Source organism: Noviherbaspirillum sp. UKPF54 (assembly GCF_007874125.1).
GTDB lineage: Bacteria > Pseudomonadota > Gammaproteobacteria > Burkholderiales > Burkholderiaceae_D > Noviherbaspirillum.
Genome location: NZ_CP040128.1, coordinates 1,592,049 through 1,649,719, shown reverse-complemented (window position 1 = coordinate 1,649,719; position 57,671 = coordinate 1,592,049). Strand labels below are relative to the sequence as shown.

The following is a 57,671-nucleotide window of genomic DNA, read 5'->3' as shown; positions in this document are numbered from 1 at the left end:
AGGCGATACCGTTGATCACCAATACCCAGGCGAAAAACAAATGCCAGCGCCGCCCCATCGCCAGCCATTGCGGCCCGGGCAACGTCGCCCAGGCCGGGAATCCGCGCGCCGTCAGTTCGCCATCGGCATTGCGCGATGCGCCGAGAATGCCGGTCGTGGCAAACTCATGCCGCCCGAGCCGCGTGACTCCCTGCAGTTGTCCATCCGCGCGCCGCTTTGCCTCCAGTTGAAGCAGCGGTGGCTTTCCGTCATACGAGGACTTTCCCCAGTTGAGTGCCGGATGGGCGTTGAAGATTTGCAGACCGCTCATGAGCAGCAGGAAAAACGCCAGCGCGTTTATCCAATGCATGATCCTTACTGGCAATCCATGCCGGTAATAAAACACCTGTTCCGCATTCACGTCAGGCATCGTCCAAATCCTCCACATATCGGCATGCACGCTTTCGCAATGCAGGCAACCACGGGGGAGCCACCAAAGAAAAGCTTATGCCGTGGCCGTGCGCTTGACAGGGGCACGGATGGAAAATACCACTGACCGAAATCAATCCATCCACAACTATCACGGACAAGCGCCGCATTGCGCACATACTGAACAACGATGGCGATCAAGAGATTGCCAGAGGGTGTGCCGGGCGGTCGATCCGGCGCCTGAATTCTTGTTCGATTCAGCGGAGAACGGTATGCATAGACGCGATTTCATGCTCAAGGCAGCGTCCCTGGCGGCAACTGGACTGGCGGTCACGGCCTGCACCACGACCGCGACCACGACCACCACAACCAACACGAACGCCGAAGCCGCGAAGCGGCGCCAGGGAATCGACTCGGCGGCGAGTTCCACTCTGGAACGCCTGTACACCAGCGTGAAGGGATCGCGCGATATCGTCGCCAAGTCCAATGGCATGCTGATCTTCCCGTCGGTCATCGCAGCCGGCCTCGGCGTCGGCGGCGAGTACGGCGAAGGCGTCCTGCGCACGAAGGGAGAAGCCCTCGGCTACTACAGCTTGGCGTCGGTGTCGATCGGACTGCAGATCGGTGCGCAGTCGAAGGCCATCATTTTCCTGTTCATGACGCCCGACGCGCTGAGCAAGTTCCGCTCCGCGAAGGGCTGGTCGGTCGGCGTCGATGCCTCCGTGGCTGTCATCAAGGTTGGCGCCAATGGCGACATCGATACCACCTCGGCGGTTGGCCCGGTAGTGGCGTTCGTGATGACCAACGCCGGCCTGATGGCGAACCTGACGCTGGAAGGCACCAAGATCACGCGCCTGAATATTTGATCCGCAGGTGCGCCGCCGGCAATTGATCCTCTAGTGGCGCGCTGTTTAGCTTGTTATTCGCAACGGCAACGCCGCGAATCCGCTTGCCGGATACACGGCGTTGACCGGCGCCTTGCCCGGCACCAGCTCAAGCCGGCGGCCGCCCCGCAGCAGTTCTTCGAGAATCACGCGCAGCTCCATGCGCGCCAGCGGCGCGCCGGGGCAGACATGGATGCCGGCGCCATATAGCAGGTTTTTCGACGGGTCGCGGTCGAGCCTGAATTCATCGGGGTCGCCAAAGACCGCCTCGTCCCGGTTGGCAGAGGCCCACATCAGCGTCACGCGTTCGCCCGCAGCCAGCCGGCGACCGCCGACATCCACCTCGCTCGTGGTGATGCGCCGATTGGCGATCAACGGGGCATGGATACGCAGGATTTCATCGATGGCCGCAGGCAGCAGCGAAGGTTGGCCCCTCAGTTGCTCCTGGAGCGCGGGCCGCGCCGCCAGGTAGTGGGCCAGGATACCGACGCTGGCGGACATCGTGCTTAGTTCGCCGACAGTCCAGTTGCGCAGGATGCTGATGATCTCTTCGTCGTTCAGCAAACGATCCGCCACCCGCTCGCGCAGCAGGCAAGCCGTGATGTCGGTGGGCGTGCCGTCGCGGTCGGCGCGCCGCTGCGCCAGCAATGCACGGATATAGCCGTCGAATTCGAAGGCCACCTCTTCCATCGCCTTCCGGTCGCGCGCAAGGGTCGCCGCATGGTTCTTGCGGGTCCAGCGCCGCAGCGGCTCATTCAATTGCGCCGGCCAGCCGAGAAACGCCGACTGCGCCTGCAGCGCGAACTCTTCGGCAAACGACGCCATCAATTCGATTTCACCCTCCGCCGGCAAGTCGTCCACCAGACTGACGGCGATGTTGCGGCACACGGGCTCGAATGCATGCATCCGCTGCGCGCTGAAATAAGGCTCGATCACGCGCCGGTACAGGGTGTGCTGCGGCGGGTCCATTCCGTTGGGCACCGACGGATGACTGGAAGCGGCATTGCTGAAGGTGCGGTGATCGTGCAGCGCGCGCACGACGTCTTCATGACGGAACAAGGACCAGTGCAGGTATTCGCTGTGCGCGACCGGGCAACCCCGGCGCATTTCGTCGTAGCTGGCGATCTGGTCGTCAAGCACGGCTTCCGACCTGGGATCCCAATCGTCCTGGGGCATTTCTTTGTTCATATCCGTTAATGTCGCGATGCGCGATAAGTCGGTTCACGGGCTCCGGTGCAGGCGATGCTCGCGTGGCCCACTGCGGAGAATCATTCCTGTCGGGAACAGCAAGAGGCTGCTCCGACGGATGCCGTCTGTTTCTCTATAGAACTTTATGCCTGTCGGATTTCAATTGCAATTCATTCCGCCTATGTCCCTACCGGCGGCCGAGGTATCGATGCGAGAGTGGATTCCGGCGCGTTGTCAAAGCGAGCAAGGAAAGTGGCCGGCGGCGCCCGTTATCCGTTGCGATGCTGTTACATCGCAAGGTTGTCGATCTCGATTTTCGCGTGTTCGATGCTGTCGACCCACGCCGCTTCGGAATAGAAGAAGCCGGGAAAAATGTTTTTGCGGACGCAGACCGGCGTGCCATCCTTCGTGATTTCGTAACCGCCGAACCACAACTCGCCAGCGCTCAGGGAGGGCATCGGAAAGATCGTGTAGCCCTTGTATTTCACGTGTTCGTCAGCCGTGTGTTCCATGCCGCAGTCCGGTGATGGAGGGATCATGCCCCGATCACCCATTTATAGGATGACGGGGCATGCATTACAAGGAAAGATGCGTCACCGGCGCAGCTGTCAGCCGAGCTCGATCGGAACGAAGATCTTGGCGTTTTCCCTTTGCACCAGCACGGCCGCGTGCTTGCCGGCCTTGGCGACAAGCGAGCGCAATTGCTCGATCGTGCTGACCGGCGTGCCGTTGAACGACAACACGATGTCGCCGGCCTGGATGCCCGAATTCGCCGCCGGTCCGCTCACGCCCTGCACCAGCAGGCCGCCCTGCACGCCCGCCTCGCGCTGCTCCCCGCGCTCCAGCGGCCGTACGGCCAGGCCGAGTCGCCCCTGTTCCTGCTGTGCGTCGCCGCGTTGCGCCAGCGTCTGGTCCTTGAACGCCTCGATCTTCGCCGACAGGGTTTTCGGCGTTCCCTTGCGGATCACGTCCAGCTTCACCGTGGTGCCGGGCGTGGCGCTCGCCACCTGCGCCGGCAAATCCGACGAGCGATTGATTTCATGCCCGTTGAAGCCGACGATCACGTCGCCCGGCTCCAGTCCGGCACGGTCGGCGGGGCTGCCCTTTTCCACCGAACTGACCAGCGCACCCTGCAGCTTTTGCAGTCCGAAGGAGTCGGCCAGCCCCTGCGTCACTTCCTGGATGGTCACGCCCAGGCGGCCGCGGGACACCTTGCCGTGGCGCACGAGCTGATCCTGCACCTGAGCCGCGACATCGATCGGGATCGCGAACGACAATCCCTGGTAGCCGCCGGTCTGGCTGTAGATCTGCGAATTAATGCCGATCACTTCGCCCTTCATGTTGAACAGCGGCCCCCCAGAGTTGCCCGGATTGACGGCGACATCGGTCTGGATGAACGGTACATAGGTACCGTCAGGCAGCGAACGCGACTTGGCGCTGATGATGCCCGCTGTTGCCGAGTTTTCGAAGCCATAGGGCGAGCCGATGGCCAGCACCGGTTCGCCGACCTTCGCTGCGGCCGGGTCGCCGATCTTAACCGTCGGCAAATTGTGTGCATCGATGCGGATCACCGCGACGTCGCTCTGACGGTCGGCGCCCAGCACCTTGGCCTTGTACTCGCGGCGGTCGGTCAGCTTGACCGTTACTTCCTGCGCGCCATCGACCACATGCGCATTGGTCAGGATCAGACCGTCGGGACTCACGATAAAGCCCGATCCCTGGCCGCGCACCAGCAAGCCGCCCCGCGGGCCGCGCGGTATGTGGGGCGCGAAGCGCCGGAAGAATTGCGAAAATGGATCGTCCGGATCGAGTTCCGGCATGTCGTTGACAGCCGGCGTGCGCTCGGCCTTGCCAACGACGCTGATGTTGACCACCGCCGGACCGTAATGCTGGACGATGCCGGAAAAATCGGTGGCGGTCGCGATGCCAGGCACCGAGGTCACGACCGACTGTGCGGGCTGGGAGCCCGCCGTGGGAACAGCGGCGTCGGCCCTTCCCCAGCCGGTCTCGCCAAAGCGCGCGTAACCGGCAACGGAAAGGGCAACAAGGGATGCGGCGATCACGCCGCGCTTGAAAGTTCTCTGTTTCACGATGCACTCCTTTCATGGAAGGCTTTCCAACATGGAGTCCATCGTAAGGAGGCAAACTTAAATTGAACTTAAAAATCTTGCGCCGGGTTCAGGCGCCCTTTTCGACCGGCGGAAAAATCAGTTCCGCGCACAAGCCATGGCCGGTATTGCGCAGTTCGACCCTGATACCGTGCCCATCGGCAATGCGGCGCACGATCGCCAGCCCCAGCCCGCTACCGGACGCCCGCGTACCCGGCACCCGATAGAAGCGGTCGAAGACGCGGCCCAGCTCCTGCTCCGGAATGCCGGGACCGGAATCCTGCACGCGGATCACCGGCGAGCCCTGGTCGTACAGGACCGAGACATCGACCTTGCCGCCTTCGGGCGTATAGCGGATCGCATTTTCCACTAGGTTGACGAGCAGGATGCGCAAGGCTTGCGGGTCGCCGCTGGCCGCGACGGCGTTATCGGCCAATGCTCCCAGGTCGATTTCCCTGGCCGCCGCCAGCGGCGCCAACTCTGACACGACCGTGCGCGACAGTTCGGCCAAATCGAGCTTCACGTGCGCCGCGCCGGACGCGTCCGGTTCCTGGCGCGCCAGCGTCAGCAGTTGCTGCACCAGGTGCATGGCGCGCTCGAAACCCTGGCGCAGCTCGGCAAAGGCGGCGCGCCGCTCCGCTTCGTCGCCGGCGCGTTCGGCCAGCTGGATCTGCAGCTTGAGCGCCGCCAGCGGGGTGCGCAGCTCGTGCGCGGCGTCGGCCACGAATGCGCGCTGCGCGTCGAGCGCATGATCGAGCCGTCCCAGCAGATCGTTGAGGGCGTGCGTGAGCGGCCTGATTTCCTGCGGCAGGCTGTCGTCGGCGATAGGCGACAGCGTAGCGGCGTCGCGCGACTGCACTTCCTGCGCCACGCGCTTGACCGGCAACAGGCCGCGCCCCACGGTCATCCAGATCAGTGCGCCGAGAAACGGAAACAGCAGCATCAGTGGTGCGACCGTGCGCAGAGCCATGTCGGCCGCGACCTCGCGCCGCGCCGACAGCGGCTGAGCCACCTGCACGACGGTATGGCCGCGTTGCATGCTGTACACCCGCCAAGGGCCGTTGCGCGTGCGGATCGTGGTGAATCCCAGTTCGGCGCGCTGCGGCAGCGCCAGCTGTTCATGCGAGTGATAGATGCGCAGTCCGCTGCCATCCCAGATCTGGATCACGATGTCGCGCTCCAGGTCGGGCTGGGCCGGATGCGATGGCGACAGCGGTGCGAACGGCTGGTTGGGAAGCGATGCCGCCAGCTGCTTCATCTGGTAGTCGAAGATTTCGTTGGCTTCCTGGCGCGCCTGCACGTACAGAATGCCGCCCGCGCCGATGATGCCGGCCGACAGTCCGGCCGACAGCCAGATCAACAGGTTATGACGGATCGATTTCATGATAATGGCGGGATCATGTAGCCGACGCCGCGCACGTTCTTGATGAAGCCGGTGCCGAGTTTTTTGCGCAGCGAATGGATATAGACTTCGATCGTGTTGCTGCCCACCTCATCATCCCATCCGTAGATCTTTTCTTCCAGCTGGGCGATCGACAACACCACCCCGGGCCGCTCCAGCAGTGCCTCCAGCAGCGCGAATTCGCGCGCCGACAAGGCCAGCGGCTGGCCGCCGAAACTCGCCTCGTGGGTGGCCGGCACCAGCGTCAGTTCGCCATGCACGATCACTTCCTCGGCGCGGCCGGCCTGGCGCCGCAGCAGGGCCCTGATCCGCGCGCTCAGTTCTTCCAGGTCGAACGGCTTGATCAGGTAGTCGTCAGCGCCCGCGTTCAGCCCCGCGACGCGGTCCGGCACGGCATCGCGCGCAGTCAGCACCAGAACCGGAATGCGATTGCCCTTGCGGCGGATCGATTTCAGTACGTCCAGTCCTTCCTTACCCGGCAATCCGAGGTCGAGCAGCAGCAGGTCATGCACCTTTTCATCGAGCGCATGCTCGCCGGCGCGCCCATCCTGCACCCAGTCGACCGTGAAGCCATCCAGGCGCAAGCCCTTGCGTACGCTTTCCCCAATCATCGGGTCGTCTTCAACCAGCAGCAGTCTCATAGTGCGTTATAGAAACAGTTCATGCAAAAGTCCCTCATCCTACCGTAGCAGATATCGTGTTGACGCATCGCCCGCCACGGGGTGGAGTGTAAATACGATACAAATTGTTAAAAATAAGTAAAGAAAAGTTGCTTGGTGTACCATAGATGGTACAAATTATGGCCGTGCCGCCCGCGACTTGGCCAACCTTGCAACGAGCCCATATTGTTATCCCAGTGATGATCCAGAAAGACAATGTCGATAGTGCGCAACATTTGTTGCGCTACGTAGCCGACCATGTCAACGTGGTCGTCTGGGAGGCCGACGCCGACGCACGCGTCATCTATCTGAATCCGGCCAGCATGGCGACTGTCACTAAGCTGCCGGAAATCAATATTCTTGACTGGTTACAATTTGTTCACCCGGATGATATCGAAACCGCGGTTGCGGTGATCCGTGAGTCCCGGGCAGAGCAGCGTGAATACCGCGTCGAATACCGGATTATCCGCAGCGACGGAACGACGCGCTGGATGATGAGCGCGGCATCGCCGCGTTTTTTCGCCGACGGGCGCCACAAAGGCTATGTCGGGACGCTGGTCGATGTCAGCGAGCACCACGACGCCCAGGCGCGCCTGAGCAAGAGCGAAGCAGTGCATCGCTTGCTTACCGAAAACGCGCACGACATGATCTCGCATAGCGACGCCGACAACGTGTATGTGTACGCGTCGCCGTCGCACAAGGATACGCTGGGCTACGATCCGCAGGAACTGATCGGCACCCGCCTGTACGACTACATCCACCCGGACGACCTGGCGGCCGATCTGGAGGCGGCCAGGTCGGGCAAGCGGCGCCGGCTGTCCAACGTCCGCTTCCGGCACAAGAACGGCAACTGGGTGTGGATCGGCGCCAGCACGCGCGCCGTGCACGACCGGCAGAGCGGCCAAAAGCTCGGCGTGGTTTCGATTGCGCGCGACATCACCGCGCAGCTGGAAGCCGAGCGCGAACTGGCGCGGCGCGAAGAGCGATTTCGCAGCCTGACGTCGCTGTCGTCGGACTGGTATTGGGAAACCGATGCCGAGATCCGCTTCACGTTCTTTTCCGAAGGAATCTACAGCCGGCTCAGGATCAATGCGCAGCACCTGCTGGGCTCTTCCTTTGATGCCCACGTCCAGGACTCCGGCGCGCCCGGCTTCATCGCCGCCAAGGACGCGATCAGGGAGCGGCGCCCTTTCCAGGACCTGATCTATCCCGCCGAATGGTCCGCCCATCCCGGCATCGTGCGCTTCTTGCGCATCTCGGGCGAGCCGTTCAGCGAAAACGGGGTGTTCTGCGGCTACCGCGGCGTGAGCCGCGATGTCACGCATGAAGTGCGGACCGCGCGCTCGCTGGAACGGCTGGCCACCTGCGACGCGCTGACCGACTTGCCCAACCGCGCCATGCTGGAACTGCGCCTCAAGCAGCGCCTGACCAATCCGCGCGAAGGCGTGTGCGAGGCCGTGTTTTTCATAGATCTCGACAATTTCAAGGAAGTCAACGACTCGCTCGGCCATGGCGCCGGCGACGTGCTTCTCAAGGAAATCGCCGCCCGCCTGCGTCAATGCGTGCGCCCGGACGACATGGTGGCGCGCCTGGGCGGCGACGAATTCGTGGTGCTGGCTGAGTGCCGCAACGGCGACACATCCGCCATCAGCATCGCCGAAAAGCTGAGCACGGCGCTCGACACGCCCGTCATCATCGCCGGCCATGAAGTCAAGGCGGCCGCCTCGGTCGGCATCAGCATGTACCCGCAGGATGGCGATACCAGCGAGGCGCTGCTGCGCAACGCCGATACCGCGCTGTACCGCGCCAAGGCTTCGGGCGGCGATGCCTACTGCTTCTTCACCCCCGAGATGGGCGAGGCGTCGCGCGCGCGCCTGCTGATGCAGGGCGCGCTGCGCCATGCGCTGGAACGCGACGAGTTCGAGGTGTTTTACCAGCCGCGCGTCAACCTGCGCACCATGGAAATGACCGGCATGGAAGCGCTGCTGCGCTGGACCCATCCGCATCTCGGCGCCGTGCCGCCCGCCCAGTTCATTCCGCTGGCGGAGGAATCGGGGCTGATCGACGAAATCGGCGGCTGGGTGATCCAGCACGCGGCGGCGCAGGCGCAGCAATGGTCCGCGCGTTACCGCAAGCCGCTGAAGGTATCGGTCAACCTGTCGGCCCGACAACTACGCAGCCGCAAGCTGTTGACGCTGGTGAAGCAGGCGCTGCGGGCCAGCGGCCTGCCCGCGCACCAGATGGAACTGGAACTGACCGAAAGCGGCCTGATGGAAGACCCGGTGTTGGCCGCCGGACTGCTCAAGGACCTCAAGGCGCTCGGCCTGAAACTGTCGGTGGACGATTTCGGCACCGGCTATTCCTCGCTGGCCTACCTGTGCCGTTTCCCGCTCGACGCCCTCAAGCTGGATCGCTCTTTCCTGGTGCAGCAACATCCGGAAGCGATCAATACATGGAAGCTGGCCGAAGCCATTATCAATCTGGCACACACGCTCAATCTATCCGTCGTCGCCGAGGGCGTCGAAAGCGACGAGCACTTGAAATTCCTCTCCAATACCTCATGTGACGAAGTGCAAGGCTCCTGCATCAGCAAGCCGCTGTCCCCGCTGGAGTTCGAGCAATTACTGCGCGAAACCTCGCTGTACTTGCATACCAGTCAACGCTGAGCCTCCGGCGTTACACATTCAGCATCTTCTTTGCCGCACATGGCACTTCGAGCTTGACCGTTCGGCATTTACATGATCGGAAAGTCGAAATTTTTTTTTGTCCGGGGCAACTCTGCCCGTTTGGCTTGGTCCTATGTGTGCTGATCAGAAACGATACGTGCAACATGATGTTGCATGAGCAAATTGATTGTTAAGGACTTCTTAATGCCTGATTTTTCAAAATTTTTCGAAATTTCAAAAAACAACTACGTGCGTGCCGCGCTGATTGCGCTGATTGCGGCTGCCGCAGTGGCATTTGCGTACAAGCCGATCGCCCTGCGCGACACCAGCCCGGTAGTGCAGTCGCAGGACATTTCCGAAATCACGCATCTGGCCGCCAACAAGGCTCGCCTGGAATACCTGCTGCTGGCCAAGCCGCTGTCGGATTTTCCGCGCTATGTGATCAAGTACAAGGATGCGCCGCAGATCCATGTGGTCAAGGTGCCAAGCACGACGCACGCCAACCTTGAGCGCGAGGTGCTGCTGAAGAACGCGATTCCCTACGCGATTGCCAAGGAAGAATATCTCGACAGCCACAAGTCGGTGCTGGCAGATGACGCCGAGCAAGGCGGTATGTGGAGCGAAGCGGGCACCCTGCTCGCCCGCAATGCCTTCGGCATCGTGCTGCTGCTGTTTATTGTTTTCGCCATGAAGAAAGGCATCCCGGGCATGACCGGTGCGCCGGCGTCGATGATCAAGCCCGAGCACCTCAAGGGCAGCATGGACGACCTGGTCGGCATGGAAGACATCAAGCAGGAAGTCGCGCACCTGGAAGAAATGATCCGCAACCGCGACGTTTACCGTTCGCACAACATTGACAAGCCGTTCAACGTGATGCTGACCGGCCCGGCCGGTACCGGCAAGACCAAGCTGGCCGGCTACCTGGCGAAGAAGCTCGACGTACCGCTGATCACCGCCTCCGGCTCGGCGCTGGAATCCGGCTTCGTCGGCGGCGGCTCGAAGGCGTTGAACGCGATTTACAAGAAGGCATGCAAGCAAGGCAAGTGCATCATCTTCCTGGACGAGGCGCAGAGCCTGTTCATGCCGCGCGGCCGCGGCGAAAAGAAGTGGGAAGACGACACCGCCAACACCCTGCTGTCGCTGCTGGACGGCGTCAAGAGCGATGAAGGCGAAGGCGTGATCTGGGTCGTGGCGTCGAACTTCGACGACATGAATTCGCAGATGGACGAGGCGATGCTGCGCCGCTTCTCGGTGAAGATCAACTTCCGCCTGCCGAACAAGTCGGAGCGACGCGAACTGCTGAAGGTTTTCCTGTCGAAGAAGGATCCGGCCTGCATCGACTGGACCCACCTGAACCTCGACTACGCGGCGGAAATCACCGCCAACCTGAGTCCGGCGCTGCTGGAAACCGTGGTCGACCGCGCCAGCATGATCGCGATCCAGGAAAAGATCCTGATCACGACCGATGTCCTGTTCCGTGCCTTCGAGCGCTCGACCATCGGCATGACGGACCGCGCGACCACGGCGGAAATGAACAAGCAGCGCGAGCGCGTGGCATTGCACGAACTGGGCCACTTCTTCATGCAGATCGATCCGTACCTGCGCGAAGGCATGTCGTGGGACGAGGTGAAGGAAAAGTCGCACCTGCTCAAGATCAGCACCGAGTCGGTATCCAAGATCGGCGCGCTCGGCTACGTGCTGTCGTCCGGAGACGATGTGGCATTGCAGACGCTGGAAGAAATGGAGCAGGACATCATGCAGCTTTATGGCGGCGTGGCGGCGGAAGAACTGTTCTATGGCGCGCGCGGCATTTCCGTGGGCAGCCAGAACGATATCCAGAAAGTCACCGCCAAGCTCGACCTGATGGTCAACCGCCTGTCGATGTACTCGCGCTCCAAGCTCGACTACACCCAGTTGCACCGCGAGTCGCACGAGGAATCGTTGAAGCAGGTGGAAGCCAAGGCGGACGAACTGTACACCCGTACGCTGGAAGCGATCAAGGGTTACAAGTCCACCATCGCCGACCTGAAGGATACGCTGCTGGAGCGTTACGTGCTGTCCAAGGACGAAGTGTTCGAGCTGCTGCAAGAAATGAGCGAGCCGCGCCTGAAGGCCGCGTAATCAGTCCGGCGCCATGTGAAAAGCCCCGTTTTGCGACGGGGCTTTTTTTCGCGCCTGCTTAGCGCGGCCGCTGCATTCTGCAGCTGGTCGGCAAGGCCGAGAACGATGCCGGCAGGTAGCGCTCCGTGCGGAAGCCGTAGCCGCTGCCTTCGTTATCGAACTGCACGCCGCCGTCGCCCGACTTGCGCATCACCGACACGTACAGCGGCTGCTGCAGCTGGTGATCGGCGGCGCGCATGCTGGCCTCGTGAAACGCGTTGCGGAAGCTCGCGCCTTCGAGCGCCCTTGCCACCGCCGCGGCGTCCACGCTTCCTGCCTTTTCGATCGCGTTTGCCAGCATGTCGATCATCACATGCATGCGCAGATGGAGGTAATCTTGCTCGGGCTGCGGATAGCGCCGCCGGAACGCGCGGTAATAGGCGTCGCTGGCCGAATCGGCGGCGTCCTGACCGGCGTTCGGGTGCCATTCCGCCACCGCCCGCACGCGGCCTACGCCGGCGTCACCGATGGCGGCCGGCGCCCCCAGGCTGTTGCCGTAGAAAGTGTAGAACTTGACGTTCAGGCCGGCGTCTTTCGCGGCCTTGACCAGCAGGGTGAGATCATTGCCCCAGTTGCCGGTGACGACGGTGTCGGCGCCGCTGGCCCGGATCTTGGCGACGTAAGGCGAGAAATCCTTGATTTTCCCGATCGGGTGCAGATCGTCGCCGACGACGGCGATATCCGGGCGCTTCGCTGCCAGCTGGTCGCGAGCCACCCGGGCCAGATGCTGGCCGAAGCTGTAGTCCTGGCCGATCAGGTAGACGCGCCTGGCGCTGCGGTCGGTCTTGATCACTTCGGTCAGCGCATGCATGCGCATGTCGGAGTTGGCGTCGAAGCGGAAATGCCAGAAGCTGCATTTCTCGTTGGTCAGCGCCGGGTCGACCGCCGCATAGTTCAGCAGCAGCATGCGCTGCTCCGGCGTGCGGCTGTTGTGCTTGTCGATCGCTTCGCTCAGCGCCAGGGCGACCGCGGAGCTGTTGCCCTGTGCGATGATGCGGATGCGCCGGTCGGCGAAATGGCGCAGCCCGGTGAGCGCTTCTTCCACGCCTTGCTTGTTGTCGTAAGTGACCAGCTCCAGCGGATGGCGTCCGTCCGGCAGCTTCACGCCGCCACGCGCGTTGACCTGCTCGATGGCATAGCTCAGATTGCGCACCACTGCCTGCCCCGCGTTGGCGAAGGGACCGGACAGACCGTCGATCATGCCGATCCGGATCGGCTCGGCACTGCCCGCGTCGGCACCGGTGCCCAGCGCAAGGAGCGCCATGGCAAATAGAGGCTTGATGTTCATTCGGTATTGTCCTGTTCGAAAGGCCGAATGATACACAGATCAGGACTGCGGCGCGGCGGCTTCAGTGCGCATCCAGCAGGGCGCGCAGCGCGTTGATGTCGACCGGCTTGACCAGGTGATGATCGAAGCCGCAATCCTTGGAGCGCCGCCGGTCTTCCTCGCCGCCCCAGCCGCTCAGCGCGATCAGCAGCAGCCCATCGAAGCGTGGCTGCTGCCGGATACGCCGCGCCACGTCGTAGCCATTCATGCCGGGCATGCCGATATCAAGAAGCACCGCTTCCGGGCAGTCCGTTTCGAGCGCCTGCAGGGCCGCTGGACCGTCATGCGCCACCCGGGGCTCGGCGCCAAAGTGTTCCAGCAGCATGGCCAGGCTTTCGGCCGCATCGTGATTGTCATCGACGATCAGGACGCGCTTGCGGCGCAATGGCGCGGCCTTCGGCTCCGCTTGTCCCGGGGCGGGCCGGAAGAGACAGCCTTCGACCAGCGGCAAGCGCACCACGAAGCGGCTGCCCTTGCCCGGGCCGGCGCTGCTGGCGTCGACGCTGCCGCCATGCATTTCGACCAGGCGCCGCACCAGGTAGAGGCCGATCCCGATGCCGCCCTGCCAGCGCCTGGCCGCGTCGCCCGCCTGGGCAAAGATGTCGAACACGTGCGGCAGCATGTCGGAAGGAATGCCGAGCCCGCTGTCGCGCACCTCGATCGTCGCCACGCCGCCTTCGCGCCATGCGCTGAGCCAGATGCGACCTTCGTCTTCCGTGTATTTCGCGGCATTGTTGAGCAGATTGGCGAACACCTGCTCCAGGCGTACCGGATCGCCCTCCAGCAGCATTTCCTCTGGCGCGATCGACACGCTCAGGCGGTGGCGCGCCTGGTCGATGTGCGGCATGCTCGTGTCGACCGCCCCGTCGAGCACGTCGGCGAGCCGCAGCAAGCTGCGGCGCAGCTCGATCTTGCCGGTCGTGATGCGCGACACCTCCATCAGGTCGTCCACCAGCCGCACCATGTGATCCGCCTGACGCTCCATCATCTGCTGCAGCCGCGCGAGGCCGCCCCGCTCCGCCGCCACCTGCATCATTCCGATCGCGTTGCGGATCGGCGCCAGCGGATTGCGCAGCTCGTGCGCCAGCGTCGCGATGAACTCGTCCTTGCGCCGGTCCGCTTCCTTGAGCGCCTCTTCGGCGCGGATGCGCTCGATCTGGTCGATCGCCTGGATCGCATACAGGTCCAGCATGCGCAAGTCGCGCTCGGACGGCCGGTGGACATGGCGGAAGTGGGTCGACAGCACGCCCAGCAAATTGCCGTTGCGGCTCACCAGCGGCGTCGACTGGATGCTGCGGTAACCGGCGGCCGAAGCCATGGCCCGCAAGGAGGAGCCATCCGGATGAAGGTGCAAGTCATCGACCACGATCCGTTGCCGGTTGCGCGCTGCGACTGCGGATACATATTTCTCGTCCACGCTTATCGTGCGAAAGCGGTCGAGATAGGCCGGATCAAAGCCGCGCTGCACGACGATTTCCAGGGTGTGGGTCGACGGCTGGTAAAGCTGGACGCTGCCCATCGCCGCTCCCAGCATCAGCAGCGCCGCGTCGAGCACTTCGCACAGCGCCGATTGCATGTCGCTGGTGACGAGCAGGCGAGAGCTGAGATCGTGCAGCCGGCTCATGCTCGCCAGTTCGATGGCGAGCTGCGCCTCGCTGCGGCGCAGGGCATCCTCGATGCGCGCGCGTTCCGCGGCCTCGTGCCCGTCCTGCGCTCCCGGGGCCGGCGGCGGTGCCGGGGCCGGCTCGGCATGCGCTGCCGGTGCGGGCACGGCAACCAGTTCGCCAAGCGCATCGGCAACGCATCCGTAGAATCCCAGGTAGGCGTCGTCGAGCTCGCGGCGCGGACTGACGCCGCCGATCAACAAGCCCGCCACGCCGCATGCCTGCGACGATCCGATCGGCATCACCACTGCGGAATGCGGCGGCTCCGGCCAGGCGCCGCCCGGCAGCGCACCGAAGCGGCGGCCGAGCCGCGAAACCACCTCGCTGCGGCCGGTCGCCATCACCCTGCCGATCGACCAGCCGTCCGCCTCGGCGGCCAGCGTGTCGCGATCGAACAGCGGTGCCGCGCCGGGAGCGCCGGGTGACAGTCCGGCCGTCGCGCACAGGCGGATGCCGCCGCTTTCGCTGTCGTTGAGGTAGATCAGCGCGAAAGGAACATCGTGCGGATTCGACGCGAGGATGCGGCTGGCGGCGTGCAGCGCCGCCGCCGAACACGAATCTCCGTGGCCGGCGCATGCCGTCAGCTCGCGCAGCGTTTGCCGCCGTCGTCGCCCCAGCACCTGCTGCGTGCGTTCGACGACATGGCAGGCGACCCCGCCGACGTTGCCGGATTCGTCGGGCAACGGGACGTATGCAAAGCTGTGATACGTTTCTTCAAGGAATCCCTTGCGTTCGAGAATGAGCGGCAATTCCTCGTCGCCGGCAGCCTCGCCGCAGCGGATGACGGACTCGACGCGCAGCCCGATGTCGAGCCACGCGTCGGCGAGCAGGACACGCGCCGAGCGCCCCAGCGGCCACGGCTGATCCGGGCCCAGCATCTGTTCGGCATAGCGGTCGTTGTAGAACTGGATCAGGTCGCGCCCCCACCAGATCACCATCGGATGCGGATTGCCGAACATGATGGAGAGCGCCCCGCGCAACCCCAGCGGCCAGCCGGCGACGGGTCCGAGCGCGCTTTGCGACCAGTCGAACGCGCGCATGCGCCGTGCCATTTTGCTGCCGCCACAGAACACGCGCTCCAGTTTTTCATCTCCGCGTACCGTCTTCATGCCTTGTTTTATTGTTTGAAAATGGACGGGCCGGGGGGGACCGCGGATGCGGTCGGCCGCTACGACCGGACTTGCGGCCACAATCAGCGGCAAAGCCGGCACCTTTCCTGCGCGGCGCCGGAATCAATTCATGGCTCCGGATAAGCGACGCGCCGTTCTGCATCGTCATCCCGCGCGGGGCTGCGACTCCTGATCAAGAGTAAATCTTTTGCAAAAAGTTCATGCCTACAAATCGAATTCCAGCGGAATACAGGCGATGCGCTCGCCGGTGGCTGCGGCATCCGCGGCTTCCCGCGAGTCGTGCTGCGTCAGGAAGAAGCGCTCGCGCCCGCCGAACGAACGGTTCGGATAGATGTTGACATACAGAGATTGTTTTTGCGGCACGTTCTCGAGGAAACAGGGACCGTTTTCCGATATCTGCCCGTCCAGCGTAAACATCGTCACCACCTCATCGTCGCCGATATAGCCGAGCACCTTGAACAGCGGATGGCGAGCCCTGGTCGTGACGATTTCCACCGGCTGCTTGGTGGTGATGGTGCGTACCGGCTTGGACAAGTCGAGCGGCGCGGGCGGCTGCGCCGCCGCAATGCGTTCGGTAGCAAGCGTGCGCGTCACCTCCGGGTCGCTGTCGGACTGCGCGAGCGAGACATGGGGACTGCCCGTGCGAGTGCGCCCTTGCCCCCGGCCTGTCGCGCTCTGCCTGCCGGCGGTGCGCAATGCCGTCACATTCGGTTCGCCCGCGTCCGCGCGCCCATGCAGCACCGTGCCGCCGGCGCCGATCGCATCCCCGGTTGCGTCCGAGGTCGCCGCAGGGCCGCCGGGCGGCTTGTCGAACGTCTTTTTCGGGACATTGAAGGTCATTTCGTAGTTGTACAACTGCTCGTCTGTCATGTCGGGATAGGGCGCGGGATGGCCGCCGTCGATGGTGCGGTACTTGACGGCAGGCTCGCGCCGCCGAAATACCGTGTCAAGGATGCTCACTTCAACCTCCTTCGCGCAGTTCGGCGCGCCTCCGCCAGCCGGATACGCACGAGAACCGCGATTCGATGACAATTCGACTATCCGCAGCCCTGGCAGTTCGGCGTGAGGCGGCGTTTGACTGCGGCGGGCTGCGTGGGGCCGATGCGCTAATTGCGATAGACGCGTTCGTTCTCGATGCGCACGCGGTTGCCGACCTGAAGACCGGCCACGCTGTCTTGGGTGACGGTCTGGTAGCCGCCGCCGTCGAGCCGCACTCCGATCTGGTAGGCGGTGCGCGCTTGTGCATTGCGCTGCTCGATCTGGTCGCCCACCATCGCGCCGCCTATCACCCCCGCGATGGTGGCGGCGGCGCGGCCGTTGCCGCCGCCGACCTGGTTGCCCAGCAAGCCGCCGACGAGGCCGCCGACCACCGCTCCCGTGCCGCTGCCGCTGGTCGCGGCAGGACCGACGCGGATCGACTCGATCGTGCCGTAGGCATTGGAATACGTCGCCGGATAAGGCTGCGGATATGGCTGCGGGTAAGCCTGGGGATAGGATGGGGACGGAGATGCGGGCGGATATGGCGCTGTGTTGTTCTGCCCGTAATAACCGGGACTTGCACAAGCGGCAAGAAACCCGGCCGCCGCCAGGACAAAAGCAAAAGATTTTTTCATGACAACCCTCGGTGAATGACGTACTTATTTAACGTCAAACCCTCGGCCCAAACTGCGAATAGCCGGTAAGGATTGCAACAAGTTGTGTCCGTTACGCGTCCGTCATCGTGTCGGTTAACCGGATGAAACCGGCGCCGTCACGTACGAGGGGCGGCGGCCGCGATCCGCGCCCGCCGCCCCGATTCATGCGCTTTCGGCGACGCGGCTCGCGATATGCGCGAGCGCCTCTTCCACCTGGTCGATCAGGATCAGGCACAGATCGCCTGCCTGCAGGTCCGCCAGCGCGGTATCGATGGCGAGGAATTCGCCGGTGATTTCCTTCACGTCGCGCGCCCGGCTGGCGCCTGCCAGGCCGGCACGCAGCAGCGCGAGCACCTCGCCGTCGGCCCGGCCGCGCTGGCACTGGTCCTGGTACAGCACGACGCGATCGAACGCCTCGCCAAGGATCTCGGTCTGGCGCCGCAAGTCCTCGTCGCGCCGGTCGCCTGCGCCGCTGATGACGACCGAGCGGCGCTGCGCCGGCATCGCTTCCACCGCCGCCACCAGCGCGGCGATCGCGTCCGGATTGTGACCGTAGTCGGCGATCAGGGTGGCGCCGCGATAGGAAAACAGGTTGAACCGCCCCGGCGCGCTTTGCGCATCGCTGACGAAGGTCTTGAGTGCGGCGCGGATGACTTCCCAGTCGACGCCGAGTGCCCATGCCGCGCCAACCGCCGCCATGGCATTTTCCACTTGGAAGCCAATGGAACCGTTGTGCGTCAGCGGAATATCAGCCAGCGCAATGCGCTGCTGCTCGACGCCTTGCGACGCCACGATATCCCCGCCGTCGCGGAAGACCACGCGCAGCCCCTTGGCGCGATGGGTCGCCATCACGGGATGATGGCGGTCAGCGGCGAAGAAGGTGACCGTTCCCGGACACGCCTTGGCCATGTCCGCCACCATCGGATCGGCGGCGTTGAGCACCGCCGTGCCGGTCGATGCGACATTTTGCACGATCACGCGCTTGACCACCGCCAGGTCTTCCACGGTGGAAATGTAGTTGAGACCCAAATGGTCGCCCACGCCGATGTTGGTGACGACAGCCACGTTGCAACGGTCGAAACCGAGACCTTCCCGCAATACGCCGCCGCGCGCCACCTCGAAGACGGCGGCGTCGACGTCGGGATGAAGCAGCACGTTGCGCGCGCTGCGCGGCCCGCTGCAGTCGCCGGTATCGATGCGCTCGCCCTGGACGTAGACGCCGTCGGTGCCGGTCATGCCGATCCGCAATTTCTTGCTGGCGAGGATATGGGCGATCAGGCGGGTCGTGGTCGTCTTGCCGTTGGTGCCGGAAACGGCGACCACTGGAATGCGGCCGTCGTCGCCGTCGGCATACATCATCGAGATGATCGCGTCGCCCACCGCGCGGCCCTTGCCGAACGACGGCTGCAGGTGCATGCGCAGGCCGGGCGCGGCGTTGACTTCGACGATGCCGCCGCCCTGCGCTTCCAGCGGCTGGATGACGTTTTCGCACACCACGTCCACGCCGCAGATGTCGAGCCCGACCATCTGCGCCGCCTCGACCGCGCGCGCGGCCACTTCGCGGTGCACGTCATCGGTGACGTCGGTCGCGGTGCCGCCGGTGGACAGATTGGCGTTGTTGCGCAGAATGATGTTGACGCCCTTGGACGGGATGCTGTCGGCGTCATAGCCCTGCTTGGCCAGCGTCGCCAGCGCGATCGCGTCGAACCGGATCTTGGTCAGCGAGGTCGCATGGCCGTCGCCGCGAAGCGGGTCGCGGTTGACCTGTTCGACCAGCTCGCGCACGCTGTGCATGCCGTCGCCGATTACTTGCGGCGGTGCACGCCGCGCCGCCGCCACGAGCTTGTTGCCGACCACCAACAGACGGAAGTCGTGCCCGGGCAGATAGCGCTCGACGATCACGTCGGAGCTGATTTCGCTGGCGGCCGCATACGCCGTCAGGATTTCCTCGCGGGTGCTGATGTTGACCGTGATGCCCTTGCCCTGGTTGCCGTCGCGTGGCTTGACCACCACCCTGCCGCCCAGCTCGCTGGCGACTTGCCACGCCTGCTCCGCGTCGTCCACGGAACGCCCGCGCGGCACCGGCACCCCGGCCGCGTCCAGCAGCGCCTTGGTCAGTTCCTTGTCCTGCGCGATCGATTCGGCGATGGCGCTGGTGCTGTCGGTCTCGGCGGCCTGGATGCGGCGCTGCTTGCTGCCCCATCCGAACTGCACCATGCTGCCTTCGGTCAGGCGGCGGTACGGGATGCCGCGCTTGAGCGCCGCATCCACGATCGACCCGGTGGAGGGACCAAGGCGCACATCCTCGTCCAGCTCGCGCAGGCGCGCCAGGCTACCCGCCAGGTCGAACGGACGGTCATCCATCGCGCTCTTGCACAGCTCCTCGGCCAGCTCCAGCGCCAGGCGCCCGACCGCTTCCTCGGTGTATTCGACCACGACCTGGTACACGCCCGGCTCGACCGTCTGCACGGTGCGGCTGAACGCCACCTTGCAGCCGGCCTGCGCCTGCAGGCAGAACGCCGCGCTTTCAAGCGCATGGGCCAGCGACGCCGGCTGCGGGTTGTCCGCCTGCGGCAGGAACTCGACTTCCGGGAAGCGCGCGCGCAACCGGGTTTCCAGTCCCGGCATCGAGGCCAGCGAACATTCGGCCGGCTCGCATCGGACAATGGCTTCGATCGCCGTATGCCGGCTCCAGAGGTTTGGGCCGCGCAGCGCACGGATCCGCGATATTTCCATGAACAGCTTTCCTTCTTAGCCCGCCCGCTGCCGCGGCCGGGATTTTCCTAATTGTTTTATTTGGCCGCGGCCAATCCGTTGTCGAACGTTTCCAGCCCCGTGCGAATCAGGTCCGCCGGCAAGCCCAGCGCCCAGGCCGCGCCAACCGCAGCCAGGATGGCCTCCAGATGCCGCTCGGCGTCGCCCGCAGCCATGGGAATGTCGGCCATGCGGCACAGCGCCGACTCTTCCGTGCCGACCGCCATGATCAGCTGCCCGTCGCGCAGGTAAACCGCGCGTCCGTCCTGCTGGCGATGCGCCTGCAGGCGCGGCAGGTCGGGATGCTGGCCGAAGAACAGCACGTCGCCGTCGCACAGCGAGGCCAGCTCCGCCACCCGTTCGTCGCCGGCGTTGAGCACCGCCACGCCGTCAGGAAGGACCACATCGACCTGCGTGCGAATCACGTTGACCAGTTTCTCGGCATCGTCGATATAGAAATCGGGCAGCAGCGCATCCGGATCAATACCGGTCACGACGCCCACCACGCAACGGTCGTATGCCAAGCCTTCCGCAAGGATGGCGCGGCAGCCGTTTTCAAACACCCCCGCTTCGACAGCGCGGTTCATCAATATCCGGTTGCCCGATTGCCAGTTCGCGCAATCGCCCTTTTCTATGCGGCGCTCGTTGACATACAGGCCGTCGCCGCACGCCACGCCGACATACTTGCCGTGCAGGTGCAGCAGGCGCCCGACCAGCCGCGCGACCAGGGTCGTGCCATGGCTGCCGGCCACGCCGACCACCGGGATGCGCCCGCTTTCCTGGTCGCCGAACAGATGGTCGACGATGGCGCGCCCGACCGGGCGCGGCTCGCCGGAAGCCGGCTTCAGATGCATCAGCAATCCCGGCCCGGCGTTGACTTCGACGATGGCGCCGCGCTGCTCGTCCAGCGGGCGGCCGATATCTTCCGCCACCAGGTCGACCCCGGCGATGTCGAGCCCGACCACGCGCGCGGCCAGAGCCGCGACCGCAGCCACCCGCGGATGAATCCGCTCGGTGATGTCGAAGGCGACGTTGCCGTTACGCTGGATCAGCACCTGCTTGCCTTGTTCCGGCACGGATTCCGGCGAATAGCCCTGGCGCGTCAGCTCCAGGCGCACAGCCGGATCTTCCTCCAGCAGCACCAGGTTCAACGGGAATTCCTCGGTCAGGCCGCGGCGCGGGTCGGTATTGATCTGGCTGTCGATCAATTGTGCGACAGTCGATGCGCCGTCGCCCGTGACCCAGGCGGTCTCGCCCTTGGCGGCGGCCACCACGCGTCCACCGACCACCAGCAGCCGGTGCTCGTCGCCCGGCACGAAACGCTCGACCAGGACTTCGCTGCCTTCGTCGATCGCCAGCTTGTAGGCGGCCTCGATATCCTCGCGCGTGGTGAGGTTGGTCGACACGCCACGCCCGTGATTGCCGTCGGACGGCTTGACCACCACCGGCAGGCCGATGTCGTTGGCCGCTTCCCACGCGTCGTCGGGACCATCGACCGCGCGCCCTTCCGGCACCGGCACGCCGCACGACGACAGCAGGCGTTTGGTCAGGTCCTTGTCGCTCGAAATGCTCTCGGCGATGGCCGGCGTCTTGTCGGTCTCGGCTGTCCAGATGCGGCGCTGGCGGGAGCCGTAGCCGAGCTGGACCAGGTTGCCGTCATTGAGGCGCATCGACGGGATGCGGCGGTCGGCGGCGGCGTCGACGATGCAGGCTGTGCTGGGTCCCAGGCACAGCGAGTCGACCATGTCGCGCAGCTTTTCCACCACCGCCGCCACGTCGAACGGCTGGTCGTCGATCGCGGCCATCACCAGGTCGCGTGCCGCGAACAGCGCGGTGCGGCTGACCTGTTCGTTGCGGGAGCGGACCGCGACCTTGTACACGCCGCGCTTCGATGTCTGGCGCGCCTTGCCGAACCCGGTCTGCATGCCGGCCAGGTTTTGCAGTTCGATCGTGACGTGTTCCAGGATGTGGCCGGGCCAGGTGCCTTCCTTGAGGCGCAGCAGGAAGCCGCCGCGCTCGCCGATGCCGCAGCGGTGCTCGATCAGGCCGGGCAGCCATGCGTTCAGCCGCTCGTAGAAGCCGGGAATGGTATTGGAAGGCGCGTCTTCCAGATCGCCGATATCGACCCAGGCTTCGAGAACCGGGCGGTAGGTCCAGATATTCGGTCCGCGCAGCGATATCACATTGATAATGTCAATGTATCTTTTATTCATGTCGGTGCTGTCAGGCAGTGCGTGCAGATGCAAAATTTCAAAAACACAACGTGATAACGCTCTGCTTGAAAAATGGGTTTACTCGGAAACAAAAGAAATTTTCCGCGCAGTAATATACTATGTTGCGCTTGGTTCGTCCTAATGTGATCGTAAAGAGAACACTTCAAAGCCGCAACATTCGCTGTCCATATCGTATACTTCCGGCCTTGCGCCGCGTTCCGCGCGATCCGGAAACGGCATTGCAGCGCGCTGCGCCCCCTGCCGAAGAAAACCGAATTTTCAATGTCGTCATCCAATTATCCGCTTCCCGAGTCCTGGCGTCCCGGCCTGGAGTCGCAACTGGCCGAAGGCGAATCCGCCGTCGCCTGCCTCGAACTCGACCTCGACACCCGATTGCATTTTAATGCCGGTCTGCTTGTCGTCACCGAGCGCCGCCTGCTGGCGAAGGCGCCGGGCGCAGACGACTGGCAATCCTGGCCGCTGCGCCAAGGCCTGGAACTGGCGCATCACGACCATGCCGGCGTCGGCACGCTCGAACTGCACGACGCGCACGCGCGCCTGGCCGGCTGGCGCTACACGCTGGGCCGCAATCCGGCTGCATTGCGCCTGATCGAACACTTCGACGCGCAACGCGACGCCGCCGTTTCGGGCACGCCGGTCACGCCGCCGGAGCAGGCGCTGTGCCCGAGCTGCATGGCTGCGCTGCCGCCGGACCAGGAGGAATGCCCGGTCTGCACCAAGGAAATCCATACGCCGCCGTCGACCTGGACCCTGTTTCGCCTGTGGCGCTTCGCCCGCCCCTACCAGGGCCAGCTGCTGGCCGGCTTCCTGCTGACGCTGGCCGCCACCGCCGCCAACCTGGTGCCTCCCTACCTGTCGATGCCGCTGATGGATAACGTGCTGATTCCTTATCAGAACGGCAAGGAGATCAATGTCGGGCTGGCCGCGCTCTACCTGTCCGGGCTGCTGGCCTCGGCCTTGCTGGCGTGGGCGCTAAGCTGGGCCAAGACCTACATCCTGGCGCTGGTGTCCGAGCGCATCGGCGCCGATCTGCGCACCTCCACCTACGAGCACTTGATGAAGCTGTCGCTCGAATATTTCGGCGGCAAGCGCACCGGCGACCTGATGGCGCGCATCGGCTCGGAGTCAGACCGCATCTGCGTGTTCCTGTCGCTGCACCTGCTCGACTTCGCCACCGACGTGCTGATGATCGTGATGACGGCGGCGATCCTGGTGTCGATCAACCCCTGGCTGGCGCTGGTGACGCTGCTGCCCTTGCCTTTCATCGCCTGGATGATCCACGTGGTGCGCGACAAGCTGCGCCACGGTTTCGAAAAGATCGACCGCATCTGGTCGGAAGTGACCAACGTGCTGGCAGACACCATCCCCGGCATCCGCGTGGTGAAGGCGTTCGCCCAGGAAAAGCGGGAAGCGGCGCGCTTTCGCGAGGCGAACCAGCACAACCTGGCGGTGAACGACCGCGTCAACAAGGTCTGGTCGCTGTTCTCGCCGACCGTCACGCTGCTGACCGAGATCGGCCTGCTGGTGGTATGGGGCGTCGGCATCTGGCAGCTCTCGCACGGCCAGATCACCGTCGGCGTGCTGACCGCCTTCATTGCCTACATCAGCCGCTTCTATACCCGGCTCGACTCGATGAGCCGCATCGTGTCGGTCACGCAAAAGGCCGCCGCCGGCGCCAAGCGCATCTTCGACATCCTCGACCATGTGTCGAACGTCCCCGAGACTGCTAACCCGGTGCCGCTGCCGAGCGTGAAAGGACGCATCGAGCTGCGCAATGTCGGCTTCCGCTACGGTAACCGCGCCGTGATCCGCGGCGTCGATCTTGCCATCGAACCCGGCGAAATGATCGGCCTGGTCGGCCACAGCGGCTCGGGCAAGAGCACGCTGGTCAACCTGATCTGCCGCTTCTATGACGTGGCCGACGGCTCGATCCGGGTGGACGGCACCGACATCCGCTCGTTCGCGGTGTCCGACTATCGCCGCAACATCGGCCTGGTGCTGCAGGAGCCCTTCCTATTTTTCGGCACCATCGCGGAAAACATCGCTTACGGCAAGCCGGACGCCACGCGCGAGGAAATCGTCGCCGCCGCGCGCGCCGCGCACGCGCACGAATTCATCCTGCGCCTGCCGCACGGCTACGATTCGCTCGTCGGCGAGCGCGGCCAGACGCTGTCCGGCGGCGAGCGCCAGCGCATCTCGATCGCGCGCGCGCTCCTGATCGACCCGCACATCCTGATCCTGGACGAAGCGACTTCGTCGGTCGACACCACCACCGAGCGTGAAATCCAGAAAGCGCTGGACAACCTGGTGCGCGGCCGTACCACCATTGCTATCGCGCACCGCCTGTCGACGCTGCGCCGCGCCTCGCGCCTGGTGGTGCTGGATCGCGGCCAGATCGTCGAAGTCGGCAATCACGAGGAATTGCTGGCGCGCGAAGGCCATTATTACCAGCTGCACCAGGCGCAGGCGCGCCTGGCGGAGAACGAAGCCGTGCTTGGCGAAGCGTCGGAACAGGAGGTGGCGGCATGAAGCCTTTTCAGTTGCAACGCAACGCATTCGGCCGGTTGGTCTACACCGCGGACGACGGCGAAGTGCATGAGGGCGTGGTGCCGGTGCGCGCCTTTCCGATCGCCGCGCCCGACGAGGGCCTGGCGCTGGTCAACGCCGACGGTCGCGAACTGGCATGGATCGAATCCAGATCGGCGCTGCCGCCGGACGCGCGCAAGCTGGTGGAGGAAGAGCTCGCCAGCCGCGAATTCCTGCCGCAGATCCGGCGCATCCACCGCGTGTCGAGCTTTGCCACGCCCAGCACCTGGGATGTGGAGACCGACCGCGGCGATACCAGCTTCGTGCTCAAGGGCGAAGAAGATATCCGCCGCATCGCCCATGTCACGCTGCTGATTGCCGACAGCAACGGCATCCAGTTCCTGGTCAAGGACCTGCAAGCCCTGGACAAGCACAGCCGCAAGCTGCTGGATCGTTTCCTCTGAGGCCTCACGTGACGGCGTGGCGGCGCGGCGCCGATTGAACCGAATCCAGCGCCACCGTATCTGACCAGGCATTAGCAAACGACGATTGCCCATCGCCTGGAGACCGATCCCATGTATCCGTCCACAAACGCCATCCGCTGGTGGTACGAATCGCTGGACCGGCTGCGGCGCCAGCGCGGCCTGGAACTGGAGCGGCTGGGGCTGGGACCGGAAGAGGCGCCGTACCGGACGGTATTGACGCATGCCGGGATGCGCTTGCGTCGCTATGGAGACGACGCGGCACGGCCGGTCGCGCTGATTGTGCCCGCGCCCATCAAGCGCCCCTATATCTGGGACCTGTCGCCCGACCACAGCGTCGTGCGCGCCGCACTTGCGCGCGGCATGCAGGTCTACCTGATCGAGTGGAGCGATCCGCCCGGCGCCGATGGCGGCCCGGGGAACGGACTGGAGGATTACGGCCATGCGCTCATCGAGCGTTGCATCGAGGCGATTGCTTCGTCCGCCGGATCGGCCGGTCAGCCTGTCTTTCTTCTCGCTCACTCGCTGGGAGGAGTATTTGCGGCGATTTATGCAGGCTTGCGGCCGGACAGGGTCGCCGGCCTGGTGACGGTGGAAGCGCCGCTGCATTTTGGCGAGGCATCCGGCTCCTTCGGCCCCTTGCTTGCATTCGGTCCGCGCGCCGCCGAGATCACCCGCTGGTTCGATACCGTGCCGGGTTCCGTGCTGGGACAGGCGAGCATCACCGCCTCGCCCACCTCATTTCAGGTCGAACGCTATGCGGACCTGATCCGCAGCCTGGGCTGCACCGAGGAGCTGGAAGGACATTGGAAAGTGCAACGCTGGACGCTCGACGAAGCGCCGATGTCACGCCGCCTGTTCGAACAGGTCGTCGAGCATCTCTACCGCGAAGACCGGTTCATGCGAGGCCGCCTGCATGTCCATGGCAAGGACATCGGTCCGTCCAGCATCACCGCGCCATTCCTCGCGGTCTACGACCCGCGCAGCCTGATCATTCCCCCCGCCTCGATCATCGATTTCCACCGCGCGACCGCCAGCAAGGAGAAACGCTTGCTGGCCTATCATGGCGACACGGGGATCGCGCTCGCGCATGTCGGCGCGCTGGTGGGACGCAATGCGCACGGCCAGCTGTGGCCTGAGATTTTCGACTGGATCGCCGCTAACGGCGCGCGCCTGCGGCGGTAAACAAAAGAGGAGCGGCGAATGCCGCCCCTCTGCCTGATGAATGTAGGACGAATGCCGGTGGCGATACTTATTTGCTGCCGGAATCCGATCCCTGCTCGGCGCGGCTGCGGGCTCCCGATCCGCTGCCGGACATGCCGGGAGAAGCGCCGGAAGTATCGGAGCGATGTCCCATCGATTCCGATTTGGACGATTTGCTTCCATGACGCGCGCCATATTTCTTCGAATGCATGCGCTTGGCCGGCTTTTCGCTGGCCGTGCCGCTTTCACCCGATGTCTGGTCGCTGCCCTGCTGCCGTGCCTGGATCTCGGCGGCATGCCGCTCGACTTCGGCAGCGCGCGCCGGGTCAGTGCTCTCGCGCAACTCCGATTTGGGCGATTCCGCGGCAAACGAGATGCACGCGAGCGACAACAGGGAAATGCCGAGGGTGAAAGAAGTTTTCTTCATCGTGTTCTCCATAAGCAAGCTCGAAAAACGAGCGCTTGGCAATCAAGCGCCGGTATGACCGCTTCTTGCAATAGGACCCGCGGCTGAAGTTTCGGTTTCGTCAATATTGCATATTTTTGGTTGAGATAAGGCAAACCTGGCGTCACTTGACGCACACCGCGCCGTCAATTTGGCATGGCATCTGAACTGGAAGTTCGGGTAACCTTGCCACTCGTTATGTCGAAATGCACGTTGAAGAAGCGGGCTTCGTGGTTGCTCAGGTAACGCCAATCCCATACTTCCTCGTTCTTGAGCTTGAATTGCATAACGGTGCGCGGTCGTCCAAGCATATGCCGCACCTCATCCTTGCTCATTCCGGCACGAATGCGGGCGAAATTCTCGTCGGTCAGCACCTGCCTGTAGTCTTGGAGCTTGCCGTCCCGGCCGATGTAGAAAAACCAGGTGCGGGCGCCCTCCGGCCCCTTCGGATATTCCAGCGTGCGCGTACCGTCTTTTTCTTCCCACACCGTGTCGGGTTCGCCCATCACGACGCGCACGTCGCCTTCGGTGGAAATGCCTTTTTCCAGCTTTTCCAGGCCGAATTCCTCGATTGGCCGGCCTTGCCTGTCGCAGGCAAGCGCGAGCAGGCTGGTTGCGAGCAGCAGCAGGTAACGGAAAATCCTGATCATGGCGATAGGCTTCAAAAGGTTGTGCACCCGGGACGGCACGGGAGCCGATACGTCGCACGGCCCGCGCCTCTGTTCATAGATGACTATCATACGCCGGCCGCCGGCGGCGAAGAAAACGCCGATGTCTTACGCAAAAATGCAATATACCGGTTCCGTATAACGCCAGCCCCCCAGAGCCGAGCCCTTAGGTTGGCTCGGGCGACAATGTGCTTGCGAGCCTGAAGAGGCGATCGCCTAGATCGGTATATTGCATTTTTACCCGCTCGCGCACCGAACTCCTGCCCGCCGTCCTCCCCTCCGTTGTCGACTGAACCACTCCGGCGTCCCGCCACTCCTAGAACTTGCGCATGGTGCGGCGCGCCATGCCCGAACGTTTCCATACGAAATCACGCCTTAGCGGGAGCACCCATGGAACAACTGGAGCTGGCCGATCTGCCCCGCATCGATTCCGCCGAGCTGTGGCTGAAGAACCCGCACGCCGCCTTCGAAAACTGGCAGCGCGGCATACCTCATGCGAACGGCTTCCTGTACGCGGAGCGTTCTGTGCGCCAGCATTGCGCTATGTGGCGCCGTTTCATTCACTTTCTCGACGCCCACGGGCTTGACCTCGGCTCGATCCAGGCCGACCGGGTGGCGCAGTTCCTGGACGGCTTGCAAAGCAAGAACGGCCACGCGGCGGAAGACTCCACCAGACGGCGCTACCTGAAGCTGCTTGGCCTGGTCTTCGATCACCTGACGAAGACAGGCGCGCGGTGCGGCGGCAATCCCTGCGCCTCGCTGCACAAGCTTTACCGGCCGCCTCCCATGAAGAATCCCGGCACGCTAGCTTCGCAGGAAGACGAGAAATTCGTCGCAGCCGTGCTGGCGCAACCGCCGCGCACCTGGCGCGAATATCGCGACCAGGCGATGATGGTGCTGATCATCGGTTCCGGCCTGTACGCCAGCGAAGTGATCGGACTGGAAATGGATCAGCTGATCCTCGACGCCACCCCGCCTTACATCCACGTCGCGGCGCACGGGAAGGTTCCTGAACGCAAAGCGCCCATCGCGCCGTTCGCATGCGAGCCGCTGCGTGCATGGCTGGCCCTGCGCGCGACGCTGCCATTGCGCGGCGAACGTGCCGTTTTCGTGTCGGGCAAGGGAGGCAGGATGCTGCCGGCCACGCTGTACCGCAAGGTGCAGGCGGTGCTGAAGTCGAATGGCGCAGCATTGCGACCGCGCGGCGGTTTCGGACCGCAAGTGTTGCGCAATTCCTTCCTGATGCGCCAACTTGCCAAGGACAAGCCGGTCGATGTCGTGCAGCAGTGGGCCGGCCATGTCGAACTCAAGTCGACCCTGCGCTACCAGCGGCTGCTGGTGAATCCGGGGGGCGTGGAGGCGGAATGATTCAGAAGCCGATCCTGCGCTTGCCGCTGTCGCTCTTGACACGCACATCCTCCGCCAACAGCTCCGTCCTGCCGGCGGCCACGGCATAGCCCAGCCCATCCAGCAAGGCCTTGCGCATTTCGCGCGGCGAGATTTCCGACAGCTTGTCGAGCACCTTGCCCCGCAATTCGGCCTCCATGTTCTGCAATTTCAGCTCGCGCAGCAACCCTCCGTACACGCGCTGCGCGATGGCCGCCGCCTGTTCCGCATTTGGTGCAGGCACTTCGTAGACTGCCATCCGGCTCAGCAGCGCGGGCGGAATGCCGTCCAGGCTATTGGCCGTCAGCACCCAGAACACCTGGCTGGCGTCGAGGTCGACATCGATGAATTCGTCGTGAAAGGCGCGCGACGTTTCCGGTTCCAGCAATTGGTACAGGGCCGCCATCGGATCGGACTGGGTGGAGCCGGTCGCCTTTTCCACCTCGTCGAGCAGCACCACAGGATTGGCGAACTTGCCGCGCACCAGGCGTTCCGCCACCTTGCCGCATTTCGCCCCCTTCCAGGTCGACGAACTGCCAGTGATGACGAATCCGGCCGACAGCGCATTCATGCCGATGAATTCGAATTCGGTGCCCAGTGCGGCCGCCAGCCGCTTGCCGAAATGGGTCTTGCCCACGCCCGGATCACCCAGCAGCAGGAGAGGCATCACGTTGACGCCCGCACCGCCGGCCAGCGACAACCCGACGTAACGCGTCAAGTCGTCCAGCACTTCCTCGAAGTTCGGGCAATCTTCATACAGCGGATCGAGCGCGTCGGTCGACGACGGCGTGGTCACGAAGCGCTCTCCGCCCAGCGCCAGCATGTTGTCGTAGAAGGCTTCCAGCTCGGGCGAGTTCAGGGCACGCGCCCTTTCCTGCGCCGATTCGACGTCCTTGGTGCTGTAGACCGAATGGGATCGGGCCAGTGTGATCGTCATGATGAAACTCCTGAATTGCCTGCCGCCTGAACGATCGGAACGTACCGCCATTGCAACCGCGTTTGCCCCGCCTCTTCTGGTATCGAATTTCCCCGTAAAAACTTAATCACGGAAACATTCACTGCGACACACGGGCCATGGTGCAAAATTCGTTCCAACCGTTAAACATGCTCCCGCATAACAGCTTTGACCATTCCATCGAAAACGATTTTTCCTGTCAATCCTCGTATCTGAAATTAAGCGAAAAACATACACGTGTTGGCAGCCGGCGCCACTGGCTGCCAACAACATTAAAGCTCAATCGGCAGGATCGCCATCAGTTCGACTGCCGCGACGGCCACCTCTTCGCTGATATCGATGCCGTTGGAGGGATGCGCGATGGTATTGCAGCTGACGACGCGCGCCACGCCCGCCGCGCTCAGCTCCTCGTATGCGTTGCCGGCAAAGATCGGGTGCACCGCGATGCACACCGGAGGCGGCAGACCTGCCGTCTTGAGCTTGTCCGCTGCCGCGATCATCGTATGCGCGGTCGAGGCGATATCATCCACCAGCACCGGCGTGCCGCCCTGCCATGCGCTGTTTTCGGGAGCGAACACCTCCACGTCGCTGTCGCCTTTGCGTACCTTGTTCAGGACGGCGTAAGGACAGCCGACCGACTTCGCCACCTTGGCCGCCCACTGTTCGCTTTCGGCATCAGGGCCGACGATCACAGGCTGCTCGACGTTGGCCGCGATCCACTCACCGATATGGGGCGCCGCCCGCACCGCCTTGGTGGGGATGCTGTAGATTTCATTGAGCCGATGGTGGCGGTGCAGATGCGGATCGACGGTCACCAGCCAGTCGCAGAAATCGGAAACGAAACTGGCGAAATGCGCCGAAGTGACGCCCTCGCCCTCCTGGAATCGCGCATCCTGCCGCATGTAGGCCAAATAGGGCGCGATCAGGCCGATTCTGCGTGCGCCGAGTTCGCGGGCGGTGCGGGCGGCAAGGTAGAGCGCCATCATTTTCTCGTCCGGGCGGTCCAGCGTGCAGACGAAGATCACGTCGCGCTCGCGCACCGGAGATAACAGGCGCACATAGGTTTCGCCGTCCGGAAAGCGCCGCATGTCCATCTGCCCGACTTCGCAGGACATCGCCCGGTCCAGGTGAAGCGCGAAGGCTTCGTTGCCCGGCATGGCAAAAAGAATCGGGATCATCGCTTGCCCTCCCAGTCCGGGGTTGCGGCGCCGGTGCGCGGATTCAAGGCATGGGTATCACATTGCATGTTCATCGGTCCTCGTTAATCAAGATCATGTCTTTTTCAGCCAGCACGTAGGTTTTCGCGTAGGCCAGTTCGCCCGGCGATTCGGCATGAATGGTCAGCAGTGGCTGCCCTTCTTGTACCGTCGTATCGAGCGCGGCATGCAGCACGATGCCGGCGGCAAGCGCCTTGGGTGCGCCAGCGAGCTTGGCCGCGCGTGCCAGGCGCCGGTTGTCGATTTCCATCACGCGACCGTTCACGGTTGCGGCCAGCACATACTTGTACGCCGCCGTGGGCGGCGTACGCATGCCGCCCTGCGCGTCGCAGATTGCCTGGAACTTTTTCCATGCCGCTCCGCTTGCCAGCGCGGCATGCGCCATCTCCAGGCCTTTTTCCGGCGGAGCCTTGCCGCCCATTTCAAGTACCTTGCCGGCCAGCAGTAGCGCGCGCTGGCGCAAGTCGTCCGGCGCATCGGGAAGATTTTGCAAAACCGCAAGCACATCGTGCGCTTCGAGCGCGGGCCCGATGCCGCGCCCGATCGGCTGCCGGCCGTCGGTCACAATGGTCTGCACCTCGATGCCAAGCGCCCGCCCGACCCCGATCAGGCGCTCGCCCAGCAGCTGCGCGGCCTGCGCCGAGCGCACCTTCGCCGTAGGCCCCACCGGGATATCGATCAGCGCATGGGTAGAGCCAGCCGCAGCCTTCTTGGACAATACCGAAGCCACCAGCTGGCCGTCGCTGTCGAGGCCGAGCGGACGCTCGACCCGGATCAGGATGTCGTCGGCCGGGCTCAGGCTGACCGCACCGCCCCACGCGATGCAACCGTTTTCCCGTTCCACCACGCGCCTGATCCGGGCCAAGTCGAGCGCCACCGGCGCCAGCGTTTCCATCGTATCGGCGCTGCCGGCCGGCGACGTGATCGCGCGCGACGACGTCTTGGGAATCGTGAGGCCGCAGGCTGCGACGATCGGCACCACGATCAGCGTGGTGCGGTTGCCCGGCAGGCCGCCCACGCAATGCTTGTCCACCACCGGGTGGCGGCCCCATTCGAGCCGCTTGCCGACATTGATCATGGCGCGGGTGAATGCCGTGATTTCCTCGGTATCCATGCGGTTGCCGGCGCAGGTGGCGATGAACGCCGCCATTTCCATGTCCGAATAGCGGCCGTCGACGATGTCGCGCATGATCGCGCCGGCGCCCTCCGCGTCAATCGGCTTGCCGAAGATTTTTCCGCGCACATAAGAAAACGACTGCACCGGCTGCGGATGGAATATCTTGATCTGTTCGCCGTCGACGCCGCCCAGCGCGCGCCAGGCGGCTTCCGACAAGCCTGCTTCATCGAGCGCCAGCAGCGGCGAATGGACCACGTTGAGGGTGGCGATGATACGCTGCCCGCCGCGCCATACCTCGATGCGGGAATGCGCCTCGAAACCCTCCGAGCGGCATATGTGGCAGTCGCTGCGCATGTAGACGACCGGTTCGAGATAGGTGTCGATGCCGATGCGGCGCATGCGCAGCACATGGGCCGGGCCGTTAAGCGGGCTCTGGCCGGGATGATGCCTGTCGCTCATGTCAGCTCCGCCGTGGACAGATATTCCGGCACCTCGCATTGCCAATGCAGGCGTTCCTCGATGCTCCTGCGCAATGCGTCGGCGGCATCCGGCTCCCCGTGCGTGATAAAGGTCTTGCGCGGCGGTCGCTGGAAGTGCGATAGCCAGGCCAGGATTTCCTCGCCATCCGCGTGCGCCGACAGGTTTTCGATCTGGACCACCTGCGCCCGCAGCGGCACGTATTCACCGTGGATCTTGATCGCTTCGGCGCCCGCCACCATGGCTGCGCCGCGCGTACCGCCGGCCTGGAATCCGGCAAACAGGATAGTGTTGCGCGGGTCGGACGCAAATGCCTTGAGGTGATGCAATACGCGGCCGCCGGTCGCCATGCCACTGGCGGCGATGATAACCATCGGCATCCGTTGCTGATTCAATGCGATTGATTCCTCGACGCTGTTGACGATTTTCGCCGCCTGGCACATGGCTGTGCACTGCTCGATATCCAGGCGGTGATCGCTACGATGTTTCCGATATAACACGGTGGCATCGACCGCCATCGGACTGTTCAGATAGACGGGCAACAGGCGCGGAATGGCGCCCGACTGCTTGAGCTGGTGCAGGTAATACATCAGCTCCTGGGCGCGCCCGACGGCAAACGATGGGATCACGACGACACCGCCACGCGCAACAGTCTCCCTGATCGTGTTGCCAAGAATGATCATCGGGTCCGCTGGATCGTGGCGCCGGTTGCCGTATGTCGATTCCACCACAAGATAATCAGATCGTTCGATGTATGCCGGCGGCAGCATGACCGGATCGTTCGGACGCCCGAGATCGCCGGAAAAAGTCACCGTGGTTGCGCCATTGTCGAGCGTCAGGATGCCGGCACCGAGGATATGACCGGCATGAATCAATCGCCCAGTCAGGCCGTCGATCGGATTGAAGCGCTGATCGAACTTTACTGGCGCGAAGAAATGCAGCGAATGCCGCGCGTCATCCTGCGTATAAAGCGGCAGCGCCGGTTTGTGCTTGGAAAAGCCGTGCCGCTCGGCATAGGCGGCTTCCTCCTCCAACAGATGCCCGCTGTCCGGCAGCAATATCTTGCACAGGTCATACGTCGCTTCGCTGCAGTAAATCTTTCCCTTGAAGCCGCTTTTTACCAGCAGCGGAATGTATCCGCTATGGTCGAGGTGGGCATGGGTCAGCACGACTGCATCGATTGCCGCAGGCGAGACCGGCAAATGCGCCCAGTTGCGCAGCCTGAGCTGTTTGTAGCCCTGGAAGAGCCCGCAGTCGACGAGAATTTTCTTCCGGCCCGCGTTGACAAGATATTTCGATCCGGTAACGGTCCCTGTTGCACCGAGAAACTGAACCTGCATGTGATGCCTTTCATTTGCGGTTTTCCGCCGCGTATTACATCTTAATAGCATAGGGAAACATGTCTGCTCACACTATCGTAAATCCCAAAATTTCCGCCATTGATCCACGTCAATTATTTCTTATACGAAAGTTCAATTCCCTATGCGAGCACCGCTGCTTCCAAAATAACGAATCATCGGGAACGCCGCTCCATTGTTGGCACTCGAACAGCGTCGCTTGAAGAAGCGCGGCGCCGCCAGGGCTCACAGCAGGCATGTAATTTTTTCCGAGACCATAAATATCTGCAACATTGTTTCGAGCGCCGCGCGCCAGCGCGAAGATCGCATGCACCGATCCGGGAGAATTGCGCACCACTTGATCGCATGCGAGCCATTTACCACTCCTTACATATGCTTGCATGCATCTTGCTATCGCTGTAGTTACGGCCGGCATATGCCGTCCGGACGGAACGAGACGGGTGCGTGGGCGGGCGTTCATCGGGGTGCATTCATTGATCACCCTCATCATTCGAAATTTTCGAAGCGCCCTATACTTAAATCGAGGGTGGCAGAAACGTAATCCATTTTCGGGTGTCTCTATTACATCGGAATAACCTTACGGGGAGCAGATGCGATGACGACGCAACAGGATGCAAACCATACTGAACAGCAAGAAGGCTTCATCAAGAGCCTGATTGCGTTCACCCAGGACCACCGTGCCACCTACTGGTCCGGCACGCTCTCCCAGTTTCTCGAAAGGGTATTGCCGGCGGATCCGCAGGGCGTGGCGCGCACTTCGCATCAGTACATGTGGGACATGATCCGCTGGATGGGCGGCGAGGACGGCAACGGCAACTTCCACTGCCGGCTGTTCGACCAGGAACTGTTCGGCGTCGATGAAGCGATCGATCGCGTGGTGGACTATTTCAAGGCTGCCGCCGCCGGCTCCGAAGTGGGACGCAGGCTGCTGCTTCTGCTGGGCCCGCCATCCGGCGGCAAGTCGACGCTGGTGATCCTGCTCAAGCGCGGGCTGGAGGAATACAGCCTGACCGAGGCCGGCGCCATGTATGCCATTCACGGCTGCCCGGTGCACGAGTCGCCGCTGCACCTGATCCCGCACTCGCTGCGGCCGCGCTTTCGCGACACCTACGGCGTCGAGATCATCGGCGAAATGTGCCCGCATTGCCGCAGCCGCCTCGATACCGAATACGGAGGCGATTTCCTGCGCATGCCGGTCGAGCGCATCTTCATTTCGGAGGCTGGCCGCATCGGCATCGGCACCTACGCGCCGCACGACCCGACCACGGCCGACCTGGCCGACCTGGTAGGCTCGGTCGACCTGTCCAAGGTCGCGGAATACGGCGACGAGGGCGACCCGCGCGCATGGTCCTGGTCCGGCGCGGTGTACGCCGCCTCGCGCGGCATGCTGGAAATGATCGAGATCCTGAAGGTCAAGCGCGAATTCCTGTACCTGCTGCTGACGCTGACGCAGGAAAAGAACGTGAAGGTGTCGCGCTTCCCGCTGATCTATCTCGACGAAACCATCCTCGCGCACACCAATCTGGCCGAATTCCGCAAGTTCCTGCAGGAGAGCGAGAACGAGGCGCTGCTCGACCGCATGGTGATCATCCAGGTGCCTTATACGCTGAATTACAAGGACGAGGCGCGAATTTACAAGAAATTGATTTCTTCGGCGGCGCCCGCCTTCCGCGAAGTGCACCTCGACCCGCATGTGCTGCACACTGCGGCCGTGTTCGCGATCCTGACGCGCCTGCACGAAGGCGAGGAAAAGGAACTGGAACTAAGCAAGAAAGTCCGCCTCTACGCCAGTGAAGAGGTGGAAGGCTATGCCCACGCCGAAACCGAAAGGCTCAAGCAGCGCATGCCGGACGAGGGCCTGTCCGGCATTTCGCCACGCTTCGTGATCAATGCGCTTTCGAACGCCATCATCCAGTCGAACGCGAAAAGCCTGACCACGATGGATGTGCTACTGGCCCTGAAAGACGCGATCGAAAACGACGCGCGCATCGATCCGAAGCGCAAGCGCAAGTGGATCGATTACCTGGTGCTGGCGCGCAAGGATTTCTACAATCGCTGGGTCAAGGAAGACGTGCACAAGGCCTTGTTCGTGTCGTTCGAACAGGAGGCGCAAGACTTGCTCGACAAGTACCTGGACGAGGTGGAGGCCACGCTCGACAACCGCCAGATCAAGGACCCGATCACCAACGAGGAGCGCAAGCCGGACGAACGCTTCTTGCGTGCGGTGGAAGAAAAAATCCACATCTCCGATTCGGGCAAGCAGTCGTTCCGCCAGGAGGTGGTGCGCAAGGCGATGGGCGCGTTCAAGCGCGGCGAGAAATTCACGCTCGACAGCCATGCGCAGCTGCATAACGCGGTGCAGCAGTACCTGTTCGAGCAGCGGCGCGAAGTGCTGCGCCTGGTGTCTTCCAGCGCGCGGCCCGACGAGGAGGTGCGTCAAAAGATCTCCGTCGTCGAGCGGCGCCTGGTCGACGAATACGGCTACGACAGCCACAGCGCGCGCGAGGCACTGAATTACGTGACCACGCTGATGGCGCAAGAGTAGCGACTTTGAGGCTAATTTACCTATGACTGATCACATTACGATCTCTGCGGAAACGCCCTGGTACGACTTGTTCTCACGCGGATCGCGCGACTGGCTGCGGCACAACCAGAAGGTGCGCGAAGCGGTACAGCAGAACCTGCCGAACCTGGTAGCCGGGCCGGATGTGATTACCGGTTCGCAGGACCGCACCGTGCAGGTACCGGTGCGGCTGCTGGAGCATGCTCGCTTCCGCCTTGCCGATTCCTCGTCGCAGCCGTTCACCAGCGCCGGCCAGGGACAGGGCAAGCCTGGCGACGTGCTGCGGCAGGCGCAACCGGACATGGGCGACGACGAAGGCGAAGGCGGCAACAACGATGGCGAAGTCAAGCTGCTGCTGGAATTCAAGGTCGACGACATCATCGACTGGCTGTGGGAAGAATTGCAGCTGCCCGACCTGCAACCCAAGCGCAATACCAGCGTCGAGGATGACGAATACGTGCGCGAAGGCTGGGACAAGCATGGCGCGCGCGCGCGCCTGGACCGCCGCCGCACCGTGAAGGAAGCGGTCAAGCGGCGCGCCACCCAGGAAAAGACCACCGAAAATCCGGTACCGTTCACCAACGAGGACCTGCGCTTCAAGCAGTTGGTGCAGCGGCGCAAACCCGCAACGAATGCCGTCGTGATTTTCGCGCTCGATGTCTCCGCCAGCATGACCGATGCCGAGCGCAAGCTGGCCAAGAGCTTCTTCTTCTTCGTGCTGCAAGGCATACGCCGCCGCTACGGCAAGGTGGAAACGCGCTTCATCGCGCATACCACCCAGGCGTGGGAATTTTCCGAGAGCGAATTTTTCAACGTCAGCGGCACCGGCGGGACGGGTGCCTCCACTGCCTTCAAGCTGGCGCTGGACCTGATCGAAACGGAATACGATCCATCGCGCTACAACGGCTACCTGTTCTACGCTTCCGACGGTGAAAACTTCACGGAAGATCGAGCCGCCGCGATCGACTACTTGTCGCGGCTATCGAAACTGCTGAACTTTATCGGCTATGTCGAAACCGTTCCCGGCTCGCCGCGCACCAGCGAGACGGAAATGAAGATGCTGTGCGGAGAGATCGAACGCGCCGGCGCGCCCCTGGGCAGTTCGATTCTGACGCGCCACGAAGACGTGTGGAAGGCGATACGCAAGTTCTTCATCCAGCAAGAGGCCGAATAGCTTCCCGCTCCCGCAGGCGGGAGCGGGGTTTGAGGGCGCCCGGCGTTGGGGCGCCCGGCGAAGGAATGAGGGAGCCCGCAAGGACCACTCCTCGCCCCGCAATACCCTAACAACGGACACCGCTCATGTGCACCACAACCTCTTCCGCAGAAACGATCGAACAGCTCAAGCAGTATTCGGCGCAGATCGAAGAACTGGCACGTAAACTCGGACTCGATTATTACCCGGTCGACTTCGAACTGGTGCCAAATAATTTCATGATGGAAATTGCGGTATACGGGCTCCCGGTCCGCATGCACCACTGGTCGTTCGGCGTGCGCTACATCCATCAGTTGATCCGTCAGGGCATGGGCCACTCGCGCATTTTCGAAGTCATGTTTCCCGGCGATCCCTGCCGCGCCTATCTGGTCAACGGCAACACCTTGCCGGAAAATACGCTAGTCACCGCGCATGTGCTCGGCCATGCGGATTTTGCGAAAAACAACCACCTGTTCGCCCAGTTCATGGAAATGGCGGGTGGACACATCCTGGAACAGGCTGCCGCGCGTGCCCATCGTATCGAGACGGCGATTCAGGAACACGGGCAGGACCGCGTCGAGGCGGTGCTCGACGCGGCGCTCGCGCTGGAGCCGCACATCGACATCAACCGCGAACTGCACCGTCCCTTGTATTCGACGCAACCACCGCAGAAGGCGGAGCCCGAGCAACCACTCGATCCGTTCCATCAGCGCTACCACGCGCTGCCGGGCGAAAAACCCCTGCCCGACGCACAGTCATCGGCAAAACGGTTATCGATTCCGCCGCAACCGGAATACGACCTTCTCTGGTTCATCGCGCATTACGCCCCCGAAATGGAAGACTGGGAACGTGACATCTTCCTGGCCGTGCGCGAGGAGTCCTATTATTTCTATCCGGTGTTTGCCTGCCAGATCATGAACGAAGGCTGGGCCTCGTACTGGCATGCCCGCCTGTTGCGCGAGGCCGACTTCCTGCCGCACGACTTGTACCTGTCGGCAATCAAGGCGCATTCCGACGTGGTGCGTCCCTATGCAGCGGAACGCCAGCTGGCCCTGGCGGTGAATCCTTACCATCTCGGCTTTTCGATGTGGGAAGACATCATCGAGAAACAGGGGCTGGAAGCGGCACGCCGCATCGTGCGGGAAGAAGACGATTTCGGCTTCATCCGCAATTACCTGGACCGCGACCTGATCGAGAAGCTGCAATTGTTCGTCTACGAAGCGCGCGACGACGGCGATATCCGCATCGCGAAAAACGATGTCCATGCCGTGCACGAAGCCATTCTTGCGCCGAAATTCAATTACGGCGCGCCGCGCATCGCGGCAAACCACCTGCATGTCGACGGCAGCCTGCAACTGGTGCACGACAACCAGAGCGACGGACGCGGGGTCGATCTGTTCCGCGCTGAGCGCGTTCTGGAATATATCGGCAAGGTATGGCGGCGCCCCGTCACGCTGCATACTGTCGGCGAACGCGGCGAAGCGCGCGTGGTGACAAGCAAGCGCATGTAGCAAATATATCTTGTTGTTTTGATATAAATGCGACAAGCACTCCCGTCGGATCACTTAAGATATATAATCAATCTATCTTATTCTGATCCGGCCGCGCCTCCCCGCGCTGCCCCGAGTGCCATGCGCCTGACCGACTATACCGATTATTCGCTCCGAACTCTGATGTATCTCGGGATGAACCGGGATCGCCTGGTCACGATCCAGGATATCGCGGATACCTACAACATCTCCAAGAGCCACTTGATGAAGGTCGTGCATCAGCTTGGCCTGGCCGGATTGGTGGAAACCATCCGCGGCCGCAGCGGCGGCCTGCGCCTGAAGAAGGAGCCGCAAGACATCAACATCGGCGAAGTAGTTCGCGGTACGGAGCCCGATTTCACGATGGTGGAATGTTTTGATCGCAGCCACAACAACTGCATCCTGGCCCACTCCTGCGAATTGCAGGGAGTGCTGCGGCAAGCAACCGCGGCCTACCTGCAAGTGCTGCATGGCGTCACGCTGGCCGACCTTCTACGCAACAGCGGAAGCCTGGGCCAGCTGGCCAGGATCGAAATTTATCCCCGCAAGAAAGCCGAAGCCGCGTAAATCGGCTTCCCTGTTGTTTGACGGTCAGATCAGCTCGCAGCGTATCGTTGCCGGCTCGCTTCTCAATTTTTGCAGCAACTCGGCGGAAATCCCGTCATCCACGTCGGTAATCACGTAACCGATCGGGCCGCGCGTTTGCAAATGCTGCGCGACGATATTCAGCCCGGCCTGAGCGAAATCGGCATTCATGCGCGCGATGACGCCCGGCTCGTTGCGATGGACATTCAGCACGCGGCTCCTGGTTTCCTTTTCGATATGCGGGATTTCCGGAAAGTTGACCGCCCAACGCGTCGTCCCCGCTTTCAGAAAGCGCGCGAGCTTGTCCGCGACTTCCCGGCCGATATTTTCCTGCGCTTCCTGGGTGCTGCCGCCGATATGAGGGGTCAGGATCACGTTTTCCAATCCGCGCAGCGGCGATACGAATTCCTCCTTGTCGTTGCGCGGCTCCTTCGGAAATACATCGAGTGCAGCCCCGGCCAGCCGGCCTTCCCGCAACGCGGCATTGAGCGCATCGATATCCACCACGCCGCCGCGCGAGGCGTTGAGCAGCACGGCCGAAGATTTCATTAACGCAAGTCGCTCGCCGGTGATGAGCCGTTCGGTGGCGCTGCCGCCCGGCACATGCAGGGTCACGACATCCGCCTCGGCCAGCAGCGCTTCCATGGTCGCCATCGGTTTGGCATTTCCGAGGGGTAGCTTGCTTTCGACATCGTAGTAGCACACCCGCATGCCGACGCTTTCGGCCAGGATGCCGACCTGTGCGCCGATGTTGCCGTAACCGATAATGCCGAGCACCTTGTTGCGCACCTCGTAGGCCCCGTGCGCCGTCTTGTCCCATTGGCCGCGATGCGTGCGCATGTTTTTTTCCGGAATACGGCGCAACAGCAGGATCGATTCCGCGATTACCAGCTCCGCGACCGAACGCGTATTGGAAAACGGTGCATTGAAAACCGGGACACCATGCGCGGCGGCCGCTGTCAAATCGACTTGATTGGTGCCAATACAGAAACAGCCGATAGCGCGCAGCTGCGGCAATGCCTCCAGCACCTCGGCAGTGATGTGGGTGGCGGAGCGGATGCCGACTGCGGCGGCGCCTTGTAGTGCGCTTTTCAATTCATCGGCTTTCAGAGCCGTCGGCAACTGGACGATGTCGGTCATGCCGTCGGCTGCCAGAAGCTGTGCGGCACTTGGATGGATTTTTTCAAGCAGGACGATTTTCGACATGGCGAACCCCTATAACCTATATTTGTAATATATATTATGATTAAAGTCAGAGCGTAGGCAATGACGTGATGGAGGCGGAATGATCGACGACATATTAGCGAAGGGGAAAAGCACGCTGGAAACCGTCACCAGCATGCACTGGTGGACCGATTCGCTGCTCAGCTTTACGACCACGCGGCCGCCAAACTATTCCTTCGTCGCCGGCCAATATGCACGCCTCGGTCTGCCGGGCCAGCACGATGCGATCTGGCGCGCCTATTCGATGGTTTCCGCACCACACGAGGAGCAGCTGGAGTTCTACGGCATCCTGGTGCCTGGCGGGCTATTTACCTCGCGCCTCAAGGAGCTCAAACCCGGCGATCGTATCCTGCTGGACAAGCAATGTTTCGGCTTCATGACAGCCGACCGCTTCGAGGATGGCGATGATCTGTGGATGCTGGCAACCGGCACCGGAATCGGGCCCTTCATCGCCATCCTGCGCGATCCAGCCGTCTGGGAAAAATTTCGCCAGCTGCGTCTGGTTCATTGCGTGCGCCACGCAAGCGAATTTTCCTACGAGGCGCATTTGACGGACCTCGCACGCACGCCACCGTCGAAGGCGGCATCACCGGCGCAACTGCAGCTTATACAAAGCACGACGCGCGATCCGGCAGCCGGTCCGCCGCGGCTGACCGGTCGCATCACGACGCTGCTGGAAAACGGGGAGCTGGAACGGGCCGCCGGCATCCCTCTGACGGAACAGTCTTCCCGCATCATGTTGTGTGGAAACCCGGACATGATCGAAGATACCCGGCGCATCCTGCATCAGCGCGGCATGCGCCCATGCCGGCGCGCGCTTCCCGGCCAGTTCGTCACCGAAAATTACTGGTAGCGACGCGAATCCGTAGGCATAAATAAAAAGGCCCGGGGCGTCCCGGGCCTTTTCTTCGTTCAGAACGAATCAGTTGAAGGTCTTGCCTTCGGCTGCCAGCTTCGCCAGCAGCGGAGCCGGTTTCCAGGCGTCGCCGTGGCGGCCCTTCGCGTACTTCTCCATCGCCATCACGACATTCTGCAATCCGACGGTGTCGGCGTAGAACATCGGGCCGCCGCGGAACAGCGGGAAGCCGTAACCGGTCAAGTAAACCATGTCGACGTCGGATGCGCGCATCGCGATGCCTTCTTCAAGAATATACGCAGCCTCATTGACCAGCGCATACACCAGGCGCTCGACGATTTCCTGGTCGCTGATCTTGCGGCGCTCGATGCCGAGGTCGGCCGAGTGCTTGACGATCATGTCGTTGACGACTTGCGACGGATACGGCTTGCGGTCGCCCGGCTTGTAGTCGTACCAGCCGGCGCCGGTCTTCTGTCCGAAGCGCCCCATCTCGCACAGCAGGTCGGCGGTCTTCGAATAGGTCACTTCCGGCTTTTCGATGTAGCGGCGCTTGCGGATGTACCAGCCGATGTCGTTGCCGGCCAGGTCGCCCATGCGGAACGGCCCCATCGCGAAGCCAAACTTCTCGACAGCCTTGTCAACCTGCTCCGGAGTGCAACCCTCTTCCAGCAGGAAACCGGCCTGGCGGCTGTATTGCTCGATCATGCGGTTGCCGATGAAGCCGTCGCACACGCCCGACACCACGCCGGTCTTCTTGATCTTTTTCGACAGCTGCAATGCGGTCGCCAGCACATCCTTGCCGGTCTTTTCGCCGCGCACGATTTCCAGCAGTTTCATCACGTTGGCCGGGCTGAAGAAATGCAGTCCGATCACGTCCTGCGGACGCTTGGTGAAGGAAGCGATCTTGTTCACGTCCAGCGTGGAGGTGTTGGACGCCAGGATGGCGCCCTGCTTCATCACTTCGTCGAGCTTCTTGAATACCTGTTCCTTGACGCCGATGTCCTCGAACACGGCTTCGATCACGATGTCGGCCTGCGCGATTTCCTCATACGACAGGGTGCCGGTGATCAGGCCGACGCGCTGCTCGAATTTCTCTGGCGTCAGCTTGCCCTTCTTCATGGTGTTTTCGTAATTCTTGCGGATCACGCCCAAGCCCTTCTCCAGCGCTTCCTGCTTCATTTCCAGGATCTTGACCGGGATGCCGGCGTTGGCGAAGTTCATTGCGATGCCGCCGCCCATGGTTCCGGCGCCGATCACGGCGGCCGACTTGATGGTGCGGGTCGGCGTATCTTCCGGAACATCCGGCACCTTGCTCGCGGCACGCTCGCCGAAGAAGGCATGGCGCAGCGCCTTCGATTCGGTGGTCTGCACCAGATCGACGAACAGGTCGCGCTCGAACTTGATGCCGTCGTCGAACTTCATCGTCACGGCGGCGGCCACGGCTTCGACGCACTTCAGCGGCGCCGGGAAAGGCCCGGACATGGCCTTGACCGTATTGCGCGAAAATTGCAGGAAGCCTTCGTAGTTCGGGTAGTCGATCTTGACGTCGCGGACTTTCGGCAACGGACGCACATCGGCAACCTTGTTAGCGAAGGCCTGCGCCGCTTCCATCAGGTCGCCTTCGACCATCTCGTTGAACAGCGCGGTCTTGGCCAGCTTCTCGGACGGCACCGGATTGCCGGACACGATCATGTTCAGGCCCATTTCCAGGCCGAGCACGCGCGGCAGGCGCTGCGTTCCGCCGGCGCCCGGCAGGATACCCAGCTTGACTTCCGGCAGCGCGATCTGCGCGCCCGGCGACGCGACGCGGTAGTGGCAGCCCAGTGCCAGTTCCAGCCCGCCGCCCATGGCGACGCTATGGATCGCGGCGACCACCGGCTTGGTCGAATTCTCGATGACGTTGATGACCGTATGCAGCGTCGGCTCGGCCAGCGCCTTGGGCGAATTGAATTCCTTGATGTCGGCGCCGCCGGAAAATGCCTTGCCGGCGCCGGTAATGACCACCGCCTTGACGGTGTCGTCGTTCAGCGCCTTTTTCATGCCTTCGACGATCGCGCTGCGGGTTGCGTGGCCCAAGCCGTTCACCGGGGGATTGTTGAGTGTGATGATGGCGACAGCGCCGTTGACCTTGTATTCTGCAGTCATATCTCTTCCTTTATGTTTGAAGTCCTGGGGGATGTCGGAACCGCGATAACTCGTGCCTAACTATACCCCAAAATAGAACGATCGTATTATTTTTCCGAAAAATTTCGGCGCGCGTTTCTGCGCGCCGGAAACCGTCGCGACCGGGCGCGCTCGGCCGCCATCACACTTCCAGCCACTCCTTGCGGATAGCGGCATTGGCGCGCAACTCGTCCGGCGTGCCCTCGAACACGATGGACCCGTGCCCCATCACATACACCCGCTGCGAAATCTTCATCGCAATGTCCAGCTTCTGCTCCACCAGCAGCACCGAAATCCCCCGGTTCTTCAGCTCCTTGAGGTATTCGCCGACCAGCTCGACGATCTTGGGCGCCAGTCCTTCGGTCGGCTCGTCGATCATGATCAAATCGGGGTCGCCCATCAGCGTGCGGCACAGGGTCAGCATCTGCTGTTCACCGCCCGACAGGACGCCGGCCTGCGTGTGCTGCCGTTCCTTCAGGCGCGGGAACATCTGGTACATGTCGTCGATGTTCCAGCGCGACTTCTTCCCTTTCTTTTCGCCCAGCAGCAGGTTCTGCTCGACGGTCAACGTCGGGAAGATGTCGCGGTTTTCCGGCACATAGCCGAGCCCCTTGTGCGCGATCTCGAACGCCTTCAGGCCGGTGATCTCCTCGCCCTTGAAACGGATCGAGCCCGTCACGTCGACCTGTCCCATGGTCGATTTCACCGTGGTCGAGCGTCCCACGCCGTTGCGTCCCAGCAGGCTGACGATTTCCCCTTCGCCCACATGCATGTCCACGCCATGCAGCACATGGCTCTTGCCGTAATACGCATGCAGATCCTTGATTTCGAGTAGTGCCATTTATGCCGTCTCCACCGATGCCGAATTTGTCGCGTGCCCGCCCAGATAGGCCTCCTGCACCTTCGCATTGCCGCGGATATTGGCAGGCGTGTCACAGGCGATTACTTCACCGTACACCACCACCGCGATCTTGTCGGCCAGCCCGAACACCACGCTCATGTCATGCTCCACCATCAGCAGGCTCTTGCCCACCGTGACCTTGCGGATCAGTTCAACCGCCGCATCGGACTCGGAGCGGCTCATGCCGGCTGTCGGCTCGTCGAGCAGGATCACTTCGGCTCCGCCGGCGATGGTGATGCCGATTTCGAGCGCGCGCTGCTCGGCGTAGGTCAGCAAGCCGGCCAGCGTGTCGCGCCGGCGCTTCAAGCCGATCTGTTCCAGCACCTGCTCGGCCCGTTCATGCGCATCCTTCAGGCCGTTCAGCCGATGCCAGAACGAATACTTGTAGCCGAGCGCCCACAACACCGCGCAGCGCAGGTTTTCGTACACCGACAGGCGATGGAAGATGTTGGTGATCTGGAAGCTGCGCGACAGCCCGGCGCGGTTGATTTCGAACGGCCGCTTGTCGATGATGCTGTTGCCGTTCAACAGGATGTCACCCGATGTGACCGGGAAACGTCCGGAAATCAGGTTGAACAGCGTCGACTTGCCGGCGCCGTTGGGGCCGATGATGGCCACGCGCTCGCCCTTGGCCACCTGCAGGCTGGCGCCACGGATGATTTCGGATTTGCCGAAGCTTTTGCGTACGTCTTTCAGTTCGAGGGACCAGGCGCTCATGCTTGTCTCCGGATCAGTTCTTCAATGTCGCTATTGGCTTGCCCCCAGGCCTGCATGAAGCCTTTTCTGGCGAACCAGAAGCCGCAGGCGCCGACGGCGAACAGGACGGCAGCGACCAGCCAGCCAGCAGGCTGGGCCGTATCGACCATGAAGCCGAACAGCTTCATCTCGGTGCCGTTCGCCGCGTCCAGCGTCAGGTGGTACAGCATTTCGATGGCCATCGCCACGCCCAGCAAGGCCACGGCAGCCGTGCCGCAGACGGCCAGCAGGCGCGGGGCGACCGGCTTGAACTTGCCGAATTTCACCAGCCGCAGGTTCATCATGAGGATGCTGGCCACGCCGCCCGGCGCATACATCACGATCACGATGAAGAACACGCCCAGGTAGAGCTGCCAGGCCTTGGTGAAGTCCGACAGCAGCACGGTCAGGAACACCCCGATAACGGCGCCGATCATGGGTCCGAAGAAGAAGCCGACGCCGCCGATGAAGGTGAACAGCAGGATGGCGCCGGAGCGCATGGCGCTGACGTTTTCGGCGGTGACGATCTCGAAGTTGATGGCGGACAGGCCGCCGGAAATGCCGGCGAAAAAGCCCGACAGGATCAGCGTCAGGTAACGTGCCCATTGGGTGTCGTAGCCGATGAACTCGACCCGCTCGGGGTTGTCGCGCACGGCATTGATGATGCGGCCCAGCGGCGTCTGCGTGAAGGCGTACATGCCGATGGTGGCAATGAACAGCCAGAACGCGATCAGGTAGTACACCTGGATCTGCGGCCCGTAGGTGATGCCGAGGAAAGGCGAGCCATAGACGCGGTTGGTGGTGATGCCGCCCTCGCCGCCGAAGAATTCCGGGAACATCAGCGAGCAGGCGAACACCAGCTCCACGATGCCCAGCGTGATCATGGCGAAGGTGGTGCCCGATTTCTTGGTCGTCACATAGCCGAACAGGGCGCCGAAGAACATGCCGGCCAGGCCACCCACCAGCGGCACAAGGGTGACCGGCATCCAGATGGCGCCGGCCGAGGCAAGGTTCATCGCATGGATGGCGAAAAACGCCCCCAGGCCAGAATAGACCGCATGGCCGAACGACAGCATGCCGCCCTGCCCCAGCAACATGTTGTAGGACAGGCCGAAAATCATCACGGTGCCCATGGTGGACAGCACGGACAGCGAAGCGCCCTTGTTGAAGACCAGCGGGGCGGCGATCAGCACCAGCGCGAAGGCGCCCCACAGCAGCCAGCGGCCAAGGTTCATCGGTTTGTATTTCATCGCATTGCTCATCGTTATGGCAGTCATCTCAACCCTCCCGCGTACCCATCAGACCGCGCGGCCTGAAGATCAGAATCAGCACCAGCAGCAAATACGGCATGATCGGCGCCACTTGTGAAATGGTGAGCTTCAATACCGGATAACCAAAGGTTTCCGCACCTAGCGCCATGCCCATCGTCGAAAACAGATTCAGGAACGAATAGTCGATTGCAACGGCGAACGTCTGCAGCACGCCGATCAGGAGCGAGGCGAGCAAAGCGCCGACCAGCGAACCCATGCCGCCGACGACCACGACCACGAAGATGATGCTGCCGACGGTTGCCGCCATGCCGGGTTCCGTCACGAACGCGTTGCCGCCGATCACGCCGGCCAGTCCGGCCAGCGCGCAACCGCCGCCGAATACCAGCATGAACACGCGCGGCACGTTGTGTCCGAGCGCTTCGACCATGTCCGGGTGGGTCAACGCCGCCTGGATCACCAGGCCGATGCGGGTCTTGGTCAGAATCAGGTAGATCGACAGCAGCATCAGCAGCGCGATCAGCATCATGAATCCGCGGTAGATCGGGAAGGTGGTGGAGAACAGCGTAAACAGCGGGCCGTCGAGCTCAGGCGGAATCGGATACGGCACGGCCGCCTTGCCCCACACCAGCTGCACCAGCTCGACCACGACGTACGACAGGCCGAAGGTGAACAGCAGCTCGGGGATGTGGCCGTACTTGTGGACCGAACGCAGGCCGTAGCGCTCGACCACGGCGCCGATGGCACCGACAGCGAGTGGCGCGATGAACAGCGCCGGCCAGAAACCGAGCTTGGTGCTGACGGTATAGGCGAAGTAGGCGCCGAGCATGTAAAAGCTGGCATGCGCAAAGTTCAGCACGCCCATCATGCTGAAAATCAGCGTCAGTCCGGATGACAGCATGAACAGCAAGAGCCCGTAGCTCAGTCCGTTCAGCAGGGTAATTAAAGTGAACTCCACACGGCACCTCTACGTAAAATTCGTGTACGACCGTACTATTTTCTAGCGGCAAAAAAGCAGCGTGCAGTCTCGCGACGCCCGCACGCTGCAAGGGATATAACCTGTCAGTTGGGCGACGGACGTTTCATCTGGCACGACGTCGGCTGCGTCGCGACATAGGTATCGAGCTTCTGGTCGGTTCTCCAGCCAAAACCGGTGTTTTCCTGGTCGTACCTGACGTCCTTGCCATTGACCTTCACCCAGGTAGCGATATACAGCGGCTGTTGCAACTGGTGGTCGGCCTTGCGCATTTCGACCTCCCCGTTCAGGCTCTGCGCCTTCATGCCTTCCAGCGCAAACGCCACCTTGACCGGGTCGGTCGACCTGGTTTCCTTGAACGCCTTCCCCAGCATGGCCAGTCCGGTGTAGGTCGCCATCGCGTAGTAGTCGTCGTTGTACTTCTTCTTGAAGCCTTCGACGATATCCTTGCCGGCGAATTTCTCGTTATTGACGTTCCAGTAGCCGACATACTTCACGCGGTCGGCGCCGGCCGCGCCCATCGCGGTCGGCACGCCGGTCGTGCTGCCGTAATACGTGTAGAAATTCGCCTTGAGGTCGGCGTCTTTTGCGGCCTTGACCAGCAGCGCGAGATCGGCACCCCAGTTGCCGGTAATGACGGTATCGGCGCCGGACGCCTTGATCTTGGCGACATAAGGCGCAAAGTCCTTCACCTGTCCGATCGGATGCAGGTCGTCGCCGACGATCTGGATGTCGGGCCGCTTGCGCTTCAGGTAGTCCTTCGCGGCGCGCGACACCTGGTGGCCATGCGCATAGTTCTGGCCGATGATGTAGACCTTCTTGATGCCCTGGTCCTTCGCGATGAAGGACGTCAGGGCTTCCATCTTCTGGTCGGAGTTGGCGTCAAAGCGGAAATGCCAGAAGCTGCACTTGCTGTTGGTGAGATCCGGGTCGACGGCCGCATAATTCACGAACAGCACTTCCTTGCCGGGGTTGCGCTCGTTGTGCTTGTTGACCGCGTCGATCAGCGCCAGCGCGACGCCCGACCCGTTGCCCTGAATGACGTACCGGTAACCCTGGTCGATGGCCGCCTTCAGCTGCGTGAGCGACTCCTGCGGGCTGCCCTTGTTATCGAATCCGACGATTTCAAACTTGTTGTCGCCGCCCCATTTCTGCGCGTTCGCCATGTCGGCGATGTACTGCCAGCTTTTCAGGATGCCCTGCCCCACCGGCGCGAACGGGCCCGACAGCGGATCGATGAATGCCATTTTCACGGTTTCTGCAGATACCGTGACGGGAGCGGCAAAGGCGGCACTGGCGGATAGCACGAGGAATAAGGCTTTGCTTTGAGCAGCCATTTGTCTCTTCCTTATAGGTATTGTGTACATACAGCATATCCATGGTCCTACCTGATGTAAAGCAACGGATAGACGGTAAATCAACCGCTATTTTTCATGTCATTTCTGCTTTCCTCGCGCAGGCGCGAAACGATTTGCGGTATTCAGATCGAAGGCGGAATACGACATGGACCGCAGCCGGTCCATGCCGCGTGGAGGATATTACGAACGGGATGGCCGTTTCATCTGGCACGACGTCGGCTGGGTCGCGACGTAAGGGTCGATCTTCTGATCGTTGCTCCAGCCGTACCCGGTGTTTTCCTGGTCGTACTTGATTTTCTTGCCGTCGACCTTGGTCCAGGTCGAGATGTACAGCGGCTGTTGTAGCTGGTGGTCGGTGGCGCGCATCTCGACCTCGCCGTTGATCGCCTTGACTTTCATCCCTTCCATGGCGAACGCTACCTTGACCGGGTCTGCCGAGCCGGCATCCTTGATGGCCTTGGACAGCATCTGCACCACGGTATAGGTGTCGGCCACGTAGAAGTCGTCGTTGTACTTCTTCTTGAATGCCTCGACGATCTCCTTCCCGGCGAAGGTTTCATTGTTCGGCGTCCAGTAGGCTACCTGCTTGACCTGCCCCGCGGTCGCCCCGCCCATGGCCGTCGGTACGCCCGAGGTGCCGCCGTAGTAGGTGTAGAACTTGGCGGTCAGGCCGGCGTCTTTCGCTGCCTTGACCAGCAATGCGAGGTCGGCGCCCCAGTTGCCGGTGATGACGGTATCGGCGCCCGACGCCTTGATCTTCGCGATATACGGCGAGAAGTCCTTCACCGTCGCGATCGGATGCAGGTCGTCGCCGACGACCTGGACATCCGGGCGCTTGCGCTTGATGTATTCCTTGGCCGCTCGTGTCACCTGATGCCCGTGCGCATAGTTCTGACCGATAATGTAGACCTTCTTGATGCTCTGATCCTTCGCCATGTAGGACGTCAGCGCCTCCATCTTCATGTCCGAATTGGCGTCGAAGCGGAAATGCCAGAAGCTGCACTTGCTATTGGTAAGGTCAGGGTCGATCGCCGAGTAGTTCAGGAACACGATTTCCTTGCCGGGATTGCGCTCGTTATGCTTGTTGACGGCATCGATCAGCGCCAGCGCGACGCCCGAGCCGTTACCCTGGGCGATATAGCGGTAACCCTGGTCGATCACCGCCTTGAGCTGGTTGAGCGATTCCTGCGGGCTGCCCTTGCCGTCGAATCCGACCACTTCGAGCGTATTGCCGGCGCCCGCCCACTTCTGCTGATTCGCCATCTCGGTGAACATCTGGAAGCTGTGCAGCTGATTCTGTCCGATCGGGGCGAAGGCCCCCGACAGCGTATCGATCATGGCAATCTTCACGTGCTCCGCCTGCGCGGCAGGCGCTGAAAAGGCTGCCGCAATCGAAAGGGTCAGCAGGACGGGGCGGATTTTTTTCATCATTTGTCTCTTCCTTATATCAGGGTGTGTTGTCGGAACTTCGGCTTTTCGGCTTCTTATATTATTCAATCCCATCAGGCCGTCGGCAGCCTGTACTCCTTGAACTGCTCGCGTATCCTGTTTTTCAAAACTTTCCCGGTCGCGCCGATCGGCAGCGCGTCGACGAACACCACGTCGTCGGGCGTCCACCACTTGGCGATTTTTCCCTCGAAAAACCTGATCAGCTCTTCCTTGCTGAGGTCCGCGTCCGGCTTCTTTACCACTACCAGCAACGGTCGCTCGTCCCATTTCGGATGAAATACGCCGATGCAGGCGGCCTGCTGCACCGCCGGATGCCCGGCCGCGATGTTTTCGAGGTCGATGGTGCCGATCCACTCGCCGCCTGACTTGATCACATCCTTGCTGCGGTCGGTGATCTGCATGTAGCCGTCCGGGCTGATGGTCGCGACGTCGCCGGTCGGGAACCAGCCGTCCTGCAGGACGTCGCCGCTCTCAGCCTTGAAATAGCTGTTGATAATCCACGGCCCCTTGACCAGCAGATTGCCGTAAGTCTTGCCGTCCCACGGCAACTCCTTGCCAGAGTCGTCGACGATCTTCATGTCGACGCCGTAGATGGCGTGCCCCTGCTTCTCCAGGATTGCCTGCTTCTGATCCTCCGGCAGATCGGCATGCTTGCTTTGCAGCGTGCATGTGGTGCCGAGCGGCGACATCTCCGTCATGCCCCAGGCATGCACCACCTCGACGTTATATTGGTGGCGGAAGGTCTTCATCATCGCCGGCGGGCAGGCCGATCCGCCGATCACGGTACGCCGGAAAGTCGAAAACTTCAGATTGTTCTGTCCGACATAGGTCAGCAAGCCTAGCCACACGGTCGGCACGCCGGCGGAGAACGTCACCTTCTCCTGTTCGAACAATTCATAGATCGACTTGCCGTCCAGCGCCGGCCCAGGGAACACCATCTTGGCGCCGACCATCGGCACCGAGTACGGCAAGCCCCACGCATTCACGTGGAACATCGGCACCACCGGCAGCACCACGTCGCGCGACGACACGTTGAGCGCATCGGGCATGACCGATGCAAAGGAATGCAGCACCGTCGAGCGGTGCGAGTACAGCGCGCCCTTCGGGTTGCCCGTCGTGCCGGAGGTGTAGCACAGGCTGGAAGCCGAGTTTTCGTCGAACAGGGGCCAGTCGTACCGGTCCGAATTTTCGGCAATCAGGTCCTCGTAACACATCAGGTTCGGCACCTTGCTCTGCTGTGGCATGCATTCGCGATCGCACATCATCACGAAACCCCGGACGGTTCCACAATGCGCCGCAAACGCCTCGACCAGCGGCAGAAACGTCATGTCGAAGAACAGGTACTGGTCCTCGGCGTGGTTGACGATGTAGGCGATCTGTTCCGGATGCAGGCGCGGATTAATCGTGTGCATGACAGCGCCGGAGCCGGAAATGGCGTAGTACAACTCCATGTGGCGGTAGCCGTTCCACGCCAGCGTCGCCACGCGGTCGCCCATCTGTACGCCGAGCTTGCCGAGCGCATTGGCCATGCGGCGGGCACGTGCATGGCAATCGCGGTAGGTATAGCGGTGGATGTCGCCTTCCACGCGGCGCGAGACGATTTCACTGTCACCGAAATAGCGGTCCGCGTGCTGGATCAGGCTCGAAATGAGCAAGGGCTGGCTCATCATCTGGCCCATCAAGGGGCTCTTGGTGTATTGCGCCATGGTGTCTCCGAATTGTTTTTTGAATATTAGAATATTTCCACTAATTCAAGTCATGATTTTTGAACGACCGTACTAAAAGCGTCAACGTTTTTCGATTGCGCACTGCACAAATATCATCGGTTTGACTTTTCTCTAGGACACAGCCTTATAGATCGTGTTCTTTGGCCGCGCCATTACGCGGCGCAGCATCGGTTCGAAAAATGCCAGCGGCAGCGTGTCATACTCGGGATCGAATGCAGGCGCGTCATACTTTTCGCAAAACGCGACCGTCTCGTCATACAGCGCCTGCCCTGCGAACTGATCCCGCAGGTTGCGGTCCATGCCGAGATGATGGAAAAAGTAATAGCCCTGGAAGATCCCGTGCTTTTCTACCATCGCCAGGTTCTCCGGGCTGACGAACGGCTTCAGGATCGCGGCCGCGATATCCGGGTGATTGAAGCTGCCGAGGGTGTCGCCAATGTCATGCAGCAGCGCGCACACCACGTATTCTTCATCGCGCCCGTCGCGCCATGCGCGCGTGGCTGTTTGCAGGCTATGCGTCAACCGGTCCACCGGAAAGCCGCCGCAGTCGCCTTCCAGCAGGCGCAGGTGCGCCAGCACGCGATCCGGCAAGGCCGCGGCGTACGGCCTGAATTCGTCCGCGATGATTTTCCAGTCTTCCGCCGTACTGTCCTGCATGTCGCGGAAGGTGGCGTGCGCCTTGATGTTCGTATCCATGTCTTCTCCTTGTATCAGGTGCGGTAGGAGGGATCGATCCGGTCCAGGCGGCGCAGCAGTCCCGGCCATGCCAGCATGCCGCCCTGCGACTTGGTCACGCTTTTCGCCTGTTGCTGGGCGCCGCGGATGATCGGTTCCGGAATCCGGACCAACTCGCCGCCGCCGGACTGGGCGCGGATCTGGATCATGCATGCCGATTCGAAGATATACATGTTAAGGAACGCATCGGCAACTGTTTTTCCTAATGTTAACAAACCGTGGTTGCGTAACATCAAATAGCTTTTATCTCCAAGATCCGCCACCAGGCGGGGCTTCTCATCGGCATTCAAGGCCACGCCTTCATAGTCGTGATAGGCCAGGCTCGACAGCACAAAAATCGATTGCTGCGAGATGGGCAGCACGCCTTCCTTTTGCGCCGATACCGCCACGCCGTTGATACTATGGGCATGCAACACGCACTGCGCGTCATGCCGCGCCGCGTGGATGGCGGAATGGATCGTGAAGCCGGCGGGATTGACCGGAAACGGTGATTCCTCGATCTTGTTGCCATGGAGGTCGATTTTCACCAGTGACGATGCGGTAATCTCGTCGAACATCATGCCGTATGGGTTGATGAGGAACTGGTTGTCGACGCCAGGCACGCGGGCGGTGATGTGGGTAAAAACCAGATCGCTCCAGCCGAAGTCCGCCACCAGGCGATAACACGCGGCGAGATCGACGCGCGCCTGCCATTCCTCGGCAGAGACGCGCTCCTTCAATGACGGGATCGACAGCTTTTCTGGCGCATTCATATGGGGTCTCCTCTTCTCTGTCAGAATACATGCATCCTAAAGATTTATTTCAGATCAAGTTTGCCTGAACAAGGGACACAGGCTTAAGCAGTATCGGCGGCCTGCGCCGCACAATACTGTCAACTTTTTGACAATCGCCATGCCGAACCGATTCATCAATGACATCGACAAAGCCGCGCTGCTGCGACGGTCGTGGCTGGACGGCTATCCCGACCATGTCGTCGAAGACGCTGCGGCCTGCGCCACGCTGCGCGCGGTCGACGACGGCGCCCTGCTGCATGCGCGAGGGTCCATGGCGGATGGCTTTTACACGATTGCCCGCGGCGCGGTGCGTTTCACTCGCACCACCGCCGACGGCCATGCCACCACGATTGCGGTGCTGGACGCGCCCAACTGTTTCGGCGAAATAGCGCTGTTCGACGGCCTGCCCCGCTCGCACGACGGACATGCCTCCGGCGCGACCGTCGTGCTGTTTCATGCGAAAACCGACTTCCAGCGGCTGCTGGCGCGCCATCCCGCGATCTATGAATGCTTCGCCAGGATGCTGTGCCTGCGACTGCGCACCACGTTCGATCTGGTCGAAGAAGCCGCGACCGCGCCCATGCCGCAGCGTCTTGCGCGCCGCATGCTGGAGCTTGCGCACATCACTCCTTCCGCCATGAATGCGGCGACGCTGGCGCTCGGACGCGAAGTGCCGCTGACACAGGAGGAACTCGGCCATTTGCTCGGCAGATCGCGTCAAAGCATCGCCAAGCTACTGCGGCTGTGGGAACAGAACGGATTGGTCAGGACCCAATACGGCCGTGTCTCGATCGTGCACCCGCAGGCGCTTGGCCGCATCGCCTATCCGGAACGCGGCGCCGCCAGCGCCAAGGATTCACCATGAACACGCCCCTCCTCGGCGGCCTTTATCGCCTCGCCACCCTGCCACTGGAAAATTCGTTCGCCAGCCTGCCGCCTGCTTTCCATACCCGGCTGCAGCCGACACCGATCCCGGCGCCCTATCTCGTGGCGGCCAGCAGTGCCGCGGCACGCCTGATCGGGCTTGATCCCGCGGAGATGGCCACCGAGCATTTCATCCAGGCGTTTTCCGGCAACCGCCCTCTTGCCCGATCCGAGCCGTTGGCGGCGGTCTATTCTGGCCATCAGTTCGGTGTATGGGCCGGACAGCTGGGAGACGGCCGCGCGATCCTGCTGGGCGATGCGCCAGCAGCCGGCGGCGCCGCGCCGGGGCGCGTGGAATTGCAATTGAAGGGCTCGGGCAAGACCCCTTATTCGCGCATGGGCGACGGCCGCGCAGTGCTGCGCTCGTCGATCCGCGAGTTCCTCTGTTCGGAGGCGATGGCCGCGCTCGGCATACCGACCACGCGCGCGCTGTGCGTTACGGGGTCCGACATGCTGGTGATGCGGGAAACACCGGAGACAGCGGCGGTGGCAACGCGCTTGTCGCCCAGTTTCGTGCGCTTCGGCTCGTTCGAGCACTGGTCTTACAACGATCGCCAGACGGAACTGAAGACGCTGGCAGACTATGTGATCGATCGCCTTTACCCCGAGTTGCGCGCCGAACCCAATCCCTATAGCGCCCTGTTAACCGAAGTCACGCGCCGGACGGCTGAACTGATCGCGCAGTGGCAGGCAGTCGGATTCATGCATGGCGTGATGAACACCGACAACATGTCCATCCTCGGCCTGACGATCGACTACGGACCTTTCGGATTCATGGAAGCATTCGACTTCCGGCATATCTGCAACCACAGCGATACGCAGGGCCGTTATGCGTATCACATGCAGCCGCGCATCGGCCAGTGGAACTGCTTCGCCCTGGGCCAGGCGCTGCTCCCGCTGATCGGCGAAGTCGACGACGCGCAAGCTGCGTTGGAAATCTACAAGCCGGCCTACGACGCCAAGCTCGACCGACTGCTGCACGCAAAGCTTGGCCTGCACTCCATGCTGCCCGAAGACGGCGGACTGATCGAGGCCATGTTCGAACTCATGCAGCAAAACCACGTTGATTTCACGCTGTTTTTCCGCCGGCTTGGCGACCTCCAGCTCGATCGCCCGGAAGCCGACGCGCCGCTGCGCGACCTGTTCATTGACCGGCGGGCATTCGACGCGTGGGCGGCGCAATACCGCTTGCGCCTCAAGCAGGAAGGCAGTATCGATGCGCAGCGCCGGTTCGAGATGAACGGCGTCAATCCGAAGTATGTGCTGCGCAACTACCTTGCACAAAACGCCATCGAAAAGGCGCAAAATAAGGATTTTTCCGAAGTGGCCGCCCTGCTCAAAGTGCTGGAGAAGCCATTCGACGAGCAACCGGAAAACGCAAGGTATGCCCAGCTGCCGCCAGACTGGGCCAGCGAACTGGAAGTGAGTTGTTCATCATGACAGACAAGATAGTGAAAACGGATGCAGAGTGGCGCGACCAACTCGACCCGCTCGAATACGAAGTGACGCGCCATGCGGCGACCGAACGCGCCTTTACAGGCCGTTACTGGGATCACCACGAGCGTGGCATTTATACTTGTGTGTGCTGCGGCACGCCGTTGTTCGAGTCGGATGCCAAGTTCGATTCGGGATGCGGCTGGCCAAGTTATTTTCGGGCACTCGATCCCGCCAATGTTAGCGAGCGCATCGACCGCAGTCATGGCATGATACGCACCGAAATTTTATGCAATATATGCGATGCGCATCTCGGCCACGTATTTCCGGACGGACCGCCGCCCACCGGGCTGCGCTACTGCATCAATTCGGCATCACTCCGCTTCGAACCTATATAGAGGAATCGCAACCACATGAAGTTTTTGTTCGACCTATTCCCGGTCATCCTGTTCTTTTCCATGTTCAAATGGGGCGAAGGCCATCCGGATGCCGCGCAGGGCCTTGCCCAGCAATATCTGTCCGGGCTGGTTTCCGGCGGCATCGCCAGTCCCGCGCAAGCGCCCATCATGCTTGCCACGGCCGTCGCCATTCTCGCCACCGTGGCGCAAATCGCCTATCTGCTGCTGCGCGGGCGCAAGGTCGACGGCATGCTGTGGGTGTCGCTGGCCATCATCACTCTGTTCGGCGGGGCGACGATTTATTTCCACAACGAGACTTTCATCAAATGGAAGCCGACGGTACTGTATTGGTGCTTCGGCGCCGCGCTCCTGGTCAGCCAAGCCGCGTTCGGTAAAAACCTGATCCGCCTGATGATGGAAAAACAGATTTCCCTGCCGGATGCGATATGGCAACGCCTTTCCCTGTCCTGGGCTGCTTTTTTCGGCGTCATGGGCTTGGTGAACCTCTATGTCGCCTATAACTTCTCAACGGCGGCGTGGGTCAATTTCAAGCTGTTCGGCTTCACCGGGCTGATGTTTGCATTCATCATCGGGCAAAGCGTATTCCTGTCCAAGTACGTGAAGGATTCCAGATGAACGAGCGCATGGAACGCATACGCAGCCGGGTGGTCGCAACTTTTTCACCGAGCGAATGTCAATTGATCGACGAGTCTCATTTGCATGCCGGACATGCAGGCGCCGCCTCGGGCGCCGGCCACTATAAACTTCACCTGGTTTCCGACCGATTTGAGGGGTTAAATCGCGTTGCCAGGCATCGCCTGGTGTATGA

47 protein-coding genes (2 of these 47 cut by a window edge) are annotated in these 57,671 nt (G+C 62.3%); 17 read left to right on the top strand and 30 right to left on the bottom strand.

All coding sequences use genetic code 11. The features are described from left to right. Positions 1 to 409 carry the 5' end (the start) of a cytochrome b/b6 domain-containing protein gene (locus tag FAY22_RS07670; protein ID WP_146329662.1) on the bottom strand. 440 nt of this gene lie to the left of the window's left edge, so 409 of the gene's 849 nt are visible here — the first part of the coding sequence; its start codon is at positions 407 to 409; its stop codon lies beyond the left edge, outside the window. 271 nt (positions 410 to 680) lie between these two features. Here FAY22_RS07670 and FAY22_RS07665 point away from each other — a divergent pair, with 271 nt between their 5' ends. After that, positions 681 to 1,274: a YSC84-related protein gene (locus tag FAY22_RS07665; RefSeq protein WP_146329661.1), complete on the top strand. Its 594-nt coding sequence runs from the start codon at positions 681 to 683 to the stop codon at positions 1,272 to 1,274. 45 nt (positions 1,275 to 1,319) lie between these two features. On the opposite strand, the gene FAY22_RS07660 is transcribed toward FAY22_RS07665, so the two are convergent. The 5 genes from FAY22_RS07660 to FAY22_RS07640 form a co-directional block, all read right to left on the bottom strand. Next, positions 1,320 to 2,468, bottom strand: coding sequence for a cytochrome P450 (locus tag FAY22_RS07660; RefSeq protein WP_246860695.1), 1,149 nt, complete (start codon positions 2,466 to 2,468; stop codon positions 1,320 to 1,322). 299 nt (positions 2,469 to 2,767) lie between these two features. Further along, a complete protein-coding gene (locus tag FAY22_RS07655) occupies positions 2,768 to 2,992 on the bottom strand; it encodes a fructosamine kinase family protein (RefSeq protein ID WP_146329659.1) in 225 nt (74 codons plus the stop codon). 96 nt (positions 2,993 to 3,088) lie between these two features. Further along, positions 3,089 to 4,570 (bottom strand): DegQ family serine endoprotease, encoded by a 1,482-nt coding sequence (locus FAY22_RS07650; protein ID WP_146329658.1) that lies wholly within the window; start codon positions 4,568 to 4,570, stop codon positions 3,089 to 3,091. Positions 4,571 to 4,658: 88 nt separating this feature from the next. Next, the gene (locus FAY22_RS07645) at positions 4,659 to 5,972 is read right to left on the bottom strand and encodes an ATP-binding protein (protein ID WP_146329657.1); all 1,314 of its coding nucleotides are present in this window, start codon (positions 5,970 to 5,972) and stop codon (positions 4,659 to 4,661) included. Beyond that, positions 5,969 to 6,631, bottom strand: coding sequence for a response regulator transcription factor (locus tag FAY22_RS07640; protein ID WP_146329656.1), 663 nt, complete (start codon positions 6,629 to 6,631; stop codon positions 5,969 to 5,971). The genes FAY22_RS07645 and FAY22_RS07640 overlap by 4 nt, the downstream gene beginning before the upstream one ends. Positions 6,632 to 6,849: 218 nt before the next feature. Here FAY22_RS07640 and FAY22_RS07635 point away from each other — a divergent pair, with 218 nt between their 5' ends. Next, a complete protein-coding gene (locus FAY22_RS07635; protein WP_168204792.1) occupies positions 6,850 to 9,315 on the top strand; it encodes a bifunctional diguanylate cyclase/phosphodiesterase in 2,466 nt (821 codons plus the stop codon). Positions 9,316 to 9,519: 204 nt separating this feature from the next. Next, entirely contained in the window at positions 9,520 to 11,436 is a 1,917-nt protein-coding gene (locus tag FAY22_RS07630) for an AAA family ATPase (protein ID WP_146329654.1), read from the top strand. A 58-nt stretch (positions 11,437 to 11,494) separates the two neighbouring features. Here FAY22_RS07630 and FAY22_RS07625 read toward each other — a convergent pair whose 3' ends face one another. The 6 genes from FAY22_RS07625 to cphA (FAY22_RS07600) all read right to left on the bottom strand — a co-directional run bounded on the left by FAY22_RS07625 (position 11,495) and on the right by cphA (FAY22_RS07600) (position 22,197). Then, positions 11,495 to 12,763, bottom strand: a complete 1,269-nt coding sequence (locus tag FAY22_RS07625) for a branched-chain amino acid ABC transporter substrate-binding protein (protein WP_210411910.1) — start codon at positions 12,761 to 12,763, stop codon at positions 11,495 to 11,497. Between the two features lie 61 nt (positions 12,764 to 12,824). Next, a complete protein-coding gene (locus tag FAY22_RS07620) occupies positions 12,825 to 15,575 on the bottom strand; it encodes an ATP-binding protein (RefSeq protein WP_146329653.1) in 2,751 nt (916 codons plus the stop codon). A gap of 225 nt (positions 15,576 to 15,800) precedes the next feature. Beyond that, positions 15,801 to 16,556, bottom strand: coding sequence for a hypothetical protein (locus FAY22_RS07615; RefSeq protein WP_146329652.1), 756 nt, complete (start codon positions 16,554 to 16,556; stop codon positions 15,801 to 15,803). A 146-nt stretch (positions 16,557 to 16,702) separates the two neighbouring features. Next, the gene (locus tag FAY22_RS07610) at positions 16,703 to 17,209 is read right to left on the bottom strand and encodes a glycine zipper 2TM domain-containing protein (protein ID WP_146329651.1); all 507 of its coding nucleotides are present in this window, start codon (positions 17,207 to 17,209) and stop codon (positions 16,703 to 16,705) included. Between the two features lie 183 nt (positions 17,210 to 17,392). Further along, positions 17,393 to 19,966, bottom strand: coding sequence for a cyanophycin synthetase (gene cphA, locus FAY22_RS07605; protein WP_146329650.1), 2,574 nt, complete (start codon positions 19,964 to 19,966; stop codon positions 17,393 to 17,395). Between the two features lie 56 nt (positions 19,967 to 20,022). After that, positions 20,023 to 22,197 (bottom strand): cyanophycin synthetase, encoded by a 2,175-nt coding sequence (gene cphA, locus FAY22_RS07600; protein ID WP_146329649.1) that lies wholly within the window; start codon positions 22,195 to 22,197, stop codon positions 20,023 to 20,025. Between the two features lie 282 nt (positions 22,198 to 22,479). Here cphA (FAY22_RS07600) and FAY22_RS07595 point away from each other — a divergent pair, with 282 nt between their 5' ends. The 3 genes from FAY22_RS07595 (at position 22,480) to FAY22_RS07585 (ending at position 26,411) form a co-directional block, all read left to right on the top strand. Then, positions 22,480 to 24,747 (top strand): ABC transporter ATP-binding protein, encoded by a 2,268-nt coding sequence (locus tag FAY22_RS07595; protein ID WP_146329648.1) that lies wholly within the window; start codon positions 22,480 to 22,482, stop codon positions 24,745 to 24,747. Further along, on the top strand, positions 24,744 to 25,208 hold the full coding sequence (locus FAY22_RS07590; RefSeq protein WP_146329647.1) for a DUF1854 domain-containing protein: 465 nt from the start codon (positions 24,744 to 24,746) through the stop codon (positions 25,206 to 25,208). The genes FAY22_RS07595 and FAY22_RS07590 overlap by 4 nt, the downstream gene beginning before the upstream one ends. A gap of 111 nt (positions 25,209 to 25,319) precedes the next feature. After that, entirely contained in the window at positions 25,320 to 26,411 is a 1,092-nt protein-coding gene (locus FAY22_RS07585) for an alpha/beta fold hydrolase (protein ID WP_146329646.1), read from the top strand. 67 nt (positions 26,412 to 26,478) lie between these two features. Here the strand turns inward: FAY22_RS07585 and FAY22_RS07580 are convergent, their stop codons facing one another. Both FAY22_RS07580 and bamE read right to left on the bottom strand, forming a co-directional pair. Next, entirely contained in the window at positions 26,479 to 26,856 is a 378-nt protein-coding gene (locus tag FAY22_RS07580; RefSeq protein WP_146329645.1) for a hypothetical protein, read from the bottom strand. A gap of 164 nt (positions 26,857 to 27,020) precedes the next feature. Continuing rightward, complete coding sequence (gene bamE / locus FAY22_RS07575; RefSeq protein WP_146329644.1) at positions 27,021 to 27,524, bottom strand: outer membrane protein assembly factor BamE; 504 nt, start codon at positions 27,522 to 27,524, stop codon at positions 27,021 to 27,023. A gap of 408 nt (positions 27,525 to 27,932) precedes the next feature. Between bamE and FAY22_RS07570 the strand changes: the two genes are divergently transcribed. Continuing rightward, positions 27,933 to 28,910 (top strand): tyrosine-type recombinase/integrase, encoded by a 978-nt coding sequence (locus FAY22_RS07570; protein WP_146329643.1) that lies wholly within the window; start codon positions 27,933 to 27,935, stop codon positions 28,908 to 28,910. Between the two features lies 1 nt (position 28,911). On the opposite strand, the gene FAY22_RS07565 is transcribed toward FAY22_RS07570, so the two are convergent. The 5 genes from FAY22_RS07565 to FAY22_RS07545 all read right to left on the bottom strand — a co-directional run bounded on the left by FAY22_RS07565 (position 28,912) and on the right by FAY22_RS07545 (position 34,434). Then, positions 28,912 to 29,865 (bottom strand): AAA family ATPase, encoded by a 954-nt coding sequence (locus FAY22_RS07565; protein ID WP_146329642.1) that lies wholly within the window; start codon positions 29,863 to 29,865, stop codon positions 28,912 to 28,914. 290 nt (positions 29,866 to 30,155) lie between these two features. Further along, positions 30,156 to 31,061, bottom strand: a complete 906-nt coding sequence (locus tag FAY22_RS07560) for a ribose-phosphate pyrophosphokinase (RefSeq protein WP_146329641.1) — start codon at positions 31,059 to 31,061, stop codon at positions 30,156 to 30,158. A 70-nt stretch (positions 31,062 to 31,131) separates the two neighbouring features. Continuing rightward, positions 31,132 to 32,676, bottom strand: a complete 1,545-nt coding sequence (locus tag FAY22_RS07555) for a thymidine phosphorylase family protein (protein WP_146329640.1) — start codon at positions 32,674 to 32,676, stop codon at positions 31,132 to 31,134. Continuing rightward, positions 32,673 to 34,034, bottom strand: coding sequence for an MBL fold metallo-hydrolase RNA specificity domain-containing protein (locus FAY22_RS07550; protein ID WP_146329639.1), 1,362 nt, complete (start codon positions 34,032 to 34,034; stop codon positions 32,673 to 32,675). The genes FAY22_RS07555 and FAY22_RS07550 overlap by 4 nt, the downstream gene beginning before the upstream one ends. 109 nt (positions 34,035 to 34,143) lie before the next feature. Further along, positions 34,144 to 34,434 (bottom strand): hypothetical protein, encoded by a 291-nt coding sequence (locus FAY22_RS07545; RefSeq protein WP_146329638.1) that lies wholly within the window; start codon positions 34,432 to 34,434, stop codon positions 34,144 to 34,146. Positions 34,435 to 34,647: 213 nt separating this feature from the next. Here FAY22_RS07545 and FAY22_RS07540 point away from each other — a divergent pair, with 213 nt between their 5' ends. The 4 genes from FAY22_RS07540 to FAY22_RS07525 all read left to right on the top strand — a co-directional run bounded on the left by FAY22_RS07540 (position 34,648) and on the right by FAY22_RS07525 (position 39,903). Next, positions 34,648 to 36,597: a serine protein kinase gene (locus FAY22_RS07540; protein ID WP_146329637.1), complete on the top strand. Its 1,950-nt coding sequence runs from the start codon at positions 34,648 to 34,650 to the stop codon at positions 36,595 to 36,597. A 22-nt stretch (positions 36,598 to 36,619) separates the two neighbouring features. Further along, positions 36,620 to 37,789: a DUF444 family protein gene (locus tag FAY22_RS07535; protein WP_168204791.1), complete on the top strand. Its 1,170-nt coding sequence runs from the start codon at positions 36,620 to 36,622 to the stop codon at positions 37,787 to 37,789. 125 nt (positions 37,790 to 37,914) lie between these two features. Further along, positions 37,915 to 39,318, top strand: coding sequence for a SpoVR family protein (locus FAY22_RS07530; RefSeq protein ID WP_146329636.1), 1,404 nt, complete (start codon positions 37,915 to 37,917; stop codon positions 39,316 to 39,318). A gap of 120 nt (positions 39,319 to 39,438) precedes the next feature. Next, positions 39,439 to 39,903, top strand: a complete 465-nt coding sequence (locus FAY22_RS07525; RefSeq protein ID WP_146329635.1) for an Rrf2 family transcriptional regulator — start codon at positions 39,439 to 39,441, stop codon at positions 39,901 to 39,903. A 24-nt stretch (positions 39,904 to 39,927) separates the two neighbouring features. Here the strand turns inward: FAY22_RS07525 and serA are convergent, their stop codons facing one another. Beyond that, positions 39,928 to 41,127 carry a phosphoglycerate dehydrogenase gene (serA, locus tag FAY22_RS07520; RefSeq protein ID WP_146329634.1) on the bottom strand — a complete coding sequence of 400 codons (1,200 nt, stop codon included), beginning with the start codon at positions 41,125 to 41,127 and terminating at the stop codon, positions 39,928 to 39,930. Between the two features lie 79 nt (positions 41,128 to 41,206). On the opposite strand from serA, the gene FAY22_RS07515 reads away from it, so the two are divergent. After that, positions 41,207 to 41,998: a ferredoxin--NADP reductase gene (locus tag FAY22_RS07515; protein ID WP_146329633.1), complete on the top strand. Its 792-nt coding sequence runs from the start codon at positions 41,207 to 41,209 to the stop codon at positions 41,996 to 41,998. A 69-nt stretch (positions 41,999 to 42,067) separates the two neighbouring features. Here the strand turns inward: FAY22_RS07515 and FAY22_RS07510 are convergent, their stop codons facing one another. From FAY22_RS07510 to FAY22_RS07465, 10 genes are all read right to left on the bottom strand, one after another. Then, on the bottom strand, positions 42,068 to 44,146 hold the full coding sequence (locus FAY22_RS07510) for a 3-hydroxyacyl-CoA dehydrogenase NAD-binding domain-containing protein (RefSeq protein ID WP_146329632.1): 2,079 nt from the start codon (positions 44,144 to 44,146) through the stop codon (positions 42,068 to 42,070). 160 nt (positions 44,147 to 44,306) lie between these two features. Beyond that, on the bottom strand, positions 44,307 to 45,005 hold the full coding sequence (locus FAY22_RS07505; RefSeq protein WP_146329631.1) for an ABC transporter ATP-binding protein: 699 nt from the start codon (positions 45,003 to 45,005) through the stop codon (positions 44,307 to 44,309). Continuing rightward, positions 45,006 to 45,782, bottom strand: a complete 777-nt coding sequence (locus FAY22_RS07500) for an ABC transporter ATP-binding protein (RefSeq protein ID WP_146329630.1) — start codon at positions 45,780 to 45,782, stop codon at positions 45,006 to 45,008. It lies immediately after the preceding gene. Beyond that, on the bottom strand, positions 45,779 to 47,077 hold the full coding sequence (locus FAY22_RS07495) for a branched-chain amino acid ABC transporter permease (RefSeq protein ID WP_246860694.1): 1,299 nt from the start codon (positions 47,075 to 47,077) through the stop codon (positions 45,779 to 45,781). Before FAY22_RS07495 ends, FAY22_RS07500 begins: the two co-directional genes overlap by 4 nt. A 1-nt stretch (position 47,078) precedes the next feature. Continuing rightward, positions 47,079 to 47,969 (bottom strand): branched-chain amino acid ABC transporter permease, encoded by an 891-nt coding sequence (locus FAY22_RS07490; RefSeq protein ID WP_246860741.1) that lies wholly within the window; start codon positions 47,967 to 47,969, stop codon positions 47,079 to 47,081. A gap of 161 nt (positions 47,970 to 48,130) precedes the next feature. Then, positions 48,131 to 49,381: a branched-chain amino acid ABC transporter substrate-binding protein gene (locus FAY22_RS07485; RefSeq protein ID WP_146329628.1), complete on the bottom strand. Its 1,251-nt coding sequence runs from the start codon at positions 49,379 to 49,381 to the stop codon at positions 48,131 to 48,133. Between the two features lie 201 nt (positions 49,382 to 49,582). Then, entirely contained in the window at positions 49,583 to 50,830 is a 1,248-nt protein-coding gene (locus FAY22_RS07480) for a branched-chain amino acid ABC transporter substrate-binding protein (protein WP_146333336.1), read from the bottom strand. A gap of 74 nt (positions 50,831 to 50,904) precedes the next feature. Next, entirely contained in the window at positions 50,905 to 52,557 is a 1,653-nt protein-coding gene (locus tag FAY22_RS07475; protein ID WP_146329627.1) for a 3-(methylthio)propionyl-CoA ligase, read from the bottom strand. Between the two features lie 132 nt (positions 52,558 to 52,689). Continuing rightward, entirely contained in the window at positions 52,690 to 53,274 is a 585-nt protein-coding gene (locus tag FAY22_RS07470) for an HD domain-containing protein (RefSeq protein ID WP_246860693.1), read from the bottom strand. 14 nt (positions 53,275 to 53,288) lie between these two features. Beyond that, positions 53,289 to 54,065: a class II aldolase/adducin family protein gene (locus FAY22_RS07465; protein ID WP_146329626.1), complete on the bottom strand. Its 777-nt coding sequence runs from the start codon at positions 54,063 to 54,065 to the stop codon at positions 53,289 to 53,291. Between the two features lie 139 nt (positions 54,066 to 54,204). On the opposite strand from FAY22_RS07465, the gene FAY22_RS07460 reads away from it, so the two are divergent. The 5 genes in view from FAY22_RS07460 to FAY22_RS07440 are tightly spaced (at most 15 nt apart) and all read left to right on the top strand, a layout consistent with a single transcriptional unit that may run on beyond the window. Continuing rightward, positions 54,205 to 54,951, top strand: coding sequence for a Crp/Fnr family transcriptional regulator (locus tag FAY22_RS07460; protein ID WP_146329625.1), 747 nt, complete (start codon positions 54,205 to 54,207; stop codon positions 54,949 to 54,951). Then, positions 54,948 to 56,450 carry a YdiU family protein gene (locus tag FAY22_RS07455; protein WP_146329624.1) on the top strand — a complete coding sequence of 501 codons (1,503 nt, stop codon included), beginning with the start codon at positions 54,948 to 54,950 and terminating at the stop codon, positions 56,448 to 56,450. Before FAY22_RS07460 ends, FAY22_RS07455 begins: the two co-directional genes overlap by 4 nt. Then, positions 56,447 to 56,842 carry a peptide-methionine (R)-S-oxide reductase MsrB gene (gene msrB / locus FAY22_RS07450; protein ID WP_146333332.1) on the top strand — a complete coding sequence of 132 codons (396 nt, stop codon included), beginning with the start codon at positions 56,447 to 56,449 and terminating at the stop codon, positions 56,840 to 56,842. The genes FAY22_RS07455 and msrB overlap by 4 nt, the downstream gene beginning before the upstream one ends. Before the next feature lie 15 nt (positions 56,843 to 56,857). Continuing rightward, complete coding sequence (locus tag FAY22_RS07445; protein ID WP_146329623.1) at positions 56,858 to 57,478, top strand: septation protein A; 621 nt, start codon at positions 56,858 to 56,860, stop codon at positions 57,476 to 57,478. After that, positions 57,475 to 57,671, top strand: the 5' portion of a protein-coding gene (locus FAY22_RS07440; protein ID WP_146329622.1) for a BolA family transcriptional regulator. The gene runs 79 nt beyond the window's last position; 197 of the gene's 276 nt are visible here — the first part of the coding sequence; it begins with the start codon at positions 57,475 to 57,477; its stop codon lies beyond the right edge, outside the window. The genes FAY22_RS07445 and FAY22_RS07440 overlap by 4 nt, the downstream gene beginning before the upstream one ends.

What these genes read in the sequence shown, in the direction of transcription:
- FAY22_RS07665 (WP_146329661.1), top strand. Translation starts at nt 681, where the DNA reads ATGCATAGACGCGATTTCATGCTCAAGGCAGCGTCCCTGGCGGCAACT.
- FAY22_RS07660 (WP_246860695.1), bottom strand. Translation starts at nt 2,468, where the DNA reads ATGCCCCAGGACGATTGGGATCCCAGGTCGGAAGCCGTGCTTGACGAC.
- FAY22_RS07655 (WP_146329659.1), bottom strand. Translation starts at nt 2,992, where the DNA reads ATGGAACACACGGCTGACGAACACGTGAAATACAAGGGCTACACGATC.
- FAY22_RS07645 (WP_146329657.1), bottom strand. Translation starts at nt 5,972, where the DNA reads ATGAAATCGATCCGTCATAACCTGTTGATCTGGCTGTCGGCCGGACTG.
- FAY22_RS07640 (WP_146329656.1), bottom strand. Translation starts at nt 6,631, where the DNA reads ATGAGACTGCTGCTGGTTGAAGACGACCCGATGATTGGGGAAAGCGTA.
- FAY22_RS07635 (WP_168204792.1), top strand. Translation starts at nt 6,850, where the DNA reads ATGATCCAGAAAGACAATGTCGATAGTGCGCAACATTTGTTGCGCTAC.
- FAY22_RS07630 (WP_146329654.1), top strand. Translation starts at nt 9,520, where the DNA reads ATGCCTGATTTTTCAAAATTTTTCGAAATTTCAAAAAACAACTACGTG.
- FAY22_RS07625 (WP_210411910.1), bottom strand. Translation starts at nt 12,763, where the DNA reads ATGAACATCAAGCCTCTATTTGCCATGGCGCTCCTTGCGCTGGGCACC.
- FAY22_RS07620 (WP_146329653.1), bottom strand. Translation starts at nt 15,575, where the DNA reads ATGAAGACGGTACGCGGAGATGAAAAACTGGAGCGCGTGTTCTGTGGC.
- FAY22_RS07610 (WP_146329651.1), bottom strand. Translation starts at nt 17,209, where the DNA reads ATGAAAAAATCTTTTGCTTTTGTCCTGGCGGCGGCCGGGTTTCTTGCC.
- cphA (WP_146329650.1), bottom strand. Translation starts at nt 19,966, where the DNA reads ATGGAAATATCGCGGATCCGTGCGCTGCGCGGCCCAAACCTCTGGAGC.
- cphA (WP_146329649.1), bottom strand. Translation starts at nt 22,197, where the DNA reads ATGAATAAAAGATACATTGACATTATCAATGTGATATCGCTGCGCGGA.
- FAY22_RS07595 (WP_146329648.1), top strand. Translation starts at nt 22,480, where the DNA reads ATGTCGTCATCCAATTATCCGCTTCCCGAGTCCTGGCGTCCCGGCCTG.
- FAY22_RS07590 (WP_146329647.1), top strand. Translation starts at nt 24,744, where the DNA reads ATGAAGCCTTTTCAGTTGCAACGCAACGCATTCGGCCGGTTGGTCTAC.
- FAY22_RS07585 (WP_146329646.1), top strand. Translation starts at nt 25,320, where the DNA reads ATGTATCCGTCCACAAACGCCATCCGCTGGTGGTACGAATCGCTGGAC.
- FAY22_RS07580 (WP_146329645.1), bottom strand. Translation starts at nt 26,856, where the DNA reads ATGAAGAAAACTTCTTTCACCCTCGGCATTTCCCTGTTGTCGCTCGCG.
- bamE (WP_146329644.1), bottom strand. Translation starts at nt 27,524, where the DNA reads ATGATCAGGATTTTCCGTTACCTGCTGCTGCTCGCAACCAGCCTGCTC.
- FAY22_RS07570 (WP_146329643.1), top strand. Translation starts at nt 27,933, where the DNA reads ATGGAACAACTGGAGCTGGCCGATCTGCCCCGCATCGATTCCGCCGAG.
- FAY22_RS07565 (WP_146329642.1), bottom strand. Translation starts at nt 29,865, where the DNA reads ATGACGATCACACTGGCCCGATCCCATTCGGTCTACAGCACCAAGGAC.
- FAY22_RS07560 (WP_146329641.1), bottom strand. Translation starts at nt 31,061, where the DNA reads ATGATCCCGATTCTTTTTGCCATGCCGGGCAACGAAGCCTTCGCGCTT.
- FAY22_RS07555 (WP_146329640.1), bottom strand. Translation starts at nt 32,676, where the DNA reads ATGAGCGACAGGCATCATCCCGGCCAGAGCCCGCTTAACGGCCCGGCC.
- FAY22_RS07550 (WP_146329639.1), bottom strand. Translation starts at nt 34,034, where the DNA reads ATGCAGGTTCAGTTTCTCGGTGCAACAGGGACCGTTACCGGATCGAAA.
- FAY22_RS07545 (WP_146329638.1), bottom strand. Translation starts at nt 34,434, where the DNA reads ATGCAAGCATATGTAAGGAGTGGTAAATGGCTCGCATGCGATCAAGTG.
- FAY22_RS07540 (WP_146329637.1), top strand. Translation starts at nt 34,648, where the DNA reads ATGACGACGCAACAGGATGCAAACCATACTGAACAGCAAGAAGGCTTC.
- FAY22_RS07535 (WP_168204791.1), top strand. Translation starts at nt 36,620, where the DNA reads ATGACTGATCACATTACGATCTCTGCGGAAACGCCCTGGTACGACTTG.
- FAY22_RS07530 (WP_146329636.1), top strand. Translation starts at nt 37,915, where the DNA reads ATGTGCACCACAACCTCTTCCGCAGAAACGATCGAACAGCTCAAGCAG.
- FAY22_RS07525 (WP_146329635.1), top strand. Translation starts at nt 39,439, where the DNA reads ATGCGCCTGACCGACTATACCGATTATTCGCTCCGAACTCTGATGTAT.
- serA (WP_146329634.1), bottom strand. Translation starts at nt 41,127, where the DNA reads ATGTCGAAAATCGTCCTGCTTGAAAAAATCCATCCAAGTGCCGCACAG.
- FAY22_RS07515 (WP_146329633.1), top strand. Translation starts at nt 41,207, where the DNA reads ATGATCGACGACATATTAGCGAAGGGGAAAAGCACGCTGGAAACCGTC.
- FAY22_RS07510 (WP_146329632.1), bottom strand. Translation starts at nt 44,146, where the DNA reads ATGACTGCAGAATACAAGGTCAACGGCGCTGTCGCCATCATCACACTC.
- FAY22_RS07505 (WP_146329631.1), bottom strand. Translation starts at nt 45,005, where the DNA reads ATGGCACTACTCGAAATCAAGGATCTGCATGCGTATTACGGCAAGAGC.
- FAY22_RS07500 (WP_146329630.1), bottom strand. Translation starts at nt 45,782, where the DNA reads ATGAGCGCCTGGTCCCTCGAACTGAAAGACGTACGCAAAAGCTTCGGC.
- FAY22_RS07495 (WP_246860694.1), bottom strand. Translation starts at nt 47,077, where the DNA reads ATGACTGCCATAACGATGAGCAATGCGATGAAATACAAACCGATGAAC.
- FAY22_RS07490 (WP_246860741.1), bottom strand. Translation starts at nt 47,969, where the DNA reads ATGCTGTCATCCGGACTGACGCTGATTTTCAGCATGATGGGCGTGCTG.
- FAY22_RS07485 (WP_146329628.1), bottom strand. Translation starts at nt 49,381, where the DNA reads ATGGCTGCTCAAAGCAAAGCCTTATTCCTCGTGCTATCCGCCAGTGCC.
- FAY22_RS07480 (WP_146333336.1), bottom strand. Translation starts at nt 50,830, where the DNA reads ATGAAAAAAATCCGCCCCGTCCTGCTGACCCTTTCGATTGCGGCAGCC.
- FAY22_RS07475 (WP_146329627.1), bottom strand. Translation starts at nt 52,557, where the DNA reads ATGGCGCAATACACCAAGAGCCCCTTGATGGGCCAGATGATGAGCCAG.
- FAY22_RS07470 (WP_246860693.1), bottom strand. Translation starts at nt 53,274, where the DNA reads ATGGATACGAACATCAAGGCGCACGCCACCTTCCGCGACATGCAGGAC.
- FAY22_RS07465 (WP_146329626.1), bottom strand. Translation starts at nt 54,065, where the DNA reads ATGAATGCGCCAGAAAAGCTGTCGATCCCGTCATTGAAGGAGCGCGTC.
- FAY22_RS07460 (WP_146329625.1), top strand. Translation starts at nt 54,205, where the DNA reads ATGCCGAACCGATTCATCAATGACATCGACAAAGCCGCGCTGCTGCGA.
- FAY22_RS07455 (WP_146329624.1), top strand. Translation starts at nt 54,948, where the DNA reads ATGAACACGCCCCTCCTCGGCGGCCTTTATCGCCTCGCCACCCTGCCA.
- msrB (WP_146333332.1), top strand. Translation starts at nt 56,447, where the DNA reads ATGACAGACAAGATAGTGAAAACGGATGCAGAGTGGCGCGACCAACTC.
- FAY22_RS07445 (WP_146329623.1), top strand. Translation starts at nt 56,858, where the DNA reads ATGAAGTTTTTGTTCGACCTATTCCCGGTCATCCTGTTCTTTTCCATG.